The sequence below is a fragment of the Ewingella sp. C233 genome (genome assembly GCF_055407225.1).
The window spans coordinates 173015-229077 of sequence record NZ_JBUZRI010000005.1; the positions used below are offsets into that span (position 1 = coordinate 173015).

Consider the following 56063-nt stretch of genomic DNA (forward strand, 5'->3'; position numbering starts at 1 on the left):
GCCTCTCCGACCGGGCGTGTTCGTTTTCCATCATTACCCTCAATACAACGTAGACAGCTCTGCCGCACTGAAGTCCTTCAAATTTTCCGTATCCCCTTCCTGAATCTTACGCACCCATTGCGGATCATTAAGCAGCGCTCGGCCCACGGTAATCAGATCAAGCTCCTCTTTTTCCAGCCGGCGAACCAGATTGTCAGACTGGCCGGTTGTGAACTTTCCGCCATAAATGAGGCGACAAATTCGCCGGACAATCCCACTGAACCGACGCTGATGGTGGCAGTGATCTACAGCATGACGGAATTGGGCCGCATGCTGGAAGTTCCCTTTACTGCGCTCTACGACTGGACACAGAGCTATCGGGAAAAGTGGAAGCTGCACAGCGCGCGTACGATGAGAGGGGAGGTGGGCAATGATGGAGGCTGCCAGAGGGTCACGAAAAGTGGCCTACTCAATAAGCAGCTGGTTGCCCTGCCAGGATAGCTGAATGACAGAAGAGGTTGCGGCGCCGCCCGTCGTTTCACCCCCCACCAGAATGAGCTTCTCATTATCCTGAATCGTCACACCGTAGCCCAGCGGCTGCGGCAAGTGGCCCGCCACTTTCCATTGATTATCCGCCAGTGCATAGACTGTCGGCTGCCACTGTTTTTTCAGCCCCTGATGGGCGTAGAGCTGACCGGCATTGAACTGTTTCCATGCGCCGGGAAAATTAGCGCCGCCCGCGACCAGTACCACATCATGGCTTACGCCCGAAAACGCGCCCGCCAGTCCTTCCTGCGTTGCGCCCTTTTCAGCACCGGGCAGGAAGGGTTGCTGTTGCCACGCGAGTGCAGCGCCCTGTTGTTTACCCTGCCATACTGCGGTAGTGCGTAAGCCCGGCTTAATTTCGCCATTAATGAGGATAAGGCTGTCATTGAGAACACTGATGGCGGATCCCGCCGTGCCTGTAAAGGGTACCTGACCGCCATTTCTCCACCGGTTTTTTGCCGGGTCATACATCAGGACATCCCGGTTATAAAAATAATCCGCCACAGGTTTATCGAAGTAGGCATGAATGACGGCATTTTTCTGTGTTTCATCACCTCCGGCTGAAGCGATATCTGCAAAGTAACCGTCGAAAATGGCCTTGTTGACGCCGCCCAGCAGCAGTGCCTGAGCGCCATCGAGCGTGGCGGCGGCGGTTCCGACCAGACCGCGTGGCGCACGCGTCGCCAGCTGTTGCCACTGATTGGTGTGCGGATCAAACCGGTAAACGTCATTCAGCGCCCGCAACAGAGTATCGTCCGCCCGGCTTTTCCCCACGCCCCCAAACACATACAGCTTTCCGCCCAGCGCAACGGTAACAGCCTGTTCGCGCGGCTGGCCGGGAAAATCCGCGATTTTCTGCCAGGCACTGCTGGGTTTATCCGTATCAAGACTGAACCATGACTGACCCGCAGTGCCCAGACCGGCAAATAAACGGTGATCCACGCGCGCGCCGGTACCGTTCTTAAATGGGAGAGGGAAATCCGGATAAGACGCGGCGCTGGCATAAGGCAGGGACATTGCAAATCCCAAGAGGAAGGCGCCAGACAGTATAATTCTGGTATTCCCTTTTTTCTTACCGGGGCAGGGCAGGCGGTTCATCAGCGGTATTCCTCATTAATGGATATTTTTAGCCATGTTGGGAGATAATTTTATGGAATAAAACTCCATTTAATTATCACTAATGGAGTAAAGTTATCAATAAAAGTATTAACCGCTTGAGAATCTGTCAATGCGAAGGGCGTGTAATTGTGATGAAGACGCTTTTCTCTCCCCGGTCATCCGTGACCGGGCAGGAGTCAGCCTTGTATTACCTGCAAAATGCCGCAGAGTTGCTTTTTTTGCTGCGGGCTGATTTCGCGCCCGGCGGAATAACCGGTGTTTTGAATGATGACTTCGTTGAGGGCCACCAGCCAGTCGTAGATGTAAAACGCGGTATTATTGGCGGGTGCCAGCGTCAGTTTGGTCAGGCGCTGGGTGGTGCTCCAGGTTTTCACTGGCTTGGCGAAGATTTTGTGCCCGCGGTTGATGCGGCTGTCCGGGCGCAGTGACTCGTCGATATTGAGAAAACCCAGCCAGGCGACAAAATCACCCATCACGGTCAATGCGCGGGAAACCTGACGATCGGCCTGGCTTTCAGCGCTGGTGCTGCTCAGCGGCGTCTCTTCCAGAATCGTAACCAGTTTACCCACCACATCCATTCGAATACCGGCCGTGATCACCTCTTCAACCAGCATCTCAACGCCCGGTTTGCCAATCCCAAGCAGGTCTACCAGCGGCGCATTGTCGGGCAAGCTGCGCAGATGGTTGACCCAGTGGTGCTGGGCTTTACGGGCGAAATCCGTTTCTGCTGCGACGGGCACGGCCACATCTTCAGTCACCACGTCTTCAACCGGGTCTTCACTGAACAGATCAATGCTGATGCCGATACCAAAGGTTTCAGTGACCGGCGGCGCGGTTGTCCCGGTTTTGTGTAACACCGCCGCGGGCTGTGCGTTGAATGGTTGCAGATAAAGACGGCGAAGTTCTTCGCGTGCAGGCAGCAGACGTTCCAGGAGCTCGCCGTGAACACCGGCGCGGGTTTGCAGCGCTTTTAACAAACTTTCTGCGATACGCTGTTTCTGCGGCAGTTCCTCATCGGTGGCGGGCTGATGCCAGCTTCCCAGCAGATTTTCCGTCAGTTCGCGACGGACTTCATCCCGCTGTTCCGTCAGACGGGCTTGTTTATTTTGCACCGTCACTTCCGTGGTTAACCACGTTGCCATACGTTCGATGCCGCGTTTGTCCATTGCCAACATGGTGCCCCAGGCGTCGCCCGGCGTACCCACATAACGCTGCACGGCCTCGTCGAAATGTTCGCCGTGGGTGATGCGCTGATCAAACGGTGTCAGCGCCCAGATAAGGCCGGGTTTACGGCGGCTGCGTACCTGCGCGTTCTCACCCTGCGTCTGTTTTACCCAGTGATCCAGCGCCTTACCGACCTGCTTCACCGACTCCCGGCTCCCCGCCGCCGTACAGACCATCAACAAATTGACCTGCTGGTTGTCGGTGTAGCGTTCCAGCAGGCAGGCATTTTTAGCCTGTAGCAGGGCAGGTGAGAGCAGGCTGTGCGGGCGGCTCAGGGTTTGCATATCAATATCGGCAGGGAAGGTCAGCAGATCGGCCTGTTCGAACAGGGTTTCCTGCGGCGTAGACATCAGCGGCACCAGCAGTTCCACACTGAGCAGCGCCAGATCCACCAAAGCAATCTCAACCGGTGCGCCTGCTTTGCCGTTTTGCAGCGGACACACCATGACAGTCTGCGCGTCACTGTCTGTTTCGAATTCGCCACTTAACGTAAGCGGACTCATAATACCGTCGGCGGGAAGCAGGTGGTCGTCTACCAGCACGCCCAGCGGCGCGAGAAGCTCTGTGGCACTGCCTGCCTGTTGCAGCGCATGGGCGAAGTGGCGGTAGAACGCGGTGGTATGAGAGGCTTCGCCCCACAGCACCGAGAACAGACGTGCCCGGTCATCGACGCTCAGACAGGGCGCGAGACTGACAGCTGCTGGCCAGAAATGCAGGGCGCGCGGTTTGTCCGCTTTGGCATCAACGCGCGCCATCGCGTCCCACAGGGCCACTACGTCGTCACCGGTCAGCCCGTCAACCGCGTGCGGCTGGCGGTGCATTGAGAGATTCTGAAGGTGGGCGAGGATCTGCTGCTGATCCCACGGGGCCGTGTCATGCGCTGCGCTCAGGGCCGCGATTTTGATAAGCTCTGCTTCGCTGAGCAGCGTTAGTTGCACCGGCCATTTCGGGTCAATGATATCGGCCTGACGGCTGAAACGCGTGATCACACCGCTGGCCTGATCGCCCGGATTAATATGGCTGACATAGTCCAGAATGTGGTTGCCGAGCAGCGTTTCGAGACGACCATTTTCTCCGGCCACCAGGGCGTTCAGCAGATGAGACTTCCCGGCCTGTGACTGACCATAAAGGCCGATTCCGGGATTCCGGGATTCTGAGGTGCTGAGATTCCTGGCTTTATGCCGCTGACGGCGAAGCTTCAGCAGCAGCCGGTCGGCTTCCATATGCAAACGCGGCGAATGTTGACGGTTTTCATCTATCCAGGACATCGCCTGGCTGACGCCCGTCACAATAGACTGAAACTCACCGCTCAGTGGCTGATTTTTTATCGCATTCATTTTTTAAATACGCTCCCACTGTCGATCCAGTAATGGGTGGCACCTGAACCGCTGGCCGCTAACGTATTGAGTTTCAATCGTAAATGTTCCGGTGGAATAGGGGTGCCGTCCTGCAACGCGGCTTCAGCAATTTCAACTTTTTCAGGGCTGTCTGACGCTCCCTCTTTGCTGACTTTCAGTTTCAACGTCAGCACGTTGTCACCGGCAATGCGCCGTGCCAGTTTGTGGTCACTGATGGAAAGCGTATAAAGCGGTGAAGCGGGCCAGCGGTCATTGTCCAGCTGGCGGAAACCCAGACACAGCGGGCCGCGCATCTGGAAACTCACCTGCTGGCTGAGCTGGAAGTCGGGTTGGTCGAGGTCAATATCGTTGTAATAGACGTTTTCCGCCGTCAGGGCATTATTGCTGTCGAGCATCCCCAGATAGCGGATGGTCGAGTAGGGCTGAAAATCACCGGCCTTGAAGTAGAAACTGTTCAGGCGCAGGTCGAGGGAGAGCAGACACAGCATCGCCCCCACGGCGGCAGTGGATTTCGGGTTCTCAATGCGGCCGAGCTTGTTAAACGGATACCAGTCACTGGTGTGATAGCCATCGAGCGACAAAATACGGTTGGCCGGTAACGGCTGTAACAGGCGAAACAGCGCCTGAATACCCGGAAAACGCGAAGGGCGTCCCGTCAGCAACAGCACGTCGCAGGCGTAAAGTGCTACGACTTCGCATAACGAGCGCAGCTGCTGGGTAATGTGCATACGCGGCGATAAAAACTCGGCGTGCAGTTTACTCAGGTTGAGGATCAGCGGCACCTGCAAAAGGTCAAACGGTTCGGCGTCGCTGCGCAGTTCGCGCTGCACTTCGCTGTTGATGTGATCGAGCACTTTTTGCGTCGGCGACTGGCCTGTCATCGCCCCAAAGCGGGTTTCAATTTCGGCACCGGCATCCAGCGGGTCAAAGGTTTCATACGTTTCGAGTATCGCCCGTCCGACCGGCATAAAGATTTGCAGCGTCACCTGCTGGCGCAGAATGGATAAACCGTCCATGCGGCCTTCGTGGCCGAACAGTTTGTCCATCAGCGGTTCCGGATTGGCGATACCGGCTTTTTTCAGCGCGCCCTGCAAGGCGGGCAGTACGTAAAGCTGGATCACATCGAGCAGGATGTCATCCCCCGCGACTTTGAAGCCTTCGCGAAACAGCAAACGCGGCAGGATTTTGACATTATTGCCAACACCGTCATCCAGCCAGTACTGGGTAATGGCTAAATCCGTGGTGCCGCCGCCGATATCAATCGAGGCGATGCGCAGGGTTTTTCCGGCACTTTCTCCGTCGGCCAATTCTTTGTCCGGCCGCGCCATGCTGGCGAAAAAGGCTTCGGTCTTACCGGCAAAATTCACCTGGGATTCGTTATAGAGATAGACCATCTGACCGCAAGTCGCTTCGTCCCACTCCATTTGTACTTTCGGCACCGGCACCCGGCTTCCGGCCTGCTGCTCCGGCGTGTTGAATGCTTCATCAGCCGGGTGCCAGCCCATGGCTTTCCACACTACGCCGATGGCTTCAATCATCCTGCGGCGGAAGATCTCACGTTCGGGTTTGGGCATTGCCGAGGGCAGGGTCAGAATAATGTTACGTAGCTGACGCGGCGCGGTGGAATGGATCATCTTCATGCGCTGGGCAGCGCTGTTGATCTGCATCAGCGCCTGCGCCAGCAGCTCAGAGAGCATAAAGGTCATCACCGAGCTGCGGCTGTAGTGCGGCGAAAACACCGGCAGGCGCTCGTCGGCAGGCAGCGTAAACAGCGGCTGGCCTTCATCATTGAAAAGGAAGGTTTGTGGCAGGGCGGTAGCCGGTGGCTCCTGCGCGCAATGGTGAGTGCTCTGGCTAAAACGCCAGCCCGGCGCGTAACTCTCTTCGTCCCACAAATAACGCCGCGGGCTGGAGAGGCCGGTAGACCCTTCTGTTCCCTGACGCACCAGCGCCATGCGGCTGGCTTCGCGCCCGACGCGCACAATGGACGGCCAGATAAAGGCGTCGTCGCGACCGCTTTCTACCGAGAAATTTTGCTTGCCGAAAGCGGCTTCGGCAAACTCGATGCGGCTTTCGAACAGTTCGTTATAGAGCTTATGGGGTTCGCTGAGGTCGCGGATTTGTAGTTCATAGGTTTGCTTCAGCCCGTTGCTTTCGTCCGGACTCTCTTCGACCAAAATCCCGCAGGTGTGCGAGTTACCGACGTCGAGGATCAAGTCCACGTTGATGGCCGGTTCCTGCAAAGTGCTGGCGCTGATCTTGATCTCCGGCACAGCTAACTGCGTGCCCAACATATCGAGCAGATTAAGGTAGTGGGCCTGATACTCGAATTCGCGCAGCGCGGTTTTGATGTCGCGCGGGTTGCGGTTTTCGCAGCGGCTGGCCTGCTGGCTGAAGACTTCACGCAGCCATCCGTCGACCCAAGTGAGATCAAGAAAGTCGCTCAGTTCGTCGTTATAAAAAGCCAGAGCAAAACTGACGCCGGTTTTGATGTCGTTTTCATTGGGGGCCAGCAGTTCGTTGTCCTGACCTTCGCCATAAACCCGTGTATCGAACGCCAGACTGATCCGGTGCGTATACCCTTCCTGATCCGGCTTATCCAGTGCCAGAATCTGCATCCGTGCCCAGTTGTCCGGGCCGCCGGAGAAATTACGCGGTGGCGTAAAACGCAGGAACGGCAGCGGCAGCCACACCTTTTCCAGCAGTTTCAGCGACTGTTCCAGCGAGAAGCTGGACTCCGGGCGCACCACTTCCACCTGCATACCCGGCACCGGCAGGGAATATTTGCCGGTCAGCGGGTCGTGGTCGAGGCGCAGCAGCGGTCCGTTGGCGCTTTTGCGCACAAATTTATAGGGCAGATCGGCATCGATGTGCGGCGTTAACGCAAAGTCGAGGAACTGAATACCGCTGTTCTGAATCAGCGTAATACGTTGTTTGTAGTCGGTGATCGTCGCCAGCATCGGTTATTTACTCTCACGCTTCATGGTCATCGGGAAGACCGTGTTGCCGTCGTAGCGGCCCTTACAATCTGCGGGTCCGGTCAGGGACTGGGTACAGACGATCTCCGGCATCTGGTAGCGGGAGCCGTCGCTGCATTTGGCTTTAAACCGGCTGTTGATCACCAGATTGCCGGAACTCATCAGCCCGGCATTGATATCGGCCTTACAGCTCATGCCGTCGCCATACTGGATCCGCGCCGTGCCTTTACCGTTTTTAATCTGATACTTCAGGCTCGGTGGTTTGCCGGTGACCGGAGTTTTGATGTCCAGCATCACCCGCCACGTACCGTTCAGGAATTGGGTCGAGCCAACTTTGACTGCATCCGACGGCATGGTCAGGGCATTCTTGTCTTCCGGTTTAACCTCAGGAACAACCGGCGCAGGTGGCGGTTCGGCGACCACAGTCGCAGGCACCACAGCGGCAGGCTGAGCCGCTGGCGCAGGGGGCATCACAACCGGTTCAGGTGCGATGACCGCAGGGGCAATCACGGCCGCCGGTTTTACTTCTGCCACGGGTGTGGCGGGCAGGGCGCGTTTCTCGGCAGCAACCGGCGCTGCCGGTTTTTCCGCGACAGGTTTGACGTCCGGTGTCAGTGCGCCGCTGAACTGCATCACCAGCGTTGCCAGCAGGGCGGCGCCGGGAATTAACCACCAGAAACGCAACAGGCTTTTGGCCGAAGAGGGTTTTGCAACGGGCGCGGCAATGGCGGCATTGGGTTGAGATGCCGGCGCGGTTTCAGGCGTGGCGAGCGGTGCCGCCTTCGCGGCCATCGCTACCGGCAGATCCACCAGCGAATATTCAGGAGGCGACACCGGCGGACGCAGGCAGTCCAGCGCATCGGCGCGGGATTTTTTATCCAGATGTACGAAGCCCCAGAAGGTCAGAACCGGTTTGCCATCCACCAGATAGACGTGATTTTGGTCGGGAAACTGAATTGCTTTGGTGAGCAGGGCGCCAAACAGCTGCTGGCCGGGTTTATCGGACTTCAGCGCTTTTTGACAAAGGGTGTGAACAACGCCGCGGCACTGCTCGAGCTGCGCCACGGCAGAGGCGCGTTCTTTGTCGGTGGCGGCCAGCCAGGAGGTCACGTTGCCCACGACGGGGGAATACCAGTCAATGCGGTTGCCCGCTTCATTAGGTTGTGGAATGGCCAGTATGTTGGCAACGGCATGCTGATTGCGAAGGCGTAGCGTTTCCCGTAACTGCAGGGCTGAGGCATAAACCGGCTGGCCGTTTTCGCCCAAAGCCAGAATTTCGTCCAAACTTCCACTGCGTAAAAATGATTTTGCCACGCAAAAATAGTCCCATATTGGAGATGCCAGAGCCGGTGCCAGCGACAGAAAATAATGCACTCTCGGCGATGGTGGTGATTTTACCGTCAGCCGCTGGCAATCAAACGCAGGAATAAGGGGGTAAAGCGGGGCTTGTTTGACTTAGTGCTCCATTAAGCGCAGACCTCGTCGACGCTGGCGGGGGCAAAAATCTGGCCGCCCAATGCCTGCGCTTTAGCCAGCTGAGCGCTGATCTCGGTGGGTTCCGCTGAAAACAGCCGCTCTGATGCCACGACCGTCGCGCCGCAATAATCGAATATCCCGTGGTCAATTTGCGTTTTCATTGCGCTGTCATAACCATGACGCGCAAAGGTGCCTTTATCCGCCGCGCCGATGGCGACCAGATGCACTTTCAGGTGACCGAGTTTTTTCACCATTTTTCCGTCTCCGTTGTCGTCATAGGCCCAGCCATTAGCAAACACGCGGTCAATCCAGCCTTTGAGCTGACCCGGCATTGACCACCAGTAGATCGGATAAACCAGTACCAGTGCGTCAGCGCGGTCAATGCGTTGCTGCTCGGCCAGTACATCGGCCGGGAGTGGTTTTTCTTTTAGAAAGGCAGAATGGTCGGCGGCGGTAAATCTTGGGTCAAAACCTTCGGCGGCCAGATCGGCGATTTCCACCGTATGGGCGTTGTCAGACGATGCCACATGTTCTGCGATCTGTTGGGCGATGGTATGGGTCAGTGAGCCGGTAACCGGATGTGAAACAACAATCAGTGCGTGCATGACGAAAATTCCTTCTTGTGGATGACCTTGGTGAACGGTAAAATAAGTTACTGTTGGTAAGTTACTTTTGGTATATAGCGATGTCAAGCACTGAAAACACAAAAAGCATTGCCTCTTTACGACCCCGCGTGCGGCTCTCAAGAGAAGATCGTTCTCAGCAGCTTTTGAGTATGGCGTGGGCTATTGTGCGGGAAGAGAGGACAGAAGCGCTGACGCTCGGCTATCTGGCCGAACGTTCCGGCGTGACGAAGCCCGTGGTTTATGACCACTTCGGTACGCGTTCCGGCCTGCTGGCGGTGCTTTATCAGGATTATGACCAGCGACAAACTGCGCTGATGGACACCGCACTGACGCAAAGTGCAGAGACGCTGGCGGATAAAGCCACCGTGATTGCCTCATCGTATATTGACTGCGTGTTGTCACAGGGGGGTGAAATTTCAGGCGTGATTGCTGCGCTGACCGGTACGCCTGAACTGGAAAAAATCAAACGCGACTATGAGGCGACTTTCGTTGAGAAGTGCCGCGGTCTTCTGACGCCTTTCACAAAAGGGCAAACGCCTCTGCCGTCGGCCGGGTTGTGGGCGATGCTGGGGGCGGCCGAAGCGTTATCCTGTGCGGCGGGCCGTGGCGAAATCAGCGCGAAAGAGGCCAAAGACGAACTGTACGCCACGATTGTTTCACTGGTTGAGCGCGCAGCCACCTGAGCCTATAGGGTTTATTGCTGATTTTTGATGCCTGCGCGGGCTGTTTCTCCGATTTGAGCTACCCTTTTCCTATCACGCAATTGTCGAAAATAATGTTACTCAATCCATGATTACCGGAGGCGTCCATGAGTTTTTTGGGATGGACAGCGGCGGTGGGTGGACTGCTGTTGCTGATGTCACTGGCATCGGGCTGGATCCACCGCAGCCCGGTGACCTCATTTGGTTTATATCTTGCGGCGGGGGTCGCCTGCGGCCCCTGGGCGCTGGATCTGCTGCATATCGATATCGTGGCGCATTCAGAACTGACCGGCCGGCTGACCGAAATCGCCATGGCCGCCTCGCTGTTTATCACCGGCCTGAAACTGCGTATTCCTTTTCGTAATCACGGCTGGCGTATGGGCGTGCGGCTGGCGTTTCCCGGCATGTTGCTGACCGTGGCGGGTATCACGGTGGTGGCGCATTATCTGACCGGCCTTTCCTGGCCGATGGCACTGGCGTTTGGGGCAATTGTGGCGCCCACCGATCCGGTGCTCGCCAGTTTGATTTCCGTCAATGACGCCAGTGACGACGATAATCTACGTGTCTCGCTCTCGAGTGAGGCAGGCATGAATGACGGTTCGGCGCTGCCGATCCTCATGCTGGCGCTGCTGCTGATGAACTCTACCGAGCCGCTCACCTATCTGCAAATTGGCCATTGGGCGCTGGTGGATGTGCTGTGGGCACTGCTTGGCGGACTGGGTATCGGCTACGGGTTGGGGCGTCTGATTGGGCTGCTGGCTACCCGCCTGCGTCACGCACAGGGCGATATTGCGCCGAGTGATTTTATCGCCCTCTCGCTGATTGCCCTGAGCTACGCCGCTGCGCAAAGTTTGGATGCATCAGGCTTTTTAGCCGCCTTTGCAGCCGGTGTCGGTTTGCGCAGCGCGGAGCTACGTATTGTTAATCTGCACCCGCCGGAGAATATGGCCGACGATCTGCGCTACCGTCCTGCTGAGGAGCTGGTGAATCCGCACAGCCGCCACTCATTTGGCGAGCGCGGTCCGGCAAAATCGATGGGACTGGTGGTGGGGGACGCCCTGTCATTCGGTGATACGATTGAGCGTCTGTTTGCGGCTGCCATTATCGTGGTGCTGGGTATTACGTTATCCCAGCACTGGGAACCGACAGGATTACTCATCGCTGCGATACTGTTTATCGTTATCCGCCCGGCGTCGGTGTATATCGCCACTATCGGCGGGCAGGCACCACGCGCCCGGCGTCTGATGATTGGTTGGCTCGGGATCCGCGGTATCGGCAGTATTAACTACATTGCTTATGCCTATACCCACGGCATGGCAGGTGCGGAGTCTGCCCGGATGGCGGACATTGCGTTTACGGTCATTGTAACCAGCGTAGTAGTGCATGGTTTAACGGTGACGCCGCTGCTTAACTGGCGGCAGGGGCGGCAGGCACTGCGCGCGGAGCGCGAAAAAGAGAAGTGACCGGAAGGTTGCACGGCGTGAAGGGATGTTGCAGGGGAAAAGGGGGAAATCGGGCGCAGCACTCCGCGCCCGAATGGCTTAACTTACTTGCCGATCTCAGACATGACCTTCACGTCGGTTTGGGCGATCTGGCGCTCTTTCCCCCAGGCATCTTTGTACTTAATCAGGCCGGTATCTTTGTCCACTTTCGGTTTACCTTCACTGACGATGGTCCGCCCGTCGTTGGTCTGAATGGCATAGTTGCTTGAACAGCCCGCCAGCAGGGCTGAAAGAACGAGTGCTGATGCAAACAGATAACCTTTTTTCATAACCTACTCCTTGTCGTTAAGCCTGATTAAGGTTTAGCACAGGATGAAGATTGGACCAGTAAATCGATGCATTTACGCGACGTAATGCGAATTTCGGCCCTGAACAATTGTTTTTAACGGCTACTGTGACGCCTTTTCATTGGCATCAAACGCAGCCCGAGCCTGACGAAATTCCCCAGCATTATCGATAACCCACATCCACAGCGGGATCATATGCTCCAGCAATGCGGTACCGCTGGCGGTGAGTTCATATTCGACGCGGGGGGATTTTTCCTGATAGTCATGGCGTGCGATCAGCCCGTCGCGTTCCAGTTGACGCAAAGAGCGGGTGAGCATTCGCTGCGTGACGCCTTCCATCCGGCGGCCAATTTCGGCATGTCGTAAACGTCCTCCGACGCCCAGCGCATGAACAATACCCAGCGACCAGCGGTTACCCGCATGGGACAGCACTTCCCGCTTAAGACCATCATCATCGGCACTGAGCGCGGTGCACGCGGCCTGCGAGCGTGCTATCAAACTTTCTCGGTCCATTTTTCCCCCGGTATCACTGGTGTGCCTTGTTGTTCTCTGTTTTCAGAGGTGTAACGCTACGGGCAACTACACAGGAGAACCCCATGAACGTCAACGCGAAAAATAACCCCTCTTCCATTCTGGTACTCGGTGCCGGCGAGCTCGGTATGGCGATGTTACGCAGCCTGGTCACCACGCCCGGAGCTTCAGTTGCCGTGCTGCTGCGTCGGTCGGCCATCCACACTCAGGACCCGCAAAAAACCGCCAATTTCCGGCAATTACGCGAACTCGGCGTCACGCTGGTCGAAGGAGATCTGGTGGAAGATGACGTCAGTACGCTGGCGAAAATATTTGCGCCCTTCGGTACCGTCATCAGCTGTACCGGGTTTGTTGCGGGCAGCGGAACACAGATTAAAATTACCCGCGCGGTGCTGGAATCCGGTGTCCGTCGCTATGTGCCCTGGCAGTTTGGTGTCGATTATGATCTCGTCGGGAGAGGGAGTGGCCAGACGGTATGGGATGAACAGCTGGATGTGCGTGACATGCTGCGCGCTCAGCAGGCCACGGAATGGGTGATAATCTCGACGGGCATGTTCACCAGTTATCTGTTTGATCCGGCCTTTGGCATCGTCGATTTTCCCGGCAATACCGTCAATGCCCTCGGCAGCTGGGATAACGCCGTGACCCTGACCACGCCCAACGACATTGGCACGCTAACCCGCGAGATCCTCTTGAGCGAGCCGCGTTTAGTGAATCAGGTGGTGTATACCGCCGGAGAGAGCATCACTTACCGGCAACTGGCTGATCTGCTGGACAAGACGCTTGAACACCCTGTGCAGCGCGTGGCGTGGAGCGTGGAGAAACTCACCAAAGACTTAGCACAGGTGCCTGATGATCTGGTGGTGAAATACCGCGTGGCCTTCGCCAAAGGCAAAGGCGTGTCGTGGCCCATGGCACAAACCTTCAATGCGCAACGCAATATTGACGTAACCGATGTGGAACAGTGGCTGCGCCAGAACCGGCAGCAGACAGTTGCGGTGGCGTAGGCCATTTTTACCCGCTGTTTGAATAATTGTATCTATACTCTCTCGGGGTCAGAAAAGACCCGTGGCTTTCCGGTTCTGCTGGAAAAAGGTGTGCTCCGAGGAATTGATATGAAGTTTGAAGGAATTTCTAAAGGATTTTTTATACTGATCCTTTTTATTGTGACCGTGGCATTTTTGGATGTACTGGGACCTTATTACTCCTCCGTACTGTGGGCCGTGATACTGGCCGTGATTTTCCATCCACTGAAAAACCGGCTTAAGCAATATATTGGCGAAAAGAACGGGCTGGCCTCGTTTCTGACTGTGTTGGTGATCTGTCTGATTGTATTTACGCCGCTTGCGATCATCGGCTCGTCGCTGGCGATTGAAATCAACATGCTTTACACCAAGTTGCAGGGCAACGACACCCAGTTGCCTGCGATACTGGCGGACGTGATGCAGCACCTTCCGGCGTGGGCCCGGCAGTTCCTGACGGAGCACAATCTCGACAGTACGGCTGAGATCCAACAGAAACTGTCCGGCGTGGCGCTGAAAGGCGGCCAGTATCTGGCAGGCAGCGTGTTTGTGATCGGCAAAAGCACCTTCAGTTTCACCGTCGGTTTCGCGATCATGTTGTACCTGTTGTTTTTCCTGCTCAAAGACGGGGCGTATCTGGTCAACCTGACCATGCAATCCCTGCCGTTGTCGAAGGACATCAAACACCATCTGTTTGTGAAATTTGCCGCTGTGTCCCGTGCCACCGTTAAGGGCACCGTGGTCGTGGCTATCGTTCAGGGCTTCCTTGGAGGACTGGCATTTTACTTCACTGGGATTGAAGGGAGTCTGCTGTGGGGCGCGCTGATGGCGTTTTTGTCTATCATTCCTGCCGTGGGGTCTGCCATCATCTGGGTGCCGGCCGCCATCTATTTCTTCGGTGCAGGTATGCTGTGGAAAGGGATCTTCCTGGTGGCGTTCTTCGTGGTCATTATCGGGCTGGTGGATAACATTCTGCGTCCGCTGCTGGTCGGTAAAGACACCAAGATGCCGGATTACCTGATCCTCATCTCAACCCTGGGCGGCATGGAAATCTATGGCATCAACGGTTTTGTTATCGGTCCGCTGATTGCAGCCCTGTTTATCGCTTGCTGGAACATCTTTTCTGGTCGTGAAAATCAGGAAACGATGGAAGAGATTGACGAAGGGTTTATCGAAGAAGGGAAGAATCACCCGGACGCGTGACGGGGTGATGCGTTTCCCATTGTCTGACACAAAAGGCTCGCTGATCAGCGAGCCTTTTGTTTGCCGGGCGGCATAAATACGCTAACGTAAAAGAGGACAAATAGCGGGCTGGCGAACGGAGTGTAAAACGATCATGGGACGAATCAGCAGGGGAGCGTGGGTGGCTGGCGGCGTGTTTTTTCTTAGCGCCTGCTCGCCGCTGCCCCTGTCTCAGGCGGTGTCGCAATTTGCCACGGCGCTGAATCAGGCACCGGTGGCGTCACGTATTGCGCTGTCCAGCCTGCAACAGCTTGACCCGCTGCTGTTGCGACCGGCCTCACTCTATCCGCAACTGGCTGATACGCCGCTGCCGGTGCTGGCCGCACTCTATCATTACCATCAGCGCTGTTCTGGTTCACTCGACAGGGTACCTGAATCTTTTGCTCAATTTGAATTGGCGCTGTGCCAGAACACGCTGCTGCCTGCCAGCTGGTTTGCGGCGCATCCGGTTTCCCCGTTGGGGGGCAGTAACGCCTGGTACTCTCTGCAACGCCACCCTGAAGCCGCTGCGGTACTCGAGCCTTTCCTGCATGTGCGCGAAAGGCCGCAGGCGCTGGGGGGGATCGGGCAGCTTTCTGACGACAATCTCGACGCCCTCGCCAACGGGCAGACCTGGCTGTTGCAGGACGGCAACTTATGGCATCAGCACCAGCAACAGTGGCTGCGCTATGCGCCGCAGGACTGGCAACCGCTGGCACACCAGGCCGGGATCACGCTGGCCGCCGCCGGGGGGCAGTGTGACATGCCGCTCAGTACCCTGTGCGTTAATCCGCTCAATAGTTATGCCCGCTGGTGGCGCTCATTGCTGGGAACTGCCGCACTGTTGACCGCGCTGGCGCTGATCTGGGGCGCCTGGCAGCGGCGGCGTCTGCAACAGCGCCAACGCTTTATCGTGCAGATGCTGACGCATGAACTGCGCACGCCGATTGCTCAGTTAGGCAACGTGGTGGAACATTTTCGTCGTGACTTCGATGACCTGCCGCCACAGGCGCAGTTCGGTTTTGGCGCGCTGGCCGACAGCGTACAGCGGATGCGCCAGATGGCCGACGCCAGCCAGCATTACCTCAGTGGCGACGGCAGCCGTGACGTCCTCGAAATGCCCTCGACGGTGTGGCTGAGCGAATGGCTGGCGCATATTGTGCAACCCTATTCCGGTCTCATCTTTTGTCTCGACGCCGACCTGCAGGTGGCGCTCCCGCTTTACTGGACCAGCCTGTGTCTGAATAATCTGCTGGATAACGCCTTTCGTCATGGCCGTGCGCCGGTGCGTCTGCACGTGGGCTGGCGCAAAGGAAAACTTACCCTGCGCGTCAGTGACACTGGCCAGCTTGCCGCAGGCCCTTCCCCGCAGGCGGGAATGGGGTTGGGGCTGACCATCGTTGAGCGCGTGATGCGGCGGCTGAATGGCAGGCTGACACAGAGCGGTCCACCGACGACTTTTATTCTGGAGCTGCCTTGTGATGGCCAAAAATAATATTTCACTGTTGCTGATAGAAGATGATCCGGCCCTGGGGCAGGGGTTGCAGGCATTTTTGCAGCAGGAGGGTTTTACCTGCCAGTGGGTGCATGACGTCAGTCAGGTGGACAGCTTGTGGGTTCAGGCCAGTCTGGTGATCCTCGACCGGCAACTGCCCGACGGCGACAGCCTGCGTTTTTTACCGCAATGGCTGGCGAAAAAAGCGCTGCCGGTGATCGTATTGACCGCCCGCGTTGAGGTCGATGACCGTGTCGCCGGGCTGGAAGCCGGTGCGCGGGACTACCTCACCAAACCTTTTGCGCACGTCGAACTGCTGGCGCGCATCCGGGCTCAGTTACGCACGCTGGGTGAAGGACAGCTTGAGGCCGGCGAACTGCGGCTGTTTCCCGCCCGCCAGACGGTGTTATGGCAGGGGAGCGAAGTGGGACTGACCGCCATCGAATTTGGCCTGCTGGCGATGCTGGTGCAGATGAGTGGCCGGGTCTTTACCCGCGACGAACTGCTCAATCAAGTCTGGGGCTATCAGCATTTTCCTTCCACCCGCACCGTGGACACACACATTTTGCAACTGCGGCAAAAGCTGAGCGGTATCACCATCAGCAGCGTACGCGGCGTGGGTTACCGGCTGGACAAACCCTCATGATGCGCTATTTCACCGGGGCGCTCTTACTGCTGGTCAGCCTGTCTGGCCGGGCAGTCATGCTGCCTTCCACACCGCTCGAACCGGTCTACAACGCGCTGTTCAGTCAGCAAAACGCTCTGGCGTGGCAGCAGTTGATCAATCTGTGGCCGCAGATGACCAGTGCCGCCCAGCGCGGCGCATGGCAGCAGGCGCTGGATGCCGTCGTGTCCGGCCAGTGCGGTAATGACCTTCCAGTCACGGTGCCTGACTGGCTGGATGCCCCGACGCTGGTATTGACCCAGCGCGATATCCCCCTCAACCGGATTTATCGCGTGCAATTTAGCGGGAAAAGTCCGCGTCATGATTTACAGATCTCCCTCACATTGCCCGGTGGCAAAGAGATCATGCTGGGCGCAGAAGCGGAATATGGCCCCGACGGCCAGTTCCGGCTGGACAGTCATGAACTGGGCGAGGCACTGCCCGCTGGCGTATACCGCCTGGCGGTGCGTTCGGGCAATGACGTCTGGCAGCAACCGCTGGCGTTACAGGGCAGCGGCGGGCTGAACTGGATCCGGCGTCAGGGCCAGCAAATTCATCTGCAACCGCCGGTGACGCCGCAGGTCTGCCCGGCCCCGTGGCTGGAACAGACGCTGCTAAAACGCAGCGACTTTGCACAGGTGTGGTGGCAGAAAAATGATTATCTGCGCCTCCAGCCCTGGCCGCTGCGCAATGACGCCGCTGAGTTGTGGGCCAATGTCTCGGTGGTACGGGTTGAAGCCAGGGGCGGCCTGACCCTGCGTATCGAACACCGGCTGGCGGGGCCGCTGCTCACCCTGCAAAACTGATTTTCTGCGCATCCTGACATTACTCTGACAAACCCCTTGCGGCGGGCAGCAATAATGGCGTCCTCAACTCACTGATAAGAGCGACGTTATGACCCTGAAAATCCTGTCTGAACAACTCTGCCTGGCCGCCCTGCTGCTTGGGATAGTAAGTGGCCCGGTGCGCGCGGCCGATGAAATCGCGTTCTGGAATACGCCCCGGTATGGCGGCAACAGTTTTAACCGGTTGCCACCCGATCACGCTTATTTCGACGCACTGCGCGGCTACGGCGCCAGTTGGGTGCGGCTCTCTTATGACAAATGGCAGCCGGCTCAGCGGGATTTTCTGCTCGGCAATGCCGACCATTATCAGGGGCTGGTTCCGCAGGATCTGGCGACGCTGCAAGCCACGCTGGACCGGGCGCAGGCTGCCGGGCTGAAAGTGGTTATCACGCCGCTTTCCCTGCCGGGGATGCGCTGGTCGCAAAATAACGGTGGCAAATTTGACGACCGTCTGTGGCAGGACAAAGCCTATTGGTTGCAAAGTGCGGCGTTCTGGCGTGATCTGGCGAAAGTACTGAAAGATCACCCTGCCGTGGCGGCCTATAACCTGATCAACGAACCGGCACCGGAGAAAATGGGCGGTCTGCCGGAGCATACCAGTCTGGTCGACATGCAGCACTGGTATCAGCTACAAAAGGGCTCGGCGCGGGATTTACCGGCGTTCTACCAGATGCTGATTAAGGCGATTCGTGAGGTCGACCCGCTGACGCCGATCATGGTTGACGGCGGCTGGTACGGTGCGGCCGACGGTTTCAGCTACTGGCCTCAGGCGTTGGCCGATCAGCGCGTGCTCTACAGTTTTCATATGTATGAACCTTATGCCGCGACCAGCGGGCCGAATTTAAAGCGCGCAAAACCCTATCAGTATCCCGGTGTGGTGCCGTTCGGGCAGGGCAAAGAGAGGTGGAATGCACAACGGGTAGCGGCGTATTTGCAACAGCCCTTCGACTGGGCCCAAAAGAATCAGGTTCCGTCAAACCGGATGGTCGCAGGAGAGTTCGGGTGTATCCGCTCCTTGCCGGGATGCCGCCAGTATCTGGAGGATGTACTCAGCGTGCTGGATAAGAAACAGGCGCACTGGGCGTTTTACAGTTTCCGCGAAGACAGCTGGGACGCGATGGATTATGAACTGGGGCAAAGCAAAGTGCCGTGGTCATACTGGCAGGCGATTGATAACAAAAAACCCGATACTTTACAGCGGCAAAATACGCCGGAATTCGGGCCGATAAGCCAGCGATTGGGCAAGAGCAGAACGACAGGTCAGAAGGGGAACTGACGTTCTGCGTATAGAAAATGATGAAGCCCGCAGCAAGGTTGCAGGCTTCATCAACACATCAGCGGCCGACGCGCGCCTGCATGGCGGCCGGGTAACGTTCTCCAACGATTTTCACCGTTTCAAGCGCCTGCGTGATCTTGCGTAAATCATCCTGACTGAGGGTAATTTGCGCGGCACCCAGGTTCTCTTCCAGCCGGTGCAGTTTCGTGGTGCCCGGAATAGGCACGATCCACGGTTTTTGTGCCAGCAGCCAAGCCAGCGCAATTTGTGCGGAGGTCACGGCTTTCTCTTTGGACAGGTCAGCAAGCAATGTCACCAGCTTTTCATTTGCTTCCCGGGCTTCGGCGGCGAAACGTGGCACTTTGCTGCGAAAATCATCCTCACCAAATGTAGTATTTGCGTTTATCGCCCCGGTCAAAAAGCCTTTACCTAACGGACTGAATGGCACAAACCCAATGCCCAGCTCTTCCAGCAGCGGCAAGATCTCCTGCTCCGGTTCGCGCCACCACATAGAATATTCACTTTGCAGCGCTGCAACAGGTTGCACGGCATGTGCCCGTCGAATCGTCTGTACACCGGCCTCTGAAAGACCGAAGTGTTTGACCTTTCCTTCGGCGATCAATGCCTTCACGGTGCCCGCGACGTCTTCAATCGGCACATCAGGATCGACGCGGTGTTGATAAAGCAGGTCGATAGCCTCCGTTTTGAGCCGTCGCAGCGAACCCTCTACTGCGGCACGGATATGCTCCGGGCGGCTGTTTAAGATCTGCTGCTTATTGTCATCGCCAAAGGTGAAACCGAATTTGGTGGCGATCACCACCCGGTCGCGAAACGGTTTTAAGGCTTCGCCGACCACCTCTTCGTTGAGATACGGGCCATACACTTCGGCGGTATCGAAAAAGGTCACGCCGCGCTCGACGGCCGCGCGAATCAATTCGACGGCCTGGCGGGTATCCGTAGCCGGTCCGTAACCATGGCTGAGTCCCATACAACCCAGACCCAGCGCCGATACTTCAAGCCCGGAGTTACCGAGATAACGTTTTTGCATATTGTTGTTCAGTTTTACTGTTTGCACGATGTGATCCTTCTTCTTTTAGCGTTTGAAAAGCATAACGCAGAGTGATTCATCACATTAGAGGGTATAAATGCATAGGCTTTATGAGCAGGGTTCATGAGTTGTTTTAATTTTATTGATAAACCCCTGTTGAGGATGTCAGAGTAAAAGTTGTGCTTTTGACCCTATCTGGGAAACCAGACCTTACAGGAGATAGCCATGTCAGATAAGACGTCCGCGCAGTGCCACTGTGGTGCTGTCGTTTTTAATGCTGAACTGACCGATGGGTTTAACACCGTTCTGCGCTGTAACTGCTCATTTTGCCGTATGCGCGGTGCCGTGGTGGTCACGGCGCGGGGTATAGATATCGTGAAGGGAAAAGAGAAACTCACCGAGTATCGGTTTGGCAGTCAGGAAGCCGCCCATTACTTCTGCTCGGACTGCGGCATCTATACGTTTCACCAGCGCCGCTCTGACCCTAACTTTTATGGCGTGAATGTTGCCTGTATCGAAGGCGTTTCACCCTTCGATTTTGCCTCAGTCAACGTCACGGACGGCATGAATCATCCGAAAGACGGTGGGGCAGGTGGCGTGGCGGGATATGTCTCCTACAAACCCGCGTAGTTTTCAGCCGAAAACCCTGCTGATTCCCCCGCTGATACTCAAAATCATCGTCTTCATGCAGGAAGAAGCATACAATCCGGTGACATAAACAGTAGGAAGAAAATGATGACACGCACAGTTGAGAAAATTGAGTCCGATTTAATCAAAGCCCGCAAAGAGCGAGATTCCTGGAAAGGCAACCGCAACAACGGTAACAACGTAGAAATGGTCAAAAAGTACATTGCCTCGTTGGAGAAAGAACTCGCTGAAGTCACCAAACCTGAAGCAAACAAAGCGTAATTAACGCCTATCTGCCTATCCTAATCTGCCTTCATGTCCTTTTTGAAGGCGGGTTAGGTTCAGGCAACCTCCCTGTCTTTATGTTTTATTACGAAAAGCTCATCTCTTTTTCTTGGTAGCCAATAAAAACCTTCACGCATTACTTTATGAGATTGACTTATAAGGGAAGGGATCACTGTGGCTGGCAATAATCAACGACGCTTGAAAACACTGGTGGGTGCAGGCAGTTACCTCTATGCCGCCAATGACCAGAGGCCGCTGCCGGGCATACAACGCGCAGTTGACCTGGCGCGCAAAGCCGAGGCGGCCAAAATCACTGGCCTGTTTACCGCCGACCTGTTGCAGGCCGATCCGGCGGGCCTTGCGGGCAGCACCGGCAGTCAGGATCCGCTGATCACGCTGGCGGCACTGAGCCAGGTGACCTCACACATCGGTCTGGTTGCCACCGTCTCCACCACCTACCAACACCCCTATAATCTGGCCCGACTGGTCGCTACGCTTGACCACGTCAGCGGCGGTCGTGCGGCTTGGAATGCGGTGACGTCCTCCGTCGGCGAGGAGAATTTTGGCGATATCACTCTTCCCGATCCGGCCCAGCGCTATGCGCGCGCCACCGAATTTATTCAGGTTCTGAACGCGCTACTGGACGCCAATGACCCTTCTGCCGTGCAGCGCACCGTCTTTGGCGGTACTAAGATTGATCCGCTGAAGCTGCACCCCATCCACTATCACGGCGATTTTTTCCGCGTGCAGGGGCCGCTGAATGTTCCGGTGCCGCCGCAGGGCAGGCCGGTGCAATTTCAGGCCGGGCAGTCAGAAGAGGGCATCACGCTGGGCGCTCGCTATGCGGAAGTGATTTATACCTCGCAGCCGACCTTTGAGGACGCCGTGGTCTTTGTCGAACAGTTGCATCAGCGGGCGCGCGGTTTTGGCCGGGCGGAGAGTCTGCCGCTGGTGATGAACTCGTTCCATTCGGTGATTGGCGAAAACGACGCCGACGTGGCCCGCAGGCTGCGTGAAAAGCATGAACGCATTGATTATCAGCAGGGGCGGCTGAAGCTGGCCGATATGCTGGGCGGTGAGGTGGACTTGAGCGATCTGCCGCTGGATAAACCCTTGGCTGCATCGCTGCTGCCCGATGTGTCGCAGGTTAACCGCCGTCGCGGACGGGCGGAGATCTTCCGCCGTTTTGCCGGACAGGGGCTGACGCTACGCGAACTGATCATTCAGGCGCAGGAGACCGGTCACTGGTTTACCGCCGGGACGCCGGAACAGTTGGCCGACGCCATCGAGCAGCGCTACCGCGCCGGTGTGCTGGACGTGATTTCCCTCCACGGACTGGGGCAGCCGGATCAGGAAGATCTGTTGGTAAATGGTTTACTGCCGGAGCTGCGTAAACGTGGGCTATTAGATGAGGATTATCAGGGAGATACCTTCCGGGAAAATCTTGGTTTGCCACGTCTGCCTTTGGCTTCTTTACAATGAACATAATTTGCAAATATTGACCTGTCATGTTGCGTGACGTTTAGTGGTAAAGTCGCGCCATATCACTCAGCCTGCCATTGCAGAGAGTGTAACCATGAAGGGAATACCATGAGCAAAATCATTATCGCCGGGCTTTTAGCCACCCTGCTTGCCGGGTGTGCAACTCAATCTCCTTGCGTTCCGGTGTACGACTCAGAAGGGCGTCTGGTCCACACCAATACCTGCATGAAAGGCACCACGCAGGATAACTGGGATACCGCAGGCGCTGTCGCCGGTGGTGTGGCTGCCGTGGCTGCCGTTACGCTCGGGATTGTCGCACTGACCCGCTAAGCGCCAATGCTCGCAGTCATTGAAACTGGCCGGTGGTGTTAATGCCCACCGGCTTTTTTTCGCCTGAAATTAGCGAATACCCCCGGCGACTAATGACGCCCGGCTGATATCACCAATGGTCTTCGCGCCGGTCAGGGTCATGGCTACCCGCATCTCTTTTTCGATCAACTCCAGCAGATTCACCACCCCGGCTTCACCGGCGGCGGCCAGCGCATAAACAAAGGCGCGGCCGAGCAACACGCTGTCGGCGCCGAGCGCAATCATGCGCACCACGTCCAGCCCGGTGCGGATACCTGAATCCGCCAAAATCGTGATATCGCCTTTCACCGCGTCGGCAATGGCGGGCAGCGCGTGGGCGGTCGAGAGCACGCCGTCCAACTGACGCCCGCCGTGGTTGGACACCACAATGCCGTCAGCACCAAACTTCACCGCGTCTTTGGCGTCCTCCGGATCCAGAATGCCTTTGATGATCATCGGCCCTTTCCAGAACTCGCGGATCCACTCCAAATCTTTCCATGAAATCGACGGGTCGAAATTGGTCCCCAGCCAGCCGATGTAATCTTCCAGCGTAGTCGGTTTACCACGATATGCCGAGACATTACCAAGATCGTGTGGCTTGCCGTTCAGGCCGACGTCCCATGCCCACTGCGGATGCGTCACTGCCTGAAACATTCGGCGCGCCGCGGCATTCGGGCCGCTCATGCCGGAGTGTGCATCGCGGTAACGCGCGCCGGGCACCGGCATATCGACGGTAAAAACCAGCGTTTTGACGCCCGCCGCCTGCGCGCGCTCCAGCGCATTACGCATAAAACCGCGATCTTTCAGCACATAGAGCTGAAACCACATCGGCCGGCGGATGGCCGGTGCGACTTCCTCAATCGGGCAGACGGAAACGGTGGAGAGCGTAAACGGAATGCCTTTTTTCTCCGCCGCCCGCGCCGCCTGTACTTCACCCCGCCTTGCGTACATTCCGGTCAGACCGACAGGGGCGAGGATCACCGGCATCGCCAGCTCCTCGCCAAACAGCGTGGTGGCGGTACTCAGTTCAGACATATTTTTTAAAATGCGCTGACGCAGAGCGATATCAGCGAGATCGGCAGTATTACGGCGCAGCGTGTGTTCGTTGTACGCCCCGCCGTCGATGTAGTGAAACAGGAAGGGCGGCAGCCTGCGCTGCGCTGCCGCACGGTAATCGGTCGAAGCAGAAATGATCATCTTGATTCAGCGTCCCTTTTTCTTTCTGTGGTGTGGGTCTGGCGCTTAACGCGCTCTCTGACGTAAACCATAGACCAGTACCACAGCAAAACAAATCATCGGCAGGGAATAGGAGACGGCGGTGGTGTAGTGATCGGCCAGCGCGCCCATCAGGTACGGCATGATGGCGCCGCCGACAATCGCCATGATCATCACCGAACTGGCGCGTTTGGTCTGTTTGCCCATGTTCTTGACGCCCATTGCAAAAATGGTCGGGAACATGATCGACATAAAGAAGAACACCGCCACCAGTGCTACCACCGAGACATTATCAATTCCCGCCACAACAATGGCGCACAGGATGATATTAATCAGAGCGTACACCACCAGCAGCGTGGCCGGACGCACGTGGCCCATCAGCCAGGTACTAAAGAAGCGCCCGACCATAAAGCTGATCATACCGATGGAGAGCAGGTAAGAAGCATTCTGATTCGAAAGCGTATGCCAGTGCTCGGTGGTGTAGTTGATGAAGAACGCACCGACGCCAACCTGCGCGGCCACATAGAAGAACTGCGCGATCACGCCGCCGGTAAAGTGTGCGTGCTGCCACAATCCTTTCTCCACGCCGCCCACGACGTCAGTGCTCTGCTCGCGGATATCCGGCAGACGGGTACGGCCAAACAGCAGGGCAATCAGCAGCACCAGTACGGCAATGGCAACATAAGTGATTTTCACCGATGCCAGCCCCTCTGCCGTGGTGCCTTGCGTGGCGCTAAAGAACAACGAACCACCGATAATCGGCCCGACAAACTGCCCAAGGCCGTTAAAGGACTGTGCGAGGTTCAGGCGGCGCTCGGCTCCGGCCGGTTCACCCAGCACGGTGGCGTAAGGGTTGGCGGCGGTTTCCAGACAGCCCAGACCGAGAGCTATCACAAACAGCGCGAACAGGAACATGGCAAAACTGCCTGCCGCGGCTGCCGGCACGAACAGCAGTGCACCCAGCGCGTAAAGGCATAAACCGACCAGGATCCCGGCTTTATAACCGTAGCGGTCCATAAAGAAACCGGCGGGCAGGGCGATGATGAAATAGGCGCCGAAGTAGGCCGCCTGTAACAGACCCGACTGGGCCTTATTGACGTGCAGCACCTCCTGAAAATGCTTATTCAGCACATCCAGCAGGCCATAGGATAATCCCCACAGGAAAAACAGCGTGGTGACTAACATAAACGCCAGCCTCAGGCCGGACGTCGCTTTCTGCCCGGCATAAGCCGGTACGGCAGTTTTGTTCGCAAGCATGTTCTATTCCTCAGTATCTGTTGCAGGGTTTGTTTCAGCGCAAAGCGGCTGGTTTTTTATGTCAGATAACGTGAAAAACAATGTCCTGAGTGACGCCCCTTTTCAGGGCTGTTCAGCCAGTGAAAAAATCCGTTTCATTTCCACCCACTTCTCTCCGTCGGGTGTCCAGGGCGTGGGGCGCTGATATTTCCACATCAGGGCTTCCCACTCGCCGACTTTGGGGTGCGCCAGACTGCGTTGTTCAAACAGCCCGCCGTCGAAATCGTCCGTGGTTTCCATCACCATTATCAGCCGGTTGCCTAGCCGGTAGATCTCCATGTCCTCAATGCCATACTGGCGCAGATGCGCGGCGATCTCCGGCCAGATCCGGCGGTGATGCTGTTGATACTCTTCGATAAGCGCCGGGTCATCGACCAGATCCAGCGCCTGACAGAAACGGCGGCTCATGTTAAAGCCCGGTCAAGGTGGGTGTAGCCGCCGTCAACCGACAACCATTGCCCGGTAGTGTGCGAGGCACGCGACGAGAGCAGGAATACCACGGTGTTAGCGATCTCCTGCGGCGTGGTCATGCGCTGCCCCAGAGGGATATGTGAGGTGATCTGTTTAAGCTTCTCTTCCGGCTGGTCGAAGCTTTTTATCCAACGTTCGTACAGGGGCGTCATCACTTCGGCCGGGATCACCGCGTTGACGCGAATACCGTCTTTGAGCAGGGCGGCGGCCCATTCGCGGGTTAACCCGAGTACCCCGCCTTTGGCCGAGGCATAACCGCTGGTATTACCCTGTCCAGTCAGCGCGGTTTTCGAGCTGATGTTGACGATGGCACCACGGTTGGCGCGCAGGGCGTCCAAACTCAGATGCGCCATCATGTAGTAGTGGATCAGGTTTTGTTCGAGTGAGCGGACAAAGGCTTCACGCCCGGCTTCCAGCCCCACGCTGTCATTGGCTCCGGCGTTATTCACCAGTCCGTCGATACGACCGTACTGCTTCAGGGTCTGGCTGACGGCGGCGGCACAACTGGCCTCATCGCGCAGCTCGGTCAGGATAAAACGGGCCTGCGGCTGATGCTGATGCAGCTGATGCATCAGTTCATTGGATGGCTCGGTATTGCTGATGATCACCGGAATAGCGCCTTCTTCTGCCAGCGTCATTGAGATGGCGGCCCCGATCCCTGAGCCGCCGCCGGTGACCATCACCACGTTATTTTGCAGATGCAGATTCATTGCTCGTTTCCTGTAGTCGGTAAACCGTGCAGGCATTGCCGCCGTAAATGGCTGCCTGCTCGTCAGAACTGAGTGCGGCCGTGGCCTGTTCGCATAATGCCCAAGGGGTGTCGTCACGCCCGGCCAGCAGACAGACCGGCCAGTCGGATCCAAACATCAGCCGTTCGCTGCCAAAGGCTTCCAGCACCACCTCAAAATAGGGCAGCAGATCGTGAAGCGTCATGCCCGCCGCTCGCTGCTCGGTCAGCAGCCCGGAGATTTTGCAGCTCACGTGGGGCAGTGCCGCCAGCGGGGCAATCTGCTTCGCCCAGTGTGCGGCGCCCTGACTGAGGTCCGGCTTGCCAAAGTGATCCAGTACCAGCGCGTGGCGGTCATGGCGTGCGGCAAACTGCGCGGCGTCTGCCAGATGGCGGTGTGTCACCAGTATTTCGTAGACATAACCGTGTTGCTGAATATGGCGGACACCGGCATTGACGGCAGAGTCCGCCAGCCACTGTGCGGGTGAGGGTTCATCCTGCACCTGATGACGGATCCCGCGCAGCAGCGGATGGGCCCGCGTCTCCAGTTGCTCAACGAGCTGCGGGGAGGCGAGATCCACCCAGCCGGTCACGGCGCGAACAAACGCTGTTTTCTCCGCAACGTCCAGCAGCCACTGCGTCTCGGCGATATCAGAACAGGCCTGCACCAGAATGCTGCCCTGCATATCGTGACGTTGTAACGTTTTCAGCAGTTGTTCCGGCAGGAAATCTGCTTTCAGCACCGCCATGTCGTCGCTTATCCAGCGGTAGTCCTGTGGCGTGTAGCGCCAGAAATGCTGGTGGCTGTCGATGCGCATCATTCAGGTTCTCCGGCATATTTTGTCGTCATAACTTCAGGCCCGATGACGGTATTTTTCGATCGAGGCCGGATGCATCTCGATAGAGAAACCCGGCGCCTGCGGTGGCATGTAGGCAGCGCCGCGAATGTCGCAAGGGTGCACAAAGTGTTCGTGAAGATGGTCAACGTACTCAATCACGCGGCCCTCGTGGGTACCGGCGATACACAGATAGTCGATCATCGATAGGTGTTGAACGTATTCGCACAGCCCGACGCCACCGGCGTGCGGGCAGACCGGCAGATTGTATTTGGCGGCCATCAGCATCACGGCCAGCACTTCGTTGACACCGCCCATGCGGCAGGCGTCAATCTGCACCACGTCGATGGCTTCGCGCATGATGAACTGCTTGAACATGATGCGGTTCTGGCACATTTCGCCGGTGGCAACTTTGACCGGTGCCACGGCCTGACGGATTTTGCGGTGGCCTTCAATGTCGTCCGGGCTGGTGGGCTCTTCGATAAACCAGGGTTTGGCGAAGGCGAGGGCGTTGACCCACGGAATGGCGTCGTTAGTTTCCCACACCTGATTGGCGTCAATCATCAGTTTGCGGTCTGGGCCGATTACGTCGCGGGCGATACGCACCCGGCGGATATCGTCTTCCAGATCGCGGCCCACTTTGAGTTTCAGGTAATCGAAACCGGCATCGACGGCTTCCTGACACAGGCGGCGCAGTTTGTCGTCCGGGTAGCCGAGCCAGCCTGCCGAGGTGGTGTAGCACGGGTAACCTTCGGCCTGCAGTTTCTCCCGGCGCTGGGCTTTGTTGTCGCTGCGCTGTTGCAGCAGGGTCAGGGCTTCCTGTGGCGTAATGCAGTCGGTGATGTAACGGAAATCGATGCAGCGCACCAGCTCTTCCGGCGACATGTCTGACACCAACTGCCACAGCGGTTTGCCCGCGGCCTTGCTCCATAAATCCCACACCGCATTGACTACCGCGCCGGTCGCCAGATGAATGGCCCCTTTGTCCGGACCAATCCAGCGCAGCTGACTGTCGCTGGTAAATTCACGCCAGAATTTGCCCATATCGGCGGTGATGGTCGCTAAGTCACGCCCGACCACCAGATGTTCCAGTGCGTTTATCGCCGCGCAGCAAATCTCGTTGCCGCGCCCGATGGTGAAGGTCAGCCCGTGGCCGCTGAGTGCTGGATTATCGGTGTCTAAAATCACATAAGCTGCCGAATAATCGGGGTCCGGGTTCATCGCATCTGAGCCATCGAGAGCCAGTGACGTCGGGAAGCGTACGTCTTCAACACGCATTGCAGTGATTGCTGTCATCGCTAGAATTCCATCAGTAAATTATGGGTTACGCCTGCACCGTCTTCTGACGCTGCTCGCCCAGACCTTCGATACCCAGACGCATCACCTGTCCGGCTTTAAGATAGACCGGCGGTTTTTGCCCGAGACCCACGCCCGGCGGGGTACCGGTGGAGATAATATCGCCCGGTTGCAGGCTCATAAAACGGCTCAGATAGCTGATGATTTCCGGTACTTTGAAAATCATGGTGCGGGTGTTGCCGTTCTGATAGCGCTTGCCGTCCACTTCCAGCCACAGATTGAGCTGATGCGGATCCGGGATTTCATCGGCCGTGACCAGCCACGGACCGGTCGGGCCGAAGGTGTCGCAGCCTTTGCCTTTGTCCCAGGTGCCGCCGCGCTCAATCTGGAATTCACGTTCGGAGACGTCATTAATGACGCAATAACCGGCGACGTGGGACAGGGCGTCGGCCTCGCTGATGTAACGTCCACCTTTGCCAATCACCACGCCAAGCTCCACTTCCCAGTCGGTTTTCACCGAATCACGCGGGATCTCCACGTCGTCATCCGGCCCGACAATCGCGCTGGTCCACTTGCTGAAAATCACCGGTTCTTTGGGAATGTCCGCGCCGGTTTCGGCGGCGTGATCAGCATAATTGAGACCAATGCAGATGAATTTACCGACTTTGCCGACGCAGGCGCCGAGGCGTGGTTCGCCGCTGACTAAAGGCAGGCTGGCGGTATCGAGCTGGCGCAGCTTGTTTAACGTGTCAGCCTGCAAAAATTCACCGCTGATATCGCTGACGTGGGCCGAGAGATCACGCAGTTTGCCGTGGCTGTCGAGCAGGCCGGGGCGTTCATGGCCTGCCGGGCCGTAACGTAATAATTTCATGTCAAAATCCTTATCTGTAAAAAAGAGACTGAGAGGGGCGGGAGATCAGTTGCTCCAGCCACCGTCAATAATTTGTACTGTGCCGGTGGTATATGAACTGGCATCAGAGGCCAGATAGAGCGCCAGTTGGGCGATCTCTTCGGTCTTGCCAATGCGCCCAATCGGCTGGCGGGCGACGAAGGTTTTATAAACCTCTTCCTCGCTGCGACCTTCGGCTTCGGCCTGTGCGGCGATGCGCTGGCGCAGCGACGGGGATTCGACCGTGCCGGGGCATATGGCGTTACAGCGGATACCACGGGTAACGTAATCGGCAGCTACTGAGCGGGTCAGCCCGATCACGGCGGCCTTTGAGGCGCTGTAAGCAAAGCGGTTCGGCACACCTTTGATGCTCGAGGCAACCGACGACATGTTGATAATGGAGCCGCTGTTACGTTCGAGCATGGCGGGTAAAAACGCGCGGATGGTGTGGAACATGGCGGTGACGTTGAGATCCAGCGCAAACTGCCATTCGCGCTCGCTGCACGTCAGGATATCGCCGCTGTGCACCACGCCAGCACAGTTGAACAGCACGTCCAGCGCTCCTACTTCTCCGGCGATGGCCCGAATCGCCTGCGGGTCAGTGACGTCCAGCTTGCGCGGTGTGATGCCCGCAATGCCATGCAGCTTATCGATGTTGATGTCGGTGGCGATCACCTCTGCGCCGTGGCTGGCGAATAAGGTGGCCGTATTAAAACCGATCCCTTGTCCGGCGGCGGTGATCAGCACTTTTTTCCCTGTCAGGTTCATAACGACTCCCGGTAACGTTTATGATTTAGGTCTAATGGTCAGGCCATTGACTGCGAAAAAAAACGCGTTAAGTGAGGTTCTTTTGCTAAGATGTTCAGCAGACTTCCACTTAAAACGCTTTTTCATTTAACTAATTTTTTACATGTATAAAACAAATCAGCAAGATTTTTGTCCCATAAATGCAAGCTGAATCACTTAATTGAAAAAGAGCTCAGGTGTCCAATGCCGATAAAAAAATTAGAAAATCCGAGAATTTACAGGCAGATAGCTGATCAACTGAAAACCCTGATCGACAACAAAGAATTTCCGCCCGGCAGCCGCTTACCGGCCGAGCGCGAACTCGCCAGCCAGCTTCACGTCAGCCGGGCGTCGGTGCGCGAAGCGCTGATTGCGCTGGAGGTGATAGGCCTGGTGGATGTGCGTGTTGGCAACGGCGTGATTGTTTGCGAACCGCCAGTATCACAGGCGGCCCCGTCGAAAGAGCCGGTGATGGCGCGCGCAGGGCGTAATCAATGGGCTGACGTGGATGACGAGCTGAATATTGAACTGGATTTCACCGCCGAATTGCCGCCGTTTTCGCTGCTGCAAACACGGCGGCTGATTGAACCGGAAACCGCCGCGCTGGCCGCCCGTCACGCGTCCGATGAAGAACTTGCGGCGATCAGACAGGCATATGAACAGAACTGCCGCGATAACCGGCAAGGCTCGGCGACACACCCCGGTGACCGGCTGTTTCATATCCGCATCGCGCAGGCCAGTGGTAATCCGGCCTATGCATTTATCATTGCTCACCTGCTGGGACACCGTTACGGCACTATGTTTCGTGGCCTGCAACTGCACTACACACCGCAGGACATGCCGCACCGCTCGGAAGTGGAACATCTGGCGATCCTCACGGCCCTTGAAGCACGCGACACCCGCGCGGCAAAAAAAGCCATGAAAGAGCATCTGGATGCGGTGATCGCTATTTTCGGGCGTGGCTGAGTGAAACGCTTTATCCCGGAGCGGGCCTGTGCGCAGTGATCCTCCGTATATTCAGCCGGGTGAACGCGTCGTGATTTTCGATGGCACCTGCAAGTTGTGCATCGGCTGGGTGAATTTTCTGATCCGCCATGACCGCCAGCGCACCGTGCGGATGGTGCCGGTGCAGTCGGAAAAAGGTCAGGCGCTGTTTGGCTGGTCGGGGCTGGATGCGGAAAAAATCAATACCATCGTGCTTATCGATAACGGTGAGGTACTCCTGCGCTCTGAAGCCATCTTCCGCGCCATGCGCGGATTGCCGCGGCCGTGGCGCTGGATGGGCGTGCTGCGGATATTTCCGCCGTCATTTCGCGACATGTGCTACAACCGCATCGCGCTTAACCGTTATAAACTGTTCGGGCGCTATGATGCCGTGCAAAAGCTGGATGCCGACCACAGTCAGCGATTTTTGGATTAGGGATAGCAGGAGAACAGAATGGCGGGTTATCAACCCCCTTACAGCATAACGCCAGAAATACTGAATCTCGTGGTTGAGGTGGGTGAGCTATTGGGTCATTGGGCCGCTCAGGCCGGGCATGCCTCGCCATTGCTGCGCAAAGAAAACCGTATCCGCACGATTCAGGCGTCGCTTGCAATTGAACATAATAGCCTCTCCACCGAACAGGTGACGGCGATCATGGAGGGCAAGCGCGTGCTGGCACCGGCGAAAGATATTCAGGAGGTGCGTAATGCCATTCAGGCTTATGAGCAACTTCCCCACTGGACGTGTCACCGGCTGACGGATTTACGGGGTGCACATCGTCTGTTGATGAGTGGTCTGGTGGATGCTCCGGGGCAACTTCGCCGTGGCAATGTGGGTGTTTATCGCGAGAAACAGTTGATTCATATGGCACCACCCGCCAATCAGGTTAACCGTCTGGTGACTGATTTGCTGGAATGGCTCCGGCTCAGCGATATCCACCCGCTGATTGCCAGTTCCATCTTCCATTATGAGTTCGAGTTTATTCATCCTTTTGCCGATGGTAACGGCAGGATGGGCCGGTTATGGCAAACGTTGATCCTCAGTCAGTGGCGCGCTGAACTGGCCTGGCTGCCGGTAGAAACCTTAATTCACGATCAACAACAGGACTATTACCGCGTATTAGGTGAATGTGATCGCGCCAGTGACTGCACGGCTTTTATCGCGTTTATGCTGAAAAAACTGACCGCAGCGCTGAGAGAAGGCGTGGGCAGCCGGTTGCGGGACGTTGTTAGAATGCCGGTAGAAATGCCGGTAGAAATGCCGGTAGAAATGCCGGTACAAAATGGTGGAAATCTGTCAGTAACAGGCAGCAAGATCCTTGCAGCCGTTCAGGCCACTCCGTCAATCACGATTGCTCAGCTGGCGCAGGCGCTGGGGATCAACCCCCGCACCGTTGAACGCAACATTAAGACGTTGCAGGAAAACGGCAAACTGCGACGTGACGGCTCTACCAAAAGCGGTGTCTGGCGCGTGTTGTGATTAAATATCCTTAATGATCAATGGCTGTTGATGAGGCGCTATGAATACCCCGGTTACCCGCACGACCCGAGAAATGAAAAAACACAATGTGGTGCTGGTGGTCAATGCGTTGAAAGCGCTGAATTCTGCCACCAAGGCGGATCTGTCGGCGCAAACCGGACTGAGCGTCGCCACCTGTGGCACCGTTCTCAACGACCTCTGCCTGACTGGCGAAGTGCTGGCGCTGGCGCTGGATGCCTCAAGCGGTGGTCGCCCGGCTCAGCGTTATGCTTATAATCCGGATTTCTTCTCGGTACTCAGCCTGTATGTGGAAGGTAATAACGCGTCTGCCCGCATCGCAGCACTCATCACCTCCGCCACCGGCGAGGCGCTCGAACAGCTCGACACCGCCTGTCAGCCCTTCGCACTGGCACATTTTTTTGACACCCTCAGTAGTATTGTTTCGCGCTACCCCAATCTGCAGGCGATGGGTATTGGCCTGCCGGGCGTGATCGTGGAGGGTGTGGTGACTTCCTGTGATATCGCGCTGTTTGAGCATCTGGCGCTGGTGCAGGTATTGCAGGAGAAATTCGGGCTGTTTGTGCAGGTCGGCAATGACATGAACTACACGGCCTATGGTTTTTACCGCAGCAACTGCCCGCAGGAAACGGGGCCGGTGGCGTATCTGCTGCAACCGGAAGGTGAGTGCACGGGCTGCGGTATGGTGATCAATGGCCGCGTGTTACAGGGGGCCAGCCATTTTGCCGGTGAAGTTTCACATCTTCCACTGGCGCAACCAGCAGACGGGCAGATAACTGTGCGGCTGAGCGATATTATTGTCACGTTGGTGGCGGTCATTAATCCGGTGACGGTGGCGCTCTCCGGGCCACAGCTGAAAGCGCAGGATCTGGCTGTTATCCGCCGCTATTGCCAGGACCACATTCCTGAGCAACATCTGCCAGCCCTGATTTACCGTTCCTCCATTGAGCAGGATTATCTGCAAGGTATCGCCGAACTCACGCTCGAAAGCTATAACTTTCATCTCACCTTCGAACTCTGATCCACTGCGCATTTCTTCCCGCTGATGCTTGACTTCATTTCAGGCTGATCTGTATAGTCAGTACTTATTAAAAGTCTTTTAATAAGTAATTCCGGTCCTGCCGGGATGGCTTTTTTCGCCACGGGAACCCTGTTTATGACACTGAGCCTTACCCCCACTCTGACCGACTCGAAAGGCAAACGCATCGCCACCCGCGCGATTTTCTTCGTTACCGGCCTGGCAATGGGGCTTTGGGCGGCGCTGGTGCCGTACGCCCAATTGCGTACCGGCGCGGCGGCGGGGGATCTGGGCTTACTGCTGCTTTGCCTCGGCGGCGGTTCATTGCTGGCGATGCTGGGCTCCGGACGACTGATCGGCCATTTCGGTTGCCGGGCCATTATCCTGTCGGCCGTCGCGCTGTTCTGTCTGCTGTTTCCTGCGCTGGCGACCGTCAGTGATATCCGCTGGCTGGCGGCAGCGCTGTTTCTGTTTGGCATGGGGATCGGCCTCGCCGATGTGGCGATGAATGTGCAGGGCTCGCTTATTGAACAGGTGTCGGCCAGACCACTGATGTCCGGCTTTCACTGTCTTTACAGCGTGGGTGGCATCGCCGGTGCGGGCGGCGGTTCGCTGCTGCTCGGGGCCGGTTTATCTCCGCTGGCCAGTACCTTTTCAGCCATTGTGCTGGTGCTGGTCATTACCGGAGTGTCTTTCACTGAGCTGCTGCCGTTTGGTAACCATGAGTCGGGCCCGGCCAAACCTGCGACTAAAGCGCGGCCTAATTTCCGGCTGATCCTGATGGCCGTGATGGCGATGATTTGCTTTATGGCCGAAGGCGCGGTGCTGGACTGGGGCGGGGTATTCCTTACGCAAGATCGTGCTCTGGCGGTAGAACACGCCGGATGGGGCTTCGCGGTATTTGCCATCACCATGTCATTGATGCGCCTGACCGGAGATGCAGTCGTCAGCGCACTCGGCCGCCAGCGGGTACTGATTCTGGGCAGCGTTCTGGGCATCATGGGATATCTGATCGTGGTCGCACTGCCGGGCTGGAACCTCTCGCTGCTGGGCTTTGCGCTGGTGGGGGCGGGGGCGGCCAACATCGTGCCGGTGCTCATCACTCTCGCAGGTCAGGAGAAGGTGATGCCGGTCAATATGTCGGTAGCGATGGTGGCGACACTGGGCTATCTCGGGGTACTCGGGGGGCCGGCGATCATCGGCTATATCGCGCATCTCTCCAGCCTGGCGGTGGCATTTTCTGCGGTAGCAGTCTTGTTTCTCATCATCACGCTGGGCGCGTTTAAGCTGAAATATTAACGATTTAAACTGAGTGGCATATTGCCAGCCGGCGCTACGGCGCTGGCATTTTTTTACTCTTCAACTCTCTCATTGTCTTTCTAAGGAGTCACGATGACCGTAAAACTCATTGCCGTGGATATGGATGGCACTTTTCTTGACACCCGCAGCGACTATAACCGTATGCGCTTTGCTGCCCAGTACGCTGAATTACAGCGCCGTGGCATCAAATTTGTGGTCGCCAGCGGCAATCAGTATTACCAGCTGAAAACCTTCTTCGATGCGCTCGACCCGGACATCGCCTACGTAGCCGAAAACGGCGCTTATGTGGTGGATAAACAACAGGAAATCTACTGCGCGCACATGCCCGCAGAGCAGACCGCGCAGGTGCTGGAATTTATCAGCGGTATTGATGATATCGACGTGACGGTATGCGGCAAAAATGGCGCCTACATGCTTGAAAAGTTCGGCGAGGGCTTCTTTAAAAAGATGAACCGTTACTATTTCCGCCTAAACCGGGTGGCGTCTTATGCTGACGTGAAGGAACCTATTTTCAAATTTGCACTGGAAGTGCCTCATGAAAAACTGGCTGGGGTGATGGCGCAGGTGGAAGAGAATATTGGCGGGATCGTCAAACCGGTGTCGAGCGGTCATGGCTCGGTAGATCTGGTGATCCCCGGCAACCATAAAGCCAACGGGCTGAAGAAAATCCAGCAGATATACGGCATTGAAGACAGTGATGTGGTGGCGTTTGGCGACGGTGGCAACGATCTTGAGATGCTGCAACACGCCGGATTTGGTTTCGCCATGCAAAACGCCCAGCCTGCTGTGCTGGCTGTCGCCCGTTACCGGGCGGGCCTGCATCATGAGGAGGGCGTGCTACAGGTTATTGACGACTGCCTGGAAGGGCGTGCGCCGTTCGTCAGGGCTTAAAACGGTTTGGTCGGCAGGTATTTCCCGTCGAGGGTGATCACGGCACGTTCGCCACCGTCCGGATCCTGCACTTTTTTGATATCGAGTTTGAAGTTGATGGCGCTGATGATGCCGTCACCGAACTGCTCATGTACCAGCGCTTTCAGCGTGGAGCCGTAGATTTGTACCATCTCGTAAAAGCGATAGAGGGTCGGGTCGGTCGGCACGCCGCCGGGAATGCTGCCGCGCAGCGGGATTGTCTGGAGCAGGCGCACAGCGTCTTCATCCAGTTCCAGTTTGGCGGCTACCGCTCTGGCGGCCGTTTCTGGCAACGGATGCTGCCCCAGCAGGGCGGCGGTCACGAAGGCCAGGCTCAGGCCGGTGCCTTCGGTGATCGCTTCAAAGGTCAGGTTCTTGCGGATTTTGGCATCCATGATGATGTCGGTCAGATGCTGGCGTGAAGTCTGGGTATGCAGTGATTGAGTCATAGATATTCCTTTAGGTTATCAATTAATTAAAGCGTTATAAGCAGGTGGCGGTAGGCGTGGCCGTGACCTGTGGGTTGGCAGCCAGCGGGACAAAACGGCGCGTGTTACCGTCAAGGGCATCAACGCCGCCGCTGGCAATGTCATACACCCAGCCGTGCAATTTCAGTTTTCCCTGTTCAAGCGCCAAGGCAACCGAAGGATGAGTTTTGATGTTGGTCAACTGAGCAATCACGTTCTCGCGCACCACGGCATTCACGCGATCCTGCTCAGTGGCGTACTCATTGGCCTGCGTGATACTGCGGGCAGCACCGGCATAGCGCAGCCAGCTGGCGACGGTGGGCATGTGATCCAGACACTGACAGGTGGCGATAGCGGTCATCGCGCCGCAGTCGGAATGGCCGCAAATCACGATATCTTCCACGCCCAGTGCCGCGACGGCATACTCCACCGAAGCACTGACGCCGCCCGGCTCAGGGCCGAATGAGGGAACGATGTTGCCCGCATTGCGGATAACAAACAGGTCGCCGGGCTCACGCTGGGTCAGCAGTTCTGGTACCAGACGGCTGTCGGAACAGGAGATAAACAGTGTGCGCGGGTTCTGGCGGGTCGCCAGTTGCTTGAATAAATCGCTGCGCTCGACAAAGGCCTCGCGCTGGAATTTCAAAATCCCGTCAATAATTTCCTTCATACTCATTTCCACTCATGGATGTTTCGATGGGCAGATGATGAACGCAACTAGCTATAGGGTCTAAGACCTATTTATAATGGTGTCTATTGGTTTTACTAATAGTGAGGTGTTTGTGCTGCTACGACACATCCGTTACTTCCTGGCCGTGGCTGAGCAGGGGAATTTCACGCGCGCGGCGGACGTTTTGCACGTCTCCCAACCCACGTTATCGCAACAAATTAAACAACTTGAAGCCTCGCTGAACGCGCAGTTATTCGACCGCTCCGGCCGGACGGTGACGCTGACGGATGCAGGCGTTGCCTGGAAGCATTTTGCCGAACGGGCGTTGCAGGACTTACAGGCAGGCGCGAGGGCCATTCATGACGCCGAAGATTTACAGCAGGGGACCCTGCGTCTGGCGATGACACCGACGTTTACGTCTTACCTGACCGCGCCCGTGGTGGGCGAATTTTACCGGCGCTATCCGGGGATCCGCTTAGCATTGGGTGAAATGACGCAGGATAAAATCGAGGTTTTGCTGGCGCAGGACCGGCTGGATCTGGGCATTGCGTTTGAGCCGGTGCAGTCGGCGGAGATCGCCTCCACGCCGCTGTTTGAGGAGACGCTGAACCTGATGGTGGGGAAAGAGCATCCGCTGGCAGGCAGGTGTGAAAAACTGGGGCCGGAAGTGTTTGCGCGTCAGCCGCTCGTCTTACTCAATGGGGATTTCGCGACAAGGCAGTTCATCGATCTGTTTTATCAGCGTATTTCTGTACGTCCGCGGGTAGTAATGGAAGCCAGTACCATCAGCGCGATTATCGATATGGTTCGTTGCGGGCAGTTGGCTACCATCCTGCCTCAGGCCATCGCCAGCGCTGACCGCCAGCTGCACCCGCTCCCGCTGGAGACACCCATCAGTGTGCGGCAGGCAGTGCTGTTACAGCGCAAAGACGCGTACCGCAGTGCGGCAGCGCGCGCCTTTGTTGCTTTGCTGAGCGATTATGCCGCCGGCTTTCGCACTACTTCCCCGGAAATACATTCCCCGTAAACAAAAAGTACCCCGCCAGCATCACCAGCGCGATAAAGAACAGCCGGACCATCAGCCTGACGCGCGAAGTACGTCGCTGACCTGACTGCGCATTTTTGCGCACAACCCTCTTTTTTCGCGGCGGTTGCGCGAAGAAACGGTTCACGATCGCCAGGTTTTGCTCCAGCTTCGCGCGGTTCTGCGCATCTACGCTGAAATCGGCATCGTGGGCCGCGGCGTTACGCAGATGGGTGATGTGGCGCAGCGCAGCGCGGACTTCCGGCGTTAGCTGGTCATCCACCGACAGGGTCAGCTGCTTCAGCCCCTGCCCCTGCGCGCCCAACCCTTTCAGGGTTTGCTCAATGACCGTACCCTGTTTTATCAGTGAGCCTCTCAGCGCTTCCTGACCCATCAGCGGTAAACCGGCAACAGATTGAGGCTGGACAGAATATGCACGGCGGCATTGAGCGCGCCGAACAGCAGCACCAGCACAATCATCTTATTGCCGCCCCATACCCGGTAGTGCGGGCTGCCAAAACGCCGACGCGAGGCCCGCGCCATCAGTGCCGGGACGATCACTGCCCACACGGTCGCGGCCAGACCGGCAAAACCGATGGCGTAGATGAAGCCGTCGGGGTAGATAACGCCACCAATGATCGGCGGGATGAACGTCACGAGTGCGGTTTTAAAGCGCCCGGTCCGGCTGTCGTCGAACTTAAACAGATCAGCCAGATAGTCGAACAGGCCAAGCGTCACGCCGAGGAATGAACAGGCCACGGCGAAATTGGAGAAAACGGTCAGCAGCAGATCCAGTCCGGCGCTGTTGAGGATCTGGCTCAGTGACTGCACCAGCACGTCAATATTGCCGCCGCGCTGCGCGATGCCAATAAACGCCGGGCGCGGGATATTGCCCATCGTCCCCAGCATCCAGATAACATACAGCCCCAGCGCCATCAGCGTACCGAGCAGCAGGCATTTCTTAATCACCTGCGGGTTTTTGCCGTAATACTTCATCAGGCTCGGTACGTTGCCGTGATAACCAAACGACGCCAGACAGAATGGCAGTGTGGCCAGCACATAGGGCGCGTAGCTCGGGTTAAGTTCCACGCTGTTGAGCAGGCTCACCGGCTTGATATGCCACAGCAGACTGCCGAACGTGAGGAAAAAAGCGATGATTTTCGCGCCCAGCACGATGGCCGTCATGCGGCTTACCGCACGGGTACTCAGCCAGACAATAAAGGCCACGGCCAGCGCCGTCAGCAGGCCGCCGAGTCGCGGCGAGAAATCGACCGACATCTCGCGCATCGTATGCTGCAACACCGAGCCGCTGGCCGAGATATAGGCATAGGTCAGGATATAGAGCACGAAAGCGATGGTGATGCCGTTGAGCATATTCCAGCCGTTACCCAGCAGGTCGCGGGTGACGGTGTTGAAACTGGAGCCGATCGGGTAGTTCAGGTTGGCTTCGAGGATCATCAGCCCGGAATGCAGCATACAAAACCAGGTGAACACCAGTGCCGCCACTGACCAGAAAAACCAGGCGCCCGACATTACCACGGGCAGGGAGAACATCCCTGCGCCAATGACAGTTCCCCCGATAATCATTGCGCCACCCAGTACGGAGCGGTGCGGAGTATTTACTGCAAGCGTCGCCATAGTGCGGATCCTCGCGTGGCTTTTATCATTATTGGCCTGTGGATCAGGCAAAAAGTAAGAGGGCAGAAAACCTGCGATTATCCTGCGGGTCTGGCCTTAAGCGCGGCAATATAGTGCATATTCGTGGGGATGTATATGTTTGACTAGTTCGCTAGTACATGGGAAGCGAATTATCCTGTTAGATGATATGATTAGCAGAGGCATCACTGCTGTGAATAGACCGACTGTCCACTTTTCCTTTTAAATGATGGATCTTTTAACCATGAATAAAACTTTCCTTTGCCTCGCCGCGCTGGCGGTACTTTCCCTTACCGCTTGTCAGAATCACGCTGAGTCGGCCAAAAACGCGGCCAGTGTTCAGCAGCCGGACACCTGCCAGGCCGCCTCTTTCACCTACCTGATCGGTAAACCTGCCTCGGTACTGGACGGAATGCGTTTTGCACAACCGATGCGCCACATCGCGCCGAATACGGCCGTTACTATGGACTACCGCGCTGAGCGGCTGAATGTGGAATCCAACGACAAAGGCGTGATCACCCGACTGTATTGCGCATGATCAGTCCCGGCGCAGACTGCTCTTAAGCGGCCCTAGCGCCAGCGTGGCAGCATCGGTCAGCGCCTGCCGGCTGACTCCGTCGCGGGCCTGCACCGATAAACCGTGCAGAAAAGCGGCGCAGAAATGCCCAAGGCGCAGCGGGTCGGCCTCTGCGGCCAGTTCACCTTTCGCGGCGGCCTGAATAAAACGGTCAATAATTCCCTGTGTGCGCTGCAGGCGTTGTTGCGCCAGCCACTCGCGCAGGCTGGCGTTGTCTTCGCTCAGCCCTCCGGCGGCAGAGACTACCATGCAGCCCAGCGGCTGGATATTGCGGGTATAAAGCGCGATTGCCGCCGAAAACAGGGTTTCAATAGCCGCCACAATATCTGCCTGATGCAGAGCCTCAACCGCAAACCCGCCTTCATTTTCGGCATAATTGCCGACAGCCTCTCTGAACAGTTGCTCCTTTGAGCCAAAGGCGTGGTAGATCCGCGCCGACGCGATGCCCATTTCAGCCACCAGATCCGCCATTGATGTGCCTTCGTAGCCGTGACGCCAGAATAAATTTCTGGCGGCGACCAGCGCTGCCTCGCGATCAAATTCTCTAGGACGGCCCGCCATGCGTTACTCCGTTAAACAGTTAAGTAAAAATCTGAGTGCATTTTTCCACATAAATCAGGTGAGTAACACCTGCTTTCGCCGGGTTAAACCTTAACGCTTTGTGCACTACACGATAAATCCATTTGCAATATGTTCGGCTTGCTCCTATTGTTTGTCAATCAACAAACAATAGGAGCAAGCATGAAAACCATCAAAGGCCCCAGTCTTCACCTCGCACAATTTAGCGACGACGTATTCCCTTTCAACCGGTTAGACACTGTCGCAACCTGGGCGGCTGACAACGGCTTTGCCGCGTTGCAGATTCCGGCGTGGGACAGCCGCTTGCTGGACCTCACACTGGCGGCGGAAAGCCAAACTTACTGCGATGAACTCACCGGGATGTTGGCGTCAAAGGGGCTGGCAATCAGCGAACTGACTACCCATATTTTTGGTCAACTGATGGCGGTTCATCCGGCTTATGATGCGCTGTGCGATGGCTTTGCGCCTGAGCATTTACGCGGTAATTCTGCGGCCAGAACACAGTGGGCCCATGCGCAGTTGCTGCTGGCGGCGAAGGCTTCTGCCCGACTGGGATTGACCGACATGGGCACGTTTTCCGGTTCGCTGGCGTGGCCCTATATTTTTCCGTTCCCGCAACGCCCTGAAGGGTTGGTGGAAACGGCGTTCGACGAACTGTCACGCCGCTGGTTACCTGTGCTGGATGCCTGCGATGAGCAGGGCATTAATCTGTGTTTCGAAATCCACCCAGGGGAAGATCTGCACGACGGTATTACGTTTGAAATGTTCCTCGAGCGCACCCGTAATCACCCACGCTGCAAAATGCTGTTTGATCCGAGTCACTTCGTGTTGCAACAGCTTAACTATCTGGAATACCTGGATATCTACCAGGACTTTATCCGCATGTTCCATGTTAAAGATGCGGAGTTTACCCCGACGGGCCGTCAGGGAATGTACGGCGGTTACCAGTCATGGAATGACCGCGCGGGGCGTTTTCGTTCCACCGGCGACGGACAGGTCGATTTCAAAAGCATCTTTTCAAAACTGACGCAGAACGATTATCAGGGTTGGGCGACGCTGGAGTGGGAGTGCTGTCTGAAAAATAAAGAGGATGGCGCGCGCGAAGGTGCGGCGTTTATCCGCGAGCACATCATTCAGGTGACCGCTAACGTCTTTGACGATTTTGCCGCCGCGCCGGTCAGTCAGACACAAATCAATCAGCTTCTGGGTATTGGCTGAACCACTTTTACAGGGAAAAACGATGCAACCGTCATTCAAAGAACATCATCATTCACTTTTGGTCCGCGGGCGCAGGCTCCACTGCGTTTCACAGGGCTGCGGTACACCTGTACTGTTAATTCCCGGCTGGCCGCAGACCTGGTATACATGGCGATATGTCATGAAGGCGCTGGCGGCGGCGGGGTATCAGGCCATTGCCTTTGACCCGCCGGGCACCGGTGACTCGCAGGCGCCTGAGGGTGGCTACGACACCGGAAATATAGCCGCTGTTCTGCATGAGGCGATGACGCAGTTGGGCCATTCGCGTTATCCGGTGATCGGCCACGATATTGGTATGTGGGTGGGTTATGCACTCGCCAGTGACTTTCCGCAAGCAGTGGAAAAACTGATTGTAACCGAAGCGGTGATCCCTGGGCTGGCCCCCGCGCCGCCGATATTTGTCGCGCCGCAGGAGAACATCTTCCTCTGGCATTTCATGTTTAATCAGCTGGCCGATCTGCCGGAAGCGCTGACCGAAGGGCGCGAAGAGCGCTATCTCAGTTTTATCTTCGACAAGTGGTCATGGCACCGCGCGCGGGTGGCCAGTGAGGTTTATATCCGCGCTTATTCGGCGCCGGGAAAACTCCATGCCGGGTTCAATTATTACCGCGCCATTCCTGAAACCGTGCAGCAAAATCAGCGCCGGGCACTGACGCCACTGGCCATGCCGGTGCTGGCGATTGGGGCCGAACACGCCACCGCCGATGCGCCGTTCCTGACCCTGCAGCCGGTCGCGACCGATCTGCACAGCGCCATAGTGGCTGACTACGGGCACTTTATTACTGAGGAGTGCCCCGGAGAGCTCTGCGATTTGCTGCTGCCCTTCTTGTCGCAGGAGGCATACCGTGCCGCTTGATATCGGCGTTGCCCGTTTTCTGGCCGCCAGCACGGCGGCGGAGGCCGGTTTGACTCTGGCAGAGCTGCGCGCAGCGACCGATGCCGCGTTGATTGCGCAGCAGGGAGAACCGGCCTCACAAGGTCATGACCATGCTTTTACGCTGCCTGCCGCCGACGGCTATCCGATCCCCGTGCGGGTCTATATTCCTGCCGGTCTGGAGAACGGCACCCGGCGTCCGGCGATGGTGTTTGTTCACGGCGGCGGCTGGTGTCTGGGGTCGCCCGACGCCTGGGAAACGCCGTGCCGAAAACTGGCCGAAGCCACGGGCTGCGTGATGTTTTCCGTGGGGTACCGCCTGGCTCCGGAGCATAAATTTCCGCTTCCGCTGGAAGATGTGTACAGCGCACTGTGTTGGGTAGCTCAGCAGGCAGCCGAACTGGGGCTGGACCCGCACCGCATCAGCGTCGGCGGTGACAGTGCCGGAGGTAATCTGGCGGCGGCGGTCTGTCTGCTGGCAAGAGATCGCGCAGGGCCATCAGTCTCTCACCAGTTGCTGCTCTATCCGGCACTGGATAGCGCACTGGATACGCTATCGAGCCATACGTATGGAGAAGGTTTCGGGCTGACCCGCGAGGTGATGGACTTTTGCTGGCAGAGCTATTTGCATGACGACGCCGATGCGAAGAATCCTTATGCAGCACCTGCAACGGCGGTTTCACTGGCTGGTTTACCGCGGGCGACGATACTGGTGTGCGAGTATGATCCCCTGCGTGATGAAGGAGTGCGTTATGCACAAAGGCTGGAAGAAGAGGGGGTGGAAGTGCGTTTCGCGCAGCTTGACGGGATGATCCACGGCTGTATGCATATGACCGGTATCACCCGTGCGGCGGAAGGACTGTTTGCAGAGTGTCAGTCAGCCCTTCGGCCTTCGGATAAAGCATAAAAATGAGGAGCCCTGACCGATGCCGGGCAGATATCCGGTATCGGTCAGGACGTTACCAGAACTGATATCGATGACAGGATGATTGCACCGGCTCCAGAGCTCAGAAGAATCCTCTTATACATAAGGTAACAAGGTAAAACTGAGCAGGTCCATCCGCCGTTACATGCTGCTATTGTGCAGACGCTGTTGCAGAAGGCCGCGAATCTGCGGCCATTCGTCGTCGATAATACTAAAGCGCACCGAGTTGCGTTTACGGCCATCGGGCATGATACGTTCGTGGCGTACGATCCCTTCCTGCTGCGCGCCTAGCCGCAGAATAGCGTTGCGGGACTTTTCATTCAGCTCATCAGTGGTGAACTGGACGCGAACGCAGTTCAGCACTTCAAAGGCGTGGCCGAGCAGCAGATATTTTGCTTCGGTATTGGCGTGGGTCCGCTGCCATGACGCAGATAACCACGTATGACCAATCTCCAGCTTGCGGTTTTTGTTATCCATCTTCCAGAACCGCGTCGATCCGATGGGTTTACCGCTGGCGATGTCCTCAATCACGAAAGGGATCACCGTGCCCGTCTCTTTGCCTTTCAGGGCAATGTGAATGTACTGCGACACGGTTTCGGGCGACGGCACTGCCGTCACTTTCAAATTCCATAACTCGCCATCGGAGGCGGCAGCAAGCAGCGCCGCGGCATCGTTTTCCTGCATCGGGCGCAGGCGGATTTTACGGCCAGTCAGGGTTACTTCAGTTGTCATCGTACAGCCTGCCTTGTTTGAGAGTGAAAAGATCAAGGCTGGTAGCGCAGTGCGTCCACCAGCAATGAGAACGCCGTCGTATGCTGTTTACGGCTTGGGTAATAAAGATAATAGCCGGGAAAAGCAGGACACCAGTCCTGTAACACGCTGACAAGGTTGCCCTGATTAACGTCGTCGGCCACGGAATCTTCGGGCACAAATAACAGCCCCAGGCCGTTCCTGGCGGCGTCAATTCTCTGGCGCAGGCTGTTGAAGATCAGTTGTCCTTCGACACGTACGTTGATTTCCCGGCCCTCTTTCTCGAATTCCCACGCATACAAGCCGCCGAGCGTGGGCAGGCGCATATTGATACAGCGGTGGTTTTGCAGATCGGAAGGCGTTTGCGGCACCCCATATCTGGTGAAATAACCGGGCGTTGCAACCACCGCCATGCGCATTTCGGGGCCAATACGTGCGGCCACCATATCTTTAGCCAGCTGTTCGCCCAGACGAATTCCGGCGTCAAAACGGCCGCTGACAATATCGGTCAGGGCGTTATCGACGGAGATCTCAACGTTGATATCGGGGTACTTCTCAAGGAAGGGTTTCAGTTTGGGCCAAAGTACGGAGTCGACCGCGTGTTCCGCCGCATTGATGCGGATATTCCCCACCGGACGATCGCGCAGTTCACTGAGTGCTTCGAGTTCAGCCTCCAGCTCTGCCAGACGCGGGCCAAAGGTGTTAACCAGTTTTTCACCGGTTTCTGTGGTGGAGACGCTGCGGGTGGTGCGGGTGAGCAGGCGCAGTTCAAGCCGCTCTTCCAATCCACGAATGGCATGACTGAGTGCCGACTGCGAAACGCCGAGCTTTGCAGCAGCACGGGTGAAACTGCGCTCTTTTGCTACGGCGAGGAAAAAAATCAGATCGTTTATATTTTCTCTTAACATTCCGTCCCCTGGACGATGCAGTCAAACTCAGACCCGAATTCTAACGGCATTTTCCAAATCCAAATTAGCAAAAGGAGATTTCCCGCACGATTGATGAGAGCAGCTCATAGGTTCTAGCAGATTTCACCCTATGGTTATGTGTCACAAATCGGGGTAATTTAAATCTAACGCAGGATAACTCTGAGGAAAACATGAAAATTATTCACAGCGGTACCCAACCTTCCAAAGCCGGTCCGGCAGAATATTTCACCGGCACCGTGCGCATTGACTCGCCGTTCAGCGGCACTGAACCGGCCCGCGTAGGCGGAGCTATCGTGACTTTTGAACCGGGTGCCCGCACCGCATGGCACACCCATCCACTGGGGCAGACGCTGATCGTGACTCAGGGGCGTGGCTGGATACAGAAAGAGGGCGGGCCAATCGAAGAGATCAATCAGGGGGATATCGTCTGGATCCCTGAAGGGGTTAAGCACTGGCACGGCGCGACATCACAAACTGCCATGACGCACATTGCGATTGCAGAATCACTGAACGGCAGCCCGGTAGAGTGGCTGGAAAAAGTGACAGATGCGCAGTATCAGAAATAGCTGAGGCGTGAAATCAGCGGGGGAAGGCCCCGCTGAGAGAAAACGCGTGAAGACTTAAGGCCAGGGAGTCAGCACCTCGTGGCCCTCTTTGGTCACCAGCACCATGTGTTCCCACTGGGCGGACAACGAATGATCTTTTGTCACCACGGTCCAGCCATCTTTTAAGAGTTTCGAATGGCGCTGACCGGCGTTGATCATCGGCTCGATAGTAAACAGCATCCCTTCTTCCAGTACCAGACCTTTGCCTGGCTGACCGTAATGCAGCACCTGCGGATCTTCGTGATAACCCTGCCCGATACCGTGACCGCAATACTCTCGCACCACGCTGAAACCTTTCCCTTCCGCAACGCTGGCGATGGCAGAGCCGACGTCGCCCAATGTGGCACCGGGACGCACTATGGCGATACCGGCATTCATGGCTTCTAGCGTGGTCTCGACCAGACGGCGGGCCAGAATGGAAGGTTCCCCGGCATAAAACATACGGCTGGTGTCGCCGTACCAGCCATCTTTGATCAGCGCAACGTCAACGTTAACAATGTCGCCTTTCTTGAGCACTTTTTCCGACGGGATACCGTGACAGATCACGTGATTGACCGAAATACAGGTGGTTTTATCGTAGCCGTGATAACCGATGTTAGCCGGGATCGCCTGCAATTCGTTGACGATAAAATCGTGGCAAAGCTGGTCGAGATAATTTGTGGTGACGCCGGGCTGGACATGCGGCTCAATCATTTGCAAAACGCGTGCGGCCAGTCCACCTGCGATGCGCGCTTTGGCGATACCTTCCGCCGGTTTGATAAAAGTGTTGTCAGTCATTGCTGGATTTCCTTGCGGTGACGCCATCGTTGAGCAGGGTTTTAATACCGTCGAAACGTTCGGTGGACTCTGCGCTGGCGCGAACCAGCAGCTGGCAGATATCACGGTGAGAAAGGTCAGGGTGCATCTCCATCAGCATGCCCACTTTCATCCAGTGTTCTGCCTGCGCGTTCATCGAACGGGTGAAGGCCAGACTGGCAATGCGCAAATTCTCATGCATCATTTCGGATATTTTTATTATGCCCATATCGGGTTCCTGCGGTATATGGTTTATATATGTTTTGTATATTAACCGTATCATACCCAGCGGCGGCCTGACTGACAACCCCTGCCTCTTTATGCGTTTTATTCGGCAGCAACCCGGCTGTATTGCCGCGGTGAGCTGCCGAGCGTGCGCTTAAACGCCGTGCTGAAGGCGCTTTCTGACTCATAACCCAGCGACAAAGCCACCGCAGAGACCGGATCACTGCCGGTGGTCAGCCGGTCGGCAGCCAGCAACATACGCCAGCGCGTCAGGTATTCCAGCGGCGAATTGCCGACAGCTTGTTTGAACTTCAGTGAAAACACCGAGCGCGACATACCGGCCCGTTCGGCCAGAGACTGGACTGTCCAGCGGTGTGCGGGGTCCTTGTGCATTGCGTTAATGGCTTTGGAAAGCTGTTTATCCGCCAGCGCCGCGAACCAGCCGCTGCCGCTGCTCTCAGACGCACTGGCCATATGCATACGCAGGGCTTGTACCAGCATCATGTGCGCCAGATGTTGGGCAATCAGCAGGCTGCCCGGCTGCGATTCACGCAATTCCTGCATCATGCTCTCTACCGCCCAGCGCAGCATAGCCTGATCCGGGGCTTTCGAGATATGCACAATCGGCGGCAACATGCCGAGCAAAGTGGCAACGTTATGGCCACTGACCGCAAAACGGCTGCCGACCAGCGAGAAACTGCCGCCGCCGTTATAGATCACCACGCCGCCCTCGCTTGAACCGGAGAACACCGCGGTGGCATCGGCGGCAGGCAGGCTCAGATCACTGGCCAGCCTGAATGGTCGACCGCTCGGCAGGACAAAACAGTCGCCGGTTTTTAAATGTACCTCGCCGGGTACGGAGTCGACAGCCAGCCAGCACTCTCCCGAAACAATCACGTTGCATTTTATGCACTGAATATGTTCGGGAAAATGCAGTGCCCAGCTTCCGCCCGCCTCAAATCCAGCAGACATATAGCTCTGTGCTTTAAGCAGCGATAACACATCGGAAAGAGGATCCATCAATGACTCCGGACGATTACAAAGATAATGCGGACATTAGCGCATAGATCGTCTTTTCATCAACCTCTATATTGATTCCCAGTGGGCTGCTTTTGCGGCCATCTTCAAACAGTGAGCGACAGGGGAAATCCAGATGCGTGTATTCGTGACAGGGGCTACAGGTTTTATTGGTACTGCCATAGTGAAAGAGTTGCTGGCCGCCGGTCATCAGGTGACGGGGCTGGCGCGTTCGGACGTCTCTGCACAATGGCTGATTGCCGCCGGAGCGCAGGTTCACCGGGGGGATATTGAAGATACTGACAGTTTGCGCCGGGGTGCCGCCGCCGCTGACGGGGTGATCCACGCGGCGTTTAATCACGATTTTTCGAAATTCCAGCAAAATTGTGACAACGACTGGCGGGCGATTGAGGCGCTGGGGGCCGCACTGGCGGGTTCAGAGCGTCCGCTGGTGATCACCTCCGGGACGGCGCTGTTATCACCAGGATATCGGGTGACGGAGCGGGAACCGCTGCCGGTGAGTTACTCAAACCCGCGTATGGCGTCGGAGCTCGCTGCTGCGGCGGTTGCCGCCACGGGCGTGCGGGTGTCGGTGGTACGTCTGCCGCCTTCCGTGCATGGCGCTGGAGATCACGGCTTTGTGCCGATGCTGATTGCGCTGGCGTGTGAGAAACGGGAAGCCGCGTTTGTCGGGGAAGGTACCAACCGCTGGCCCGCGGTGCATCGCGTTGATGCTGCCCGTCTGTTCCGTCTGGTGCTCGAGCAGGGCGCGCAATCGGCCATTTATCACGGCAATGCGGAAGAAGGGGTGGCGTTTCGTGATATTGCCGGGGTTATCGGCAGACACCTCAACCTGCCTGTTGTCAGCAAAACGCCGGAACAGGCTGCCGGGTATTTCGGCTGGTTCGCGCATTTTGCCGCCATTGACAACCCGACCTCCAGCCAGCAGACGCGCGACCTTCTGGGATGGGATCCGCAGCAGCCTGGCCTGTTAGACGATCTGGATAACGCGGGGTATTTCTCCGGCCCGCTGGCGTAATCATCGCCCATGCAGCGCCAGTTGCTCAGGTCATCAGGGTGGACTATGTTGAATGTCAAATGGACGGTCACTGTATGAGGAAAACAATGAAACCAGTTATCAGTATGATCACCCTGGGCGTGCGGGATTTACAGGTCGCGACGGCATTTTATCAGCAAGGGCTGGGGCTTCCGCGTCTGGAGTTCGAGTCCGCCGGTGTGTGTTTCTTCCAGCTTGCAGGTGCCTGGCTGTCGCTGTTCCCTCTGGAAGAACTGGCGAAGGATGCGGGAGTTGACCCGGCAGGTAGCGGTTTTCGGGCCATGTCACTGGCACATAACGTGGCCAGTGAAGCCGAGGTCGATGAGGTGCTGGCGCTGGCGGTCAAAGCCGGTGGCACGCTGGTGAAAGCGGGTCAGAAAGTGTTCTGGGGAGGGTATTCCGGCTATTTCGCCGATCCTGATGGACATCTCTGGGAAATCGCCTTTAATCCCTTTATGCAGGTAGGGCCGCAAGTCTGATGACGTTCATTGCTCTCAATAAAAACCGTCTGCTTTTAGCAGACGGTGAGAGGGGCTGAAAAATACGGTTTTACTTCTTCTCGACGGCGGCCTGAATGGCATCCGCCAGCGTACTCACGTACTTTTCTGTGGTTTTCAATTGGTACTCAACGCCGTTACCGTCGTTGGTATCGGACAGCGTGGCTTTCAGCAACTCCAGCGCGGCCTGTACGGCCAGTAAACGGCGCTTCTCTTCGCTGGTGGCGTTACCGTCTGAACCAAAATAATTATCCAACATCACAATCTCCTTATTGATCATTCAACTTCCGAAGTGACCATAGTACAGGGCCCGGCCCAGAAAGGATAAATATTGCCTCAACGTGCGGTGCAATCAGCGCTTTAACGTCACTTCCCCGCCAGGGTATTATTTTTGCCAACGTATTTGACTGAGGAGTAAGTGATGTTAATTCCACAAGTTGGTGTCGGTGTGCTGATTTTCCAAGACGGACGGTTATTGCTCGGGCGCAGAAAAGGCAGCCACGGTGCCGGATGTTGGTCCGCGCCGGGAGGCCATCTTGAATTTGGGGAAATGCCTGAGGCGTGTGCACGCCGCGAAGTGCTGGAGGAAACCGGCCTTACGCTTGGGTCGCTTATTCGCGGGCCGTGGTGCAACGATATTTTCACCAGTGAGCAGAAGCATTACGTTACCCTGTTTTGCATCACGCAACGGGCTGCAGGGGACGATGAACCGGAAAACCGCGAACCCGAAAAGTGTGAAGGGTGGCAATGGTTTGACTGGCATGACCTTCCGCAGCCGCTTTTCCTGCCGCTGAAAAACCTGATTGAAGCCATGGGACCACAGGCAGACAGCCGGACGCTCACGGAGTGGGGTGGAATTTAGTCACGTGCGTTATCGGTATCTATATCGGTATCTATAAATTAGATTTTCCTCATCTTTCTTATTATTACTGAGCATAAAAACATGTGCTTAAAAACAGTGTTGACACCCTGCTGAGAACGAGTAGATTAGAACTCAGCACCGGCGCAAACGGCAATGAAAAGTCTACTAGCACGGTGGTTTAAATAACTGTAAATACAGTTATAAGTTCAGCAGTCAATAGAGTGCGATAAATGTCTCGAAGTATTGTAGTGTGGGTGATTCGAATCTGGGATTGTTATTTGTTACCCGTTCGATGAAGCTTTAAGGCCACGCAGTAACGCTGTGCAATCGCATGCCGGGAACGAAACGCGATGATGTAAGGTCTTGTTGTAAGGAGTTATGTTCGCGATTAGGGTACGTAAGTATGAAATCGAGAATGTCGCGACGAAAGTAAGGCAACGCATCAAAGAGTATATATCGCGAGGGTGATGTACCTCACATAACCAAATTATTTTTGAAATGGTTACGTGAACTAAACAGGATTGTCATCTCATTCAATCATTTATCGGAGGGCAAGAGTATAGAGCGTTAGCAATATATCCTGTGAGAAAATGTACATCTATTGAAGTAGTATTTAGTGTAGTTCTAAGTAACTAAGTTGATTAATGTTAAATATCAAGTCTGTAGTACCTTAAAAGCCCTGGCAATCTTGCCGGGGCTTTTATCTTTGTGGCTGCGGACAGAGTAAAAATAACGTTTTGTTCCCTCTGCTAGTGCTCTAGTGCTGTCCCATCCTAACTCTTGTTTATCATACAGGAGAAAAGTGGAGTATCACTTTGAACGAAGAGGTAGGAAGACGCATTTTGTCTTTTGAGCTGGATCGTCAAACCACGATCGTTATAAAGGTAGAAATCCGGAGTGAATGTGTTGAGCAGGGCGACGCTTTCTTTGTCATCATACTTATTGGATGAAACCATAATGATCGAGTCCCCCTTTCTCCAGTAGTTGAAGGAAAGTTTCTTGTTGATTTTATCAATCTCCACCCCATCCCTCTTAAAAGACCCTGAAGCCTCCAGTGTGCCGGTACCCCCATCAAAGTGATAGTTCATTAAGGTTGTGTAGTAGGTATTATTCTTTGAGATCACCACTTCAGCCTGGCACGAAAAATGATTTTTTTGGTACATCGTGTACCCAATGTACGTTACGGGGGAAATGGCCGCGACGACCAAGAGGGTAAGCCAGACCACGTTTTTACTGTTTATCATTGCTTGCCTCCAGATAGATATAGCTCAGACACTGAGCATCATTATTTTCTGCAGGGTGATCACACATGAGTATGCTGGAGCCTTCCGGGAGTCGGTTGATCGTCAAATAGGCATACATATTCTCTGTACAGGTGACTCCGCCAATTTCTGAAAAGGTACTGAATGCCCGGGTGGCGACCTCTTTATTATAATAAGAAGAGTTAAGGGTGCAGCCATTCACTTTTCCAACGAGTTGGTAATCAGAAAAAAATGAGCTTCCTGGTCTCTGTTGCAGGTAGGCCGTTATGCTCAGGACACAGAAAACTAACGCGGCAAGATAATAATAACGGGGCTTTATGTTACCGCGAGGGGGGGCTGAAACTCTGTCAGAGGCTGGTAGAGCTGGGGCTCTAATTTGCTCTGCTTCAGATTTAACCTCAGCGAATAACTGTGCAACCGGCTCTTTGTTAATGCGTTCTTGTGGTATGACTTCAATCGGTGTGGAAAAAGGGCTCTCTGTACTCTTCTCAGCAGTGAGCTGCGGCGTAGGCTCATATATAACGGCTTCGCCGGTGAATTTAACCCCAATTTTGGGTACTGTCTGAACAATGTTCTCTTCTATACCGGCAGACTTCAGGCTTTTTCGCACGATAGCAATATTTTGATATAGCGCATTAGCGCTGACAAACGCCCCATTTTTGCCCCAAATATGCTCGAAAAGGAATTTTTGACTGAGTATTTCTCCCTTATTTTGCACCAGCAAAAGCAGGCACTGACTGGCAGGCGTATGTAACGTCACTTTGACGGCTTCCGAACCTGTGGAAAATAAGTAGTTGGCATCGGAATCGAAGATCACGTGGTCATTGATGAGGTATTTCATGTTCATTTTTGCATCTGTTTAGTTGAAGTACTCCTTTAAGTGTATACCATCGAGCAAAGTACGTAATGCATAAGGAGTGAATGCGATCGAAAAATCTAATTAAGATTTTTTTTGTTAAAAAACAAACAGTTAAAATCAATAGGTTTATTTATTATGCCCGTAAAAAGTTCCTTGAACAATTTTTACCCTATGTTCTTATTAAGCTTAATTCAAAATACATCACTTTCCTCGCCTCACTTCCCCGTTTAGTCTGTATCTCAACGCCACTGCCGTAGGATGTTTTTCTGGTGTGACAGTCTTTTTTATCCTTAAAATCAGGAAACTACATGATTATACCACTTAATGGGTGGTAGTGATGAGGAGGAGTATCGAATGGGATGTTCAGAAAAAGACTACGAAAAATCTAAAAATATACCGAATAGGAAACATGGGGTTAGATATGTGATTGGCATAATACTCTTGTAAATGGTTATTTTTCGATTTTTTAAGCTGAGCATTGTGAGGTGTACCAATTTTGATGTTTTACACCATTCATTTGTATTTTATTGGTGAATGATGCTGAGTTTGTATCTTTTATAGGAATAAATGATATGAAACGATCATGGCGGATGAGTCATCCTAGATAGTGCCGTATGTATTGTAAGATCGTAGTGGGAACATATAATCAGCCACATTAATGATATGGGTAATATATGTCTGCTAAATACATGGATGCTGGCCTTGGTTTGTTTTTTCGACTAACGGGTAAAGTAAATGGACTATAAATTGTACGGTTTTTTAATTGGTAAAGACATTCACTTTGATATTGGAAGCAAAAGGCTTTATCGCTTTTCGGTTGACTGTACTGAAAGAAATTTGATGTTTGGATCGGTATTTTTCAACGACACCATGATGCAACTTTTTCTTTATCTATTGAGCCATGCCCGTATGCAAAAAGTAACCAAAGATGAGTTGCTGAGCAAAATTTGGGAAGAGAATAATCTGAGTCCATCGACGCAACGTCTGTGGCAAGTACTCAATAAACTTAACAAGAAACTGACCATGGTAGGCCTTCCTGAGGACTTCATTCAGAACGCCAAAGGAACGGGTTATATTATTAATTATCCCGAAATACTCCCGCTATATTGTGAGAGCTTTGAATAATTCCACTAAACATGGTTAATATTCGATAATTATGTAAATGAAAAGATCTCAAATCTAATACACGTGACCCGCTAAAGCAGGAAATATCAACGCCTGCTTGTGTAATATATTTGCAACATTAATAAATATTGTTAATAACGCCTTTTTATCATGAAAAGTCATTCGGCCATTTTATGCTGGAATGCTCTCTCTGAGAATATTCTTAATAATTGGTCGCTATCTTATTCATTTATAAAAACAGGCCTAATTACCCATTCATTAAATACGAGTTTTTTATGATAAATATCAAACTAGGAATGTATCGGTTTAAGCCGACTATGCCTGTAGCCCGTGCTATTTCACGATCAACAGTATTGCCATTGTTAATGCTGGGTTCGCTGTTGACGTTTAGTCAATTTGCTGCCGCTGATGGTCAGGTTAATTCAGTGCGTTCTGCGCCGGGGCAATCTGCGGCAGCCGTGGATCCTGCGACGCACCATGCGGCGTATGTCGCTGTGTTTCAAGACGCCGTGGCCAATGATTTGACGGGATATCCGCAGGTCGCCCGTAAAGGCTATGACCTGTTACAGGGTACAGAGTTAGAAACGCAGAGTGCGACCCCTTCTGCGGTCAATCTGGCCGTGCTTAATCAATTCGACGCAGCAAAAGCCGCGTTTGGCAAGATTGCAGCCGGGAAGAGTACACAGGAAGCGCAATACGCCAACCTGTGGCAACTGTGGCTGACGGCCCGCACCTGGACAGGTTCTCCGGCCTCATTACAAAAGCAACTGGCGAAAACCGCAGCGAAATATCACTTCACTTATTCACGCTATCAGACGATTGCCAATCTTTATTCCGGCAAGGGCAGCTCTGAAGCCATTTTTTCTGCTGTGAAATCGATGCCGGAGGACAGCCTTCTTGCAAAAGGAGACGCGTACACCGAAGCCACGTTTTTCACCGGCAGCTATTTGCAATATGTCGCACACAACAATAACGCAGCTCTGAAGTTATATGAGCGCGAACAGGTCCATTTGAATAACACCTCATTGGAAAAACCTTTGATCAATACGGCCACAGCAACCCTGCTGGCTGCAAACCACACGCTTTAACTTAGCCCTGACGTTACGTCAGGAAAGGATTATGGATGAACAAGATATACCGTTTAGTATGGAGTTCAACGCAAAAAGCCTGGGTTGTCGCGGGTGAATTTGCAGGAGCAAGAGGGAAAGGTACAAGCTCTCTACGCATCGCAAAACGCGTCGGTGGCGTGTCAGGCTTTATCGCCGCAGCGCTGATGGCATTCCCAGCCGATGCATGGGTTGCCGGTTCAGGCACCAGTAGTGCTGCTCTGGATAATAACATTGCGACGAATACCTCAATCAACGGAGGTACAGCCACTGCTACCGGCAATGCAACGGCTATTGGCCCAACTGCGGTAGCAAGCGGAGCCAGTGCTACCGCAATTGGCCAGTCATCGACCGCCTCCGGTGTGGATAGCATCGCTCTCGGTCATTCTGCCAGCTCGGCTGGTAATAACTCTCTGGCTGCAGGTCGTGGTGCTTCTGTAGATGCAAATTCAACGGACGGCGTTGCAATTGGCAACGGTGCAACACTGACCAACAGTGTGGGAAGCGTCGTCATAGGCAGTGGATCCAGTGCTAGTTACTATGCGGGGACAGGCGCCATGCAGGTTGTCATTGGTAACAAAGCATCAGCAACCGGTGTATCAGCAGTCGCACTCGGAGATGGAGCAAAGGGGAACGCCAATTCGACAATAGCAATTGGTTCGGGGGCAAGCGCCAGTGCAACAGCATCTTCAGCGATGGGTTGGGGAGCTGACGCTAGTGGAGAAGTATCGGCAGCTATCGGGACTCAGGCGAATGCCTCCGGTACTAATTCTCTTGCAGTAGGTTACAAGGCAACGGCTTCAACGGATAACAGCGTTGCGCTGGGAGCAGGGTCCGCCACTTCGGCTGCAGCATTAACTAACCCGGTTTATGTACCTAAGGGCGCTAACGCGGCTGATATGAAAGGTACACCAAGTGGCGAAGTTTCTGTTGGTGCTTCAGGTGCTGAGCGCCGTGTCACTAACGTGGCTGCCGGTGCTGCACTGACCGACGCGGTTAACGTTTCGCAACTGAAATCTGTTGCTGATGAAGCCGTACAGTACGACAAAAATGGCAATGG

At 55.5% G+C, this 56063-nt stretch carries 59 protein-coding genes (1 of these 59 cut by a window edge); 30 read left to right on the plus strand and 29 right to left on the minus strand.

Going from position 1 to position 56063, the window contains the following annotated elements; all coding sequences use genetic code 11:
- Positions 1–444: 444 nt before the first annotated feature.
- From ACZRKO_RS20005 to ACZRKO_RS20025, 5 genes are all read right to left on the minus strand, one after another.
- Positions 445–1623 carry an N-acetylneuraminate epimerase gene (locus ACZRKO_RS20005; RefSeq protein ID WP_463738984.1) on the minus strand — a complete coding sequence of 393 codons (1179 nt, stop codon included), beginning with the start codon at positions 1621–1623 and terminating at the stop codon, positions 445–447.
- A gap of 197 nt (positions 1624–1820) precedes the next feature.
- Positions 1821–4205: a virulence factor SrfC family protein gene (locus tag ACZRKO_RS20010; RefSeq protein WP_463738985.1), complete on the minus strand. Its 2385-nt coding sequence runs from the start codon at positions 4203–4205 to the stop codon at positions 1821–1823.
- Positions 4202–7186, minus strand: coding sequence for a virulence factor SrfB (locus ACZRKO_RS20015; protein WP_463738986.1), 2985 nt, complete (start codon positions 7184–7186; stop codon positions 4202–4204). Before ACZRKO_RS20015 ends, ACZRKO_RS20010 begins: the two co-directional genes overlap by 4 nt.
- Positions 7187–7189: 3 nt before the next feature.
- Positions 7190–8518: an SrfA family protein gene (locus tag ACZRKO_RS20020; protein WP_463738987.1), complete on the minus strand. Its 1329-nt coding sequence runs from the start codon at positions 8516–8518 to the stop codon at positions 7190–7192.
- A 152-nt stretch (positions 8519–8670) separates the two neighbouring features.
- Positions 8671–9285 carry an NAD(P)H-dependent oxidoreductase gene (locus tag ACZRKO_RS20025; RefSeq protein WP_463738988.1) on the minus strand — a complete coding sequence of 205 codons (615 nt, stop codon included), beginning with the start codon at positions 9283–9285 and terminating at the stop codon, positions 8671–8673.
- Positions 9286–9365: 80 nt separating this feature from the next.
- Between ACZRKO_RS20025 and ACZRKO_RS20030 the strand changes: the two genes are divergently transcribed.
- Together ACZRKO_RS20030 and ACZRKO_RS20035 are read left to right on the plus strand one after the other, a co-directional pair.
- Entirely contained in the window at positions 9366–9989 is a 624-nt protein-coding gene (locus tag ACZRKO_RS20030; RefSeq protein ID WP_463738989.1) for a TetR/AcrR family transcriptional regulator, read from the plus strand.
- Positions 9990–10114: 125 nt separating this feature from the next.
- Entirely contained in the window at positions 10115–11470 is a 1356-nt protein-coding gene (locus ACZRKO_RS20035) for a cation:proton antiporter (protein WP_463738990.1), read from the plus strand.
- An 83-nt stretch (positions 11471–11553) separates the two neighbouring features.
- On the opposite strand, the gene ACZRKO_RS20040 is transcribed toward ACZRKO_RS20035, so the two are convergent.
- Both ACZRKO_RS20040 and ACZRKO_RS20045 read right to left on the minus strand, forming a co-directional pair.
- Positions 11554–11778 (minus strand): YgdI/YgdR family lipoprotein, encoded by a 225-nt coding sequence (locus tag ACZRKO_RS20040; protein WP_463738991.1) that lies wholly within the window; start codon positions 11776–11778, stop codon positions 11554–11556.
- Between the two features lie 120 nt (positions 11779–11898).
- Positions 11899–12309 (minus strand): winged helix-turn-helix transcriptional regulator, encoded by a 411-nt coding sequence (locus ACZRKO_RS20045; protein WP_463738992.1) that lies wholly within the window; start codon positions 12307–12309, stop codon positions 11899–11901.
- A gap of 83 nt (positions 12310–12392) precedes the next feature.
- Here ACZRKO_RS20045 and ACZRKO_RS20050 point away from each other — a divergent pair, with 83 nt between their 5' ends.
- From ACZRKO_RS20050 to ACZRKO_RS20075, 6 genes are all read left to right on the plus strand, one after another.
- Positions 12393–13334, plus strand: coding sequence for an aromatic alcohol reductase (locus ACZRKO_RS20050; protein ID WP_463738993.1), 942 nt, complete (start codon positions 12393–12395; stop codon positions 13332–13334).
- Positions 13335–13442: 108 nt separating this feature from the next.
- Positions 13443–14552, plus strand: a complete 1110-nt coding sequence (locus ACZRKO_RS20055) for an AI-2E family transporter (RefSeq protein WP_463738994.1) — start codon at positions 13443–13445, stop codon at positions 14550–14552.
- 133 nt (positions 14553–14685) lie between these two features.
- A complete protein-coding gene (locus ACZRKO_RS20060; protein ID WP_463738995.1) occupies positions 14686–16065 on the plus strand; it encodes an ATP-binding protein in 1380 nt (459 codons plus the stop codon).
- Complete coding sequence (locus tag ACZRKO_RS20065; protein ID WP_463738996.1) at positions 16052–16711, plus strand: response regulator transcription factor; 660 nt, start codon at positions 16052–16054, stop codon at positions 16709–16711. Before ACZRKO_RS20060 ends, ACZRKO_RS20065 begins: the two co-directional genes overlap by 14 nt.
- On the plus strand, positions 16708–17535 hold the full coding sequence (locus ACZRKO_RS20070; RefSeq protein WP_463738997.1) for a DUF2861 family protein: 828 nt from the start codon (positions 16708–16710) through the stop codon (positions 17533–17535). Before ACZRKO_RS20065 ends, ACZRKO_RS20070 begins: the two co-directional genes overlap by 4 nt.
- An 88-nt stretch (positions 17536–17623) precedes the next feature.
- Entirely contained in the window at positions 17624–18850 is a 1227-nt protein-coding gene (locus ACZRKO_RS20075; protein ID WP_463738998.1) for a glycoside hydrolase family 5 protein, read from the plus strand.
- 58 nt (positions 18851–18908) lie between these two features.
- Here ACZRKO_RS20075 and ACZRKO_RS20080 read toward each other — a convergent pair whose 3' ends face one another.
- Complete coding sequence (locus ACZRKO_RS20080) at positions 18909–19898, minus strand: aldo/keto reductase (RefSeq protein ID WP_463739053.1); 990 nt, start codon at positions 19896–19898, stop codon at positions 18909–18911.
- Positions 19899–20123: 225 nt separating this feature from the next.
- Between ACZRKO_RS20080 and ACZRKO_RS20085 the strand changes: the two genes are divergently transcribed.
- The 4 genes from ACZRKO_RS20085 to ACZRKO_RS20100 all read left to right on the plus strand — a co-directional run bounded on the left by ACZRKO_RS20085 (position 20124) and on the right by ACZRKO_RS20100 (position 22622).
- Complete coding sequence (locus tag ACZRKO_RS20085) at positions 20124–20528, plus strand: GFA family protein (protein WP_463738999.1); 405 nt, start codon at positions 20124–20126, stop codon at positions 20526–20528.
- 102 nt (positions 20529–20630) lie between these two features.
- On the plus strand, positions 20631–20807 hold the full coding sequence (locus ACZRKO_RS20090) for a hypothetical protein (RefSeq protein ID WP_463739000.1): 177 nt from the start codon (positions 20631–20633) through the stop codon (positions 20805–20807).
- Positions 20808–20984: 177 nt separating this feature from the next.
- Entirely contained in the window at positions 20985–22292 is a 1308-nt protein-coding gene (locus ACZRKO_RS20095) for an NtaA/DmoA family FMN-dependent monooxygenase (RefSeq protein ID WP_463739001.1), read from the plus strand.
- A gap of 108 nt (positions 22293–22400) precedes the next feature.
- Positions 22401–22622 (plus strand): hypothetical protein, encoded by a 222-nt coding sequence (locus ACZRKO_RS20100; protein ID WP_140474330.1) that lies wholly within the window; start codon positions 22401–22403, stop codon positions 22620–22622.
- 69 nt (positions 22623–22691) lie between these two features.
- On the opposite strand, the gene lldD is transcribed toward ACZRKO_RS20100, so the two are convergent.
- From lldD to ACZRKO_RS20140, 8 genes are all read right to left on the minus strand, one after another.
- Positions 22692–23837 carry an FMN-dependent L-lactate dehydrogenase LldD gene (gene lldD, locus ACZRKO_RS20105; protein ID WP_463739002.1) on the minus strand — a complete coding sequence of 382 codons (1146 nt, stop codon included), beginning with the start codon at positions 23835–23837 and terminating at the stop codon, positions 22692–22694.
- A gap of 45 nt (positions 23838–23882) precedes the next feature.
- On the minus strand, positions 23883–25112 hold the full coding sequence (gene fucP / locus ACZRKO_RS20110) for an L-fucose:H+ symporter permease (protein WP_463739003.1): 1230 nt from the start codon (positions 25110–25112) through the stop codon (positions 23883–23885).
- A gap of 102 nt (positions 25113–25214) precedes the next feature.
- On the minus strand, positions 25215–25559 hold the full coding sequence (locus tag ACZRKO_RS20115; RefSeq protein WP_463739004.1) for an L-rhamnose mutarotase: 345 nt from the start codon (positions 25557–25559) through the stop codon (positions 25215–25217).
- Positions 25556–26332: an L-fucose dehydrogenase gene (locus tag ACZRKO_RS20120; RefSeq protein ID WP_463739005.1), complete on the minus strand. Its 777-nt coding sequence runs from the start codon at positions 26330–26332 to the stop codon at positions 25556–25558. The genes ACZRKO_RS20115 and ACZRKO_RS20120 overlap by 4 nt, the downstream gene beginning before the upstream one ends.
- On the minus strand, positions 26310–27170 hold the full coding sequence (locus ACZRKO_RS20125) for an amidohydrolase family protein (RefSeq protein WP_463739006.1): 861 nt from the start codon (positions 27168–27170) through the stop codon (positions 26310–26312). Before ACZRKO_RS20125 ends, ACZRKO_RS20120 begins: the two co-directional genes overlap by 23 nt.
- A gap of 33 nt (positions 27171–27203) precedes the next feature.
- Positions 27204–28481, minus strand: coding sequence for an L-fuconate dehydratase (locus tag ACZRKO_RS20130; protein WP_463739007.1), 1278 nt, complete (start codon positions 28479–28481; stop codon positions 27204–27206).
- Between the two features lie 28 nt (positions 28482–28509).
- Complete coding sequence (locus ACZRKO_RS20135; RefSeq protein WP_463739008.1) at positions 28510–29352, minus strand: ureidoglycolate lyase; 843 nt, start codon at positions 29350–29352, stop codon at positions 28510–28512.
- A gap of 45 nt (positions 29353–29397) precedes the next feature.
- On the minus strand, positions 29398–30138 hold the full coding sequence (locus ACZRKO_RS20140) for an SDR family oxidoreductase (RefSeq protein ID WP_463739009.1): 741 nt from the start codon (positions 30136–30138) through the stop codon (positions 29398–29400).
- A 222-nt stretch (positions 30139–30360) separates the two neighbouring features.
- Here ACZRKO_RS20140 and ACZRKO_RS20145 point away from each other — a divergent pair, with 222 nt between their 5' ends.
- From ACZRKO_RS20145 to ACZRKO_RS20170, 6 genes are all read left to right on the plus strand, one after another.
- On the plus strand, positions 30361–31122 hold the full coding sequence (locus tag ACZRKO_RS20145; RefSeq protein WP_463739010.1) for a FadR/GntR family transcriptional regulator: 762 nt from the start codon (positions 30361–30363) through the stop codon (positions 31120–31122).
- A 28-nt stretch (positions 31123–31150) separates the two neighbouring features.
- Positions 31151–31576: a thiol-disulfide oxidoreductase DCC family protein gene (locus ACZRKO_RS20150; RefSeq protein ID WP_463739011.1), complete on the plus strand. Its 426-nt coding sequence runs from the start codon at positions 31151–31153 to the stop codon at positions 31574–31576.
- An 18-nt stretch (positions 31577–31594) separates the two neighbouring features.
- Positions 31595–32620, plus strand: coding sequence for a Fic family protein (locus ACZRKO_RS20155; RefSeq protein WP_463739012.1), 1026 nt, complete (start codon positions 31595–31597; stop codon positions 32618–32620).
- A 40-nt stretch (positions 32621–32660) separates the two neighbouring features.
- Positions 32661–33659: an ROK family protein gene (locus ACZRKO_RS20160; protein WP_463739013.1), complete on the plus strand. Its 999-nt coding sequence runs from the start codon at positions 32661–32663 to the stop codon at positions 33657–33659.
- A gap of 135 nt (positions 33660–33794) precedes the next feature.
- On the plus strand, positions 33795–34955 hold the full coding sequence (locus ACZRKO_RS20165) for an MFS transporter (RefSeq protein WP_463739014.1): 1161 nt from the start codon (positions 33795–33797) through the stop codon (positions 34953–34955).
- A gap of 93 nt (positions 34956–35048) precedes the next feature.
- Entirely contained in the window at positions 35049–35867 is an 819-nt protein-coding gene (locus tag ACZRKO_RS20170; RefSeq protein ID WP_463739015.1) for a Cof-type HAD-IIB family hydrolase, read from the plus strand.
- On the opposite strand, the gene cynS is transcribed toward ACZRKO_RS20170, so the two are convergent.
- Positions 35864–36334: a cyanase gene (gene cynS, locus ACZRKO_RS20175; protein ID WP_463739016.1), complete on the minus strand. Its 471-nt coding sequence runs from the start codon at positions 36332–36334 to the stop codon at positions 35864–35866. The two genes, ACZRKO_RS20170 and cynS, sit on opposite strands and share 4 nt — an antisense overlap.
- 34 nt (positions 36335–36368) lie before the next feature.
- A complete protein-coding gene (locus ACZRKO_RS20180; protein ID WP_463739017.1) occupies positions 36369–37022 on the minus strand; it encodes a carbonic anhydrase in 654 nt (217 codons plus the stop codon).
- A 112-nt stretch (positions 37023–37134) separates the two neighbouring features.
- On the opposite strand from ACZRKO_RS20180, the gene cynR reads away from it, so the two are divergent.
- Positions 37135–38049, plus strand: a complete 915-nt coding sequence (gene cynR, locus ACZRKO_RS20185; protein ID WP_463739018.1) for a transcriptional regulator CynR — start codon at positions 37135–37137, stop codon at positions 38047–38049.
- Here cynR and ACZRKO_RS20190 read toward each other — a convergent pair.
- Positions 38021–38440 carry a hypothetical protein gene (locus tag ACZRKO_RS20190; RefSeq protein ID WP_463739019.1) on the minus strand — a complete coding sequence of 140 codons (420 nt, stop codon included), beginning with the start codon at positions 38438–38440 and terminating at the stop codon, positions 38021–38023. The two genes, cynR and ACZRKO_RS20190, sit on opposite strands and share 29 nt — an antisense overlap.
- Complete coding sequence (gene mtr, locus ACZRKO_RS20195) at positions 38440–39684, minus strand: tryptophan permease (RefSeq protein ID WP_463739020.1); 1245 nt, start codon at positions 39682–39684, stop codon at positions 38440–38442. Before mtr ends, ACZRKO_RS20190 begins: the two co-directional genes overlap by 1 nt.
- Before the next feature lie 262 nt (positions 39685–39946).
- Between mtr and ACZRKO_RS20200 the strand changes: the two genes are divergently transcribed.
- Positions 39947–40240 carry an I78 family peptidase inhibitor gene (locus ACZRKO_RS20200; protein WP_463739021.1) on the plus strand — a complete coding sequence of 98 codons (294 nt, stop codon included), beginning with the start codon at positions 39947–39949 and terminating at the stop codon, positions 40238–40240.
- Here ACZRKO_RS20200 and ACZRKO_RS20205 read toward each other — a convergent pair whose 3' ends face one another.
- Positions 40241–40840: a TetR/AcrR family transcriptional regulator gene (locus ACZRKO_RS20205; RefSeq protein ID WP_463739022.1), complete on the minus strand. Its 600-nt coding sequence runs from the start codon at positions 40838–40840 to the stop codon at positions 40241–40243.
- A gap of 180 nt (positions 40841–41020) precedes the next feature.
- Between ACZRKO_RS20205 and ACZRKO_RS20210 the strand changes: the two genes are divergently transcribed.
- The 3 genes from ACZRKO_RS20210 to ACZRKO_RS20220 are packed head-to-tail and all read left to right on the plus strand — an operon-like array spanning position 41021 to position 43896.
- The gene (locus ACZRKO_RS20210; protein ID WP_463739023.1) at positions 41021–42076 is read left to right on the plus strand and encodes a sugar phosphate isomerase/epimerase family protein; all 1056 of its coding nucleotides are present in this window, start codon (positions 41021–41023) and stop codon (positions 42074–42076) included.
- 22 nt (positions 42077–42098) lie between these two features.
- Complete coding sequence (locus ACZRKO_RS20215; protein WP_463739024.1) at positions 42099–42971, plus strand: alpha/beta fold hydrolase; 873 nt, start codon at positions 42099–42101, stop codon at positions 42969–42971.
- Entirely contained in the window at positions 42961–43896 is a 936-nt protein-coding gene (locus ACZRKO_RS20220; RefSeq protein ID WP_463739025.1) for an alpha/beta hydrolase, read from the plus strand. The genes ACZRKO_RS20215 and ACZRKO_RS20220 overlap by 11 nt, the downstream gene beginning before the upstream one ends.
- A 159-nt stretch (positions 43897–44055) precedes the next feature.
- On the opposite strand, the gene ACZRKO_RS20225 is transcribed toward ACZRKO_RS20220, so the two are convergent.
- On the minus strand, positions 44056–44646 hold the full coding sequence (locus ACZRKO_RS20225) for a GNAT family N-acetyltransferase (RefSeq protein ID WP_463739026.1): 591 nt from the start codon (positions 44644–44646) through the stop codon (positions 44056–44058).
- 32 nt (positions 44647–44678) lie between these two features.
- Positions 44679–45572, minus strand: a complete 894-nt coding sequence (locus ACZRKO_RS20230; protein ID WP_463739027.1) for a LysR family transcriptional regulator — start codon at positions 45570–45572, stop codon at positions 44679–44681.
- A 191-nt stretch (positions 45573–45763) separates the two neighbouring features.
- On the opposite strand from ACZRKO_RS20230, the gene ACZRKO_RS20235 reads away from it, so the two are divergent.
- On the plus strand, positions 45764–46159 hold the full coding sequence (locus ACZRKO_RS20235; protein ID WP_463739028.1) for a (R)-mandelonitrile lyase: 396 nt from the start codon (positions 45764–45766) through the stop codon (positions 46157–46159).
- A gap of 54 nt (positions 46160–46213) precedes the next feature.
- Here ACZRKO_RS20235 and map read toward each other — a convergent pair whose 3' ends face one another.
- The 3 genes from map to ACZRKO_RS20250 form a co-directional block, all read right to left on the minus strand.
- Positions 46214–46975, minus strand: a complete 762-nt coding sequence (map, locus tag ACZRKO_RS20240) for a type I methionyl aminopeptidase (RefSeq protein ID WP_463739029.1) — start codon at positions 46973–46975, stop codon at positions 46214–46216.
- On the minus strand, positions 46968–47222 hold the full coding sequence (locus ACZRKO_RS20245) for a ParD-like family protein (protein ID WP_463739030.1): 255 nt from the start codon (positions 47220–47222) through the stop codon (positions 46968–46970). Before ACZRKO_RS20245 ends, map begins: the two co-directional genes overlap by 8 nt.
- A 98-nt stretch (positions 47223–47320) precedes the next feature.
- Entirely contained in the window at positions 47321–48238 is a 918-nt protein-coding gene (locus tag ACZRKO_RS20250; protein WP_463739031.1) for an AraC family transcriptional regulator, read from the minus strand.
- 133 nt (positions 48239–48371) lie between these two features.
- Here ACZRKO_RS20250 and ACZRKO_RS20255 point away from each other — a divergent pair, with 133 nt between their 5' ends.
- Together ACZRKO_RS20255 and ACZRKO_RS20260 are read left to right on the plus strand one after the other, a co-directional pair.
- Positions 48372–49274, plus strand: coding sequence for an SDR family oxidoreductase (locus ACZRKO_RS20255; protein WP_463739032.1), 903 nt, complete (start codon positions 48372–48374; stop codon positions 49272–49274).
- An 86-nt stretch (positions 49275–49360) separates the two neighbouring features.
- Positions 49361–49771: a VOC family protein gene (locus ACZRKO_RS20260; protein WP_463739033.1), complete on the plus strand. Its 411-nt coding sequence runs from the start codon at positions 49361–49363 to the stop codon at positions 49769–49771.
- Positions 49772–49841: 70 nt separating this feature from the next.
- On the opposite strand, the gene ACZRKO_RS20265 is transcribed toward ACZRKO_RS20260, so the two are convergent.
- A complete protein-coding gene (locus ACZRKO_RS20265) occupies positions 49842–50048 on the minus strand; it encodes a hypothetical protein (RefSeq protein ID WP_463739034.1) in 207 nt (68 codons plus the stop codon).
- Between the two features lie 162 nt (positions 50049–50210).
- On the opposite strand from ACZRKO_RS20265, the gene ACZRKO_RS20270 reads away from it, so the two are divergent.
- Positions 50211–50651 carry a nucleotide triphosphate diphosphatase NUDT15 gene (locus tag ACZRKO_RS20270; protein ID WP_463739035.1) on the plus strand — a complete coding sequence of 147 codons (441 nt, stop codon included), beginning with the start codon at positions 50211–50213 and terminating at the stop codon, positions 50649–50651.
- Between the two features lie 773 nt (positions 50652–51424).
- Here the strand turns inward: ACZRKO_RS20270 and ACZRKO_RS20275 are convergent.
- Entirely contained in the window at positions 51425–51895 is a 471-nt protein-coding gene (locus ACZRKO_RS20275) for a hypothetical protein (protein WP_463739036.1), read from the minus strand.
- On the minus strand, positions 51882–52760 hold the full coding sequence (locus ACZRKO_RS20280; protein WP_463739037.1) for a winged helix-turn-helix domain-containing protein: 879 nt from the start codon (positions 52758–52760) through the stop codon (positions 51882–51884). The genes ACZRKO_RS20275 and ACZRKO_RS20280 overlap by 14 nt, the downstream gene beginning before the upstream one ends.
- 747 nt (positions 52761–53507) lie before the next feature.
- Between ACZRKO_RS20280 and ACZRKO_RS20285 the strand changes: the two genes are divergently transcribed.
- The 3 genes from ACZRKO_RS20285 to ACZRKO_RS20295 all read left to right on the plus strand — a co-directional run.
- Positions 53508–53897 (plus strand): winged helix-turn-helix domain-containing protein, encoded by a 390-nt coding sequence (locus ACZRKO_RS20285; RefSeq protein WP_463739038.1) that lies wholly within the window; start codon positions 53508–53510, stop codon positions 53895–53897.
- A gap of 209 nt (positions 53898–54106) precedes the next feature.
- Positions 54107–54985 (plus strand): hypothetical protein, encoded by an 879-nt coding sequence (locus tag ACZRKO_RS20290; protein ID WP_463739039.1) that lies wholly within the window; start codon positions 54107–54109, stop codon positions 54983–54985.
- 35 nt (positions 54986–55020) lie between these two features.
- Positions 55021–56063: part of an ESPR-type extended signal peptide-containing protein coding region (locus tag ACZRKO_RS20295; protein ID WP_463739040.1), annotated on the plus strand (this coding region is incomplete at its 3' end). Its footprint extends 558 nt past the window's final position; the window shows 1043 of its 1601 annotated nt.

Bases quoted from the DNA above. Each gene is read 5' to 3' on its own strand.
- ACZRKO_RS20005 (WP_463738984.1), bottom strand. From the start codon at position 1,623: ATGAACCGCCTGCCCTGCCCCGGTAAGAAAAAAGGGAATACCAGAATT.
- ACZRKO_RS20010 (WP_463738985.1), bottom strand. From the start codon at position 4,205: ATGAATGCGATAAAAAATCAGCCACTGAGCGGTGAGTTTCAGTCTATT.
- ACZRKO_RS20015 (WP_463738986.1), bottom strand. From the start codon at position 7,186: ATGCTGGCGACGATCACCGACTACAAACAACGTATTACGCTGATTCAG.
- ACZRKO_RS20025 (WP_463738988.1), bottom strand. From the start codon at position 9,285: ATGCACGCACTGATTGTTGTTTCACATCCGGTTACCGGCTCACTGACC.
- ACZRKO_RS20030 (WP_463738989.1), top strand. From the start codon at position 9,366: ATGTCAAGCACTGAAAACACAAAAAGCATTGCCTCTTTACGACCCCGC.
- ACZRKO_RS20035 (WP_463738990.1), top strand. From the start codon at position 10,115: ATGAGTTTTTTGGGATGGACAGCGGCGGTGGGTGGACTGCTGTTGCTG.
- ACZRKO_RS20040 (WP_463738991.1), bottom strand. From the start codon at position 11,778: ATGAAAAAAGGTTATCTGTTTGCATCAGCACTCGTTCTTTCAGCCCTG.
- ACZRKO_RS20045 (WP_463738992.1), bottom strand. From the start codon at position 12,309: ATGGACCGAGAAAGTTTGATAGCACGCTCGCAGGCCGCGTGCACCGCG.
- ACZRKO_RS20050 (WP_463738993.1), top strand. From the start codon at position 12,393: ATGAACGTCAACGCGAAAAATAACCCCTCTTCCATTCTGGTACTCGGT.
- ACZRKO_RS20055 (WP_463738994.1), top strand. From the start codon at position 13,443: ATGAAGTTTGAAGGAATTTCTAAAGGATTTTTTATACTGATCCTTTTT.
- ACZRKO_RS20060 (WP_463738995.1), top strand. From the start codon at position 14,686: ATGGGACGAATCAGCAGGGGAGCGTGGGTGGCTGGCGGCGTGTTTTTT.
- ACZRKO_RS20065 (WP_463738996.1), top strand. From the start codon at position 16,052: ATGGCCAAAAATAATATTTCACTGTTGCTGATAGAAGATGATCCGGCC.
- ACZRKO_RS20070 (WP_463738997.1), top strand. From the start codon at position 16,708: ATGATGCGCTATTTCACCGGGGCGCTCTTACTGCTGGTCAGCCTGTCT.
- ACZRKO_RS20075 (WP_463738998.1), top strand. From the start codon at position 17,624: ATGACCCTGAAAATCCTGTCTGAACAACTCTGCCTGGCCGCCCTGCTG.
- ACZRKO_RS20080 (WP_463739053.1), bottom strand. From the start codon at position 19,898: ATGCAAAAACGTTATCTCGGTAACTCCGGGCTTGAAGTATCGGCGCTG.
- ACZRKO_RS20085 (WP_463738999.1), top strand. From the start codon at position 20,124: ATGTCAGATAAGACGTCCGCGCAGTGCCACTGTGGTGCTGTCGTTTTT.
- ACZRKO_RS20090 (WP_463739000.1), top strand. From the start codon at position 20,631: ATGATGACACGCACAGTTGAGAAAATTGAGTCCGATTTAATCAAAGCC.
- ACZRKO_RS20100 (WP_140474330.1), top strand. From the start codon at position 22,401: ATGAGCAAAATCATTATCGCCGGGCTTTTAGCCACCCTGCTTGCCGGG.
- lldD (WP_463739002.1), bottom strand. From the start codon at position 23,837: ATGATCATTTCTGCTTCGACCGATTACCGTGCGGCAGCGCAGCGCAGG.
- fucP (WP_463739003.1), bottom strand. From the start codon at position 25,112: ATGCTTGCGAACAAAACTGCCGTACCGGCTTATGCCGGGCAGAAAGCG.
- ACZRKO_RS20115 (WP_463739004.1), bottom strand. From the start codon at position 25,559: ATGAGCCGCCGTTTCTGTCAGGCGCTGGATCTGGTCGATGACCCGGCG.
- ACZRKO_RS20120 (WP_463739005.1), bottom strand. From the start codon at position 26,332: ATGAATCTGCATCTGCAAAATAACGTGGTGATGGTCACCGGCGGCGGC.
- ACZRKO_RS20125 (WP_463739006.1), bottom strand. From the start codon at position 27,170: ATGATGCGCATCGACAGCCACCAGCATTTCTGGCGCTACACGCCACAG.
- ACZRKO_RS20130 (WP_463739007.1), bottom strand. From the start codon at position 28,481: ATGACAGCAATCACTGCAATGCGTGTTGAAGACGTACGCTTCCCGACG.
- ACZRKO_RS20135 (WP_463739008.1), bottom strand. From the start codon at position 29,352: ATGAAATTATTACGTTACGGCCCGGCAGGCCATGAACGCCCCGGCCTG.
- ACZRKO_RS20140 (WP_463739009.1), bottom strand. From the start codon at position 30,138: ATGAACCTGACAGGGAAAAAAGTGCTGATCACCGCCGCCGGACAAGGG.
- ACZRKO_RS20145 (WP_463739010.1), top strand. From the start codon at position 30,361: ATGCCGATAAAAAAATTAGAAAATCCGAGAATTTACAGGCAGATAGCT.
- ACZRKO_RS20155 (WP_463739012.1), top strand. From the start codon at position 31,595: ATGGCGGGTTATCAACCCCCTTACAGCATAACGCCAGAAATACTGAAT.
- ACZRKO_RS20160 (WP_463739013.1), top strand. From the start codon at position 32,661: ATGAATACCCCGGTTACCCGCACGACCCGAGAAATGAAAAAACACAAT.
- ACZRKO_RS20165 (WP_463739014.1), top strand. From the start codon at position 33,795: ATGACACTGAGCCTTACCCCCACTCTGACCGACTCGAAAGGCAAACGC.
- ACZRKO_RS20170 (WP_463739015.1), top strand. From the start codon at position 35,049: ATGACCGTAAAACTCATTGCCGTGGATATGGATGGCACTTTTCTTGAC.
- cynS (WP_463739016.1), bottom strand. From the start codon at position 36,334: ATGACTCAATCACTGCATACCCAGACTTCACGCCAGCATCTGACCGAC.
- ACZRKO_RS20180 (WP_463739017.1), bottom strand. From the start codon at position 37,022: ATGAAGGAAATTATTGACGGGATTTTGAAATTCCAGCGCGAGGCCTTT.
- ACZRKO_RS20190 (WP_463739019.1), bottom strand. From the start codon at position 38,440: ATGGGTCAGGAAGCGCTGAGAGGCTCACTGATAAAACAGGGTACGGTC.
- mtr (WP_463739020.1), bottom strand. From the start codon at position 39,684: ATGGCGACGCTTGCAGTAAATACTCCGCACCGCTCCGTACTGGGTGGC.
- ACZRKO_RS20200 (WP_463739021.1), top strand. From the start codon at position 39,947: ATGAATAAAACTTTCCTTTGCCTCGCCGCGCTGGCGGTACTTTCCCTT.
- ACZRKO_RS20205 (WP_463739022.1), bottom strand. From the start codon at position 40,840: ATGGCGGGCCGTCCTAGAGAATTTGATCGCGAGGCAGCGCTGGTCGCC.
- ACZRKO_RS20210 (WP_463739023.1), top strand. From the start codon at position 41,021: ATGAAAACCATCAAAGGCCCCAGTCTTCACCTCGCACAATTTAGCGAC.
- ACZRKO_RS20215 (WP_463739024.1), top strand. From the start codon at position 42,099: ATGCAACCGTCATTCAAAGAACATCATCATTCACTTTTGGTCCGCGGG.
- ACZRKO_RS20225 (WP_463739026.1), bottom strand. From the start codon at position 44,646: ATGACAACTGAAGTAACCCTGACTGGCCGTAAAATCCGCCTGCGCCCG.
- ACZRKO_RS20230 (WP_463739027.1), bottom strand. From the start codon at position 45,572: ATGTTAAGAGAAAATATAAACGATCTGATTTTTTTCCTCGCCGTAGCA.
- ACZRKO_RS20235 (WP_463739028.1), top strand. From the start codon at position 45,764: ATGAAAATTATTCACAGCGGTACCCAACCTTCCAAAGCCGGTCCGGCA.
- map (WP_463739029.1), bottom strand. From the start codon at position 46,975: ATGACTGACAACACTTTTATCAAACCGGCGGAAGGTATCGCCAAAGCG.
- ACZRKO_RS20245 (WP_463739030.1), bottom strand. From the start codon at position 47,222: ATGGGCATAATAAAAATATCCGAAATGATGCATGAGAATTTGCGCATT.
- ACZRKO_RS20250 (WP_463739031.1), bottom strand. From the start codon at position 48,238: ATGGATCCTCTTTCCGATGTGTTATCGCTGCTTAAAGCACAGAGCTAT.
- ACZRKO_RS20255 (WP_463739032.1), top strand. From the start codon at position 48,372: ATGCGTGTATTCGTGACAGGGGCTACAGGTTTTATTGGTACTGCCATA.
- ACZRKO_RS20260 (WP_463739033.1), top strand. From the start codon at position 49,361: ATGAAACCAGTTATCAGTATGATCACCCTGGGCGTGCGGGATTTACAG.
- ACZRKO_RS20265 (WP_463739034.1), bottom strand. From the start codon at position 50,048: ATGTTGGATAATTATTTTGGTTCAGACGGTAACGCCACCAGCGAAGAG.
- ACZRKO_RS20270 (WP_463739035.1), top strand. From the start codon at position 50,211: ATGTTAATTCCACAAGTTGGTGTCGGTGTGCTGATTTTCCAAGACGGA.
- ACZRKO_RS20275 (WP_463739036.1), bottom strand. From the start codon at position 51,895: ATGATAAACAGTAAAAACGTGGTCTGGCTTACCCTCTTGGTCGTCGCG.
- ACZRKO_RS20280 (WP_463739037.1), bottom strand. From the start codon at position 52,760: ATGAACATGAAATACCTCATCAATGACCACGTGATCTTCGATTCCGAT.
- ACZRKO_RS20285 (WP_463739038.1), top strand. From the start codon at position 53,508: ATGGACTATAAATTGTACGGTTTTTTAATTGGTAAAGACATTCACTTT.